Here is a 57,671-nt window from a genome sequence, read left to right as displayed (position 1 = left end):
CTGGGGCCTCAACATCGTGGTGGGCCTCGCCGGCCTGCTGGATCTCGGCTACGTGGCGTTCTACGCGGTGGGCGCCTACACCTTCGCCCTGCTCGCCACCAGCGCGCCGCTGAACGCCTTCCTCGACGCCCATCTGGCGGAGGGGTTCTGGGCGGCGTGGTCGTTCTGGGTGTGCCTGCCGGTGGCGGGCATCCTGGCCGCCTTGTGGGGGCTCATCCTGGGCTTTCCGGTGCTGCGCCTGCGGGGCGACTACCTCGCCATCGTGACCCTGGCCTTCGGCGAGATCATCCGCCTCGTGCTCATCAACTGGGTGTCGCTCACCAACGGCGGGGCCGGCATCTCCTCCATCCCGCCCGTCACCTTCTTCGGCGTGCCCTTCAGCAGCGGCGAAGACGGCTTCGCGGCCCGCGCCGGGCTCGACTATGATTCGATGCACCGGATCATTTTCCTCTATTTCGTCATCCTGGGGCTCGCGGCGCTCACCGCCCTCGCCACCGTGCGACTGAGAAAGATGCCGGTGGGCCGCGCCTGGGAGGCGCTGCGCGAGGATGAGATCGCCTGCCGCTCGCTCGGCATCAACACCACGCTGACCAAGCTCACCGCCTTCGCCACCGGCGCCATGTTCGGCGGCTTCGCGGGCGCGTTCTTCGCCGTGCGGGTGCGCTTCGTCTCGCCGGAGAGCTTCACCTTCATGGAATCGGCGGTCATCCTCGCCATCGTGGTGCTCGGCGGCATGGGCTCGCAGATGGGGGTGGCGGCGGCGGCGGTGCTGCTCATCGGCGGCATGGAGATGCTGCGCAACCTTTCCTTCCTGAAGGCGAGCTTCCTGTTCGGGCCGGATTTCGACCCCTCGCTCTACCGCATGCTCATCTTCGGCTTCGCCATGGTGGCGGTGATGGTGTGGCGCCCGCGCGGCCTGGTCGCGAGCCGCATGCCCACCATCTTCCTGAAGGAGCGCAAGGCGGTTTCCGGCGCGCTCGTCAAGGAGGGCCACGGCTGATGGCCGAGCTTGCCCTCCCCCGCAGCTGGGACCGCAACCCGCTGCTGCAGGTGGACCACCTGTCCATGCGCTTCGGCGGCCTCGTCGCGGTGGGCGACGTCTCCTTTCGCGCCGGGCGCGGCGAGGTGACGGCGGTGATCGGCCCCAACGGCGCCGGCAAGACCACCGTGTTCAACTGCATCACCGGCTTCTACAAGCCCTCCACCGGCCGCCTCGCCCTGATGCACGGCGGCCCGGCCACCGCCCAGGAGCTGGACGCCCTCACCACCGGAGGCCTGCCTGAGGCCCGCACCGGAGCCGGCGCCGCCTATCTGCTGGAGCGGCTGCCGGACCACAAGGTCTCCTCCCGGGCCAAGGTGGCGCGCACCTTCCAGAACATCCGGCTGTTCTCGGGCATGACCGTGCTGGAAAACCTCCTGGTGGCGCAACACATGTCGCTCACCGAGGCCGGGCTCATCAATCCCGCCGCCCTGCTCAACCTGCCCTCCTGGCGGCGCCGGCAGAAAGAGGCGGTGGACCACGCCCTCTACTGGCTCGACAAGATCAGCCTCACCGCCCGCGCCGACGACCCGGCCGGCGACCTGCCCTACGGCGACCAGCGGCGGCTGGAGATCGCCCGCGCCATGTGCACGAGGCCCGTGCTCCTGTGCCTCGACGAGCCGGCGGCGGGCCTCAACCCGCGCGAATCCCACGAGATGAACGTTTTGCTGCTCGCCATCCGGGCCGATCACGAGGCCTCCATCCTGCTCATCGAGCACGACATGAGCGTGGTGATGGAGATCTCCGACCATGTCGTGGTGCTCGAATATGGCCGCAAGATCGCCGACGGCAGCCCCAGGGAGGTGCGCGACGACCCCAGGGTCATCGCCTCCTATCTCGGGGTCGAGGACGAGGACGAAGCCGTGGCGGCGGGGGTGAACGCATGAGCGCCCTCGCCAAGGCCGCCCCCCTGCTCGCCGTGCGGGGCGTGAAGGCCTATTACGGCAACATCATCGCCCTGAAGGGCGTGGACCTCGACATCAAAGAGGGGGAGATCGTCACCCTCATCGGCGCCAACGGGGCCGGCAAGTCCACGCTGATGATGACCATCTGCGGCTCGCCCCAGGCGCGCGAGGGCCGCGTGACCTTCGCCGGGCGCGACATCACCCGCCTGCCCACCCACGAGATCATGCGCCTCAGGATCGCCCAGTCGCCCGAAGGCCGGCGCATCTTCCCGCGCATGACCGTCTACGAGAACCTGCAGATGGGCGCGGCGGTGGAGGGCGGCACCCACTTCGCGGAAGATCTCGAGCGCATGTTCGAGATGTTCCCCCGCCTCAAGGAGCGCATCGGCCAGCGCGGCGGCACCCTCTCCGGCGGCGAGCAGCAGATGTTGGCCATCGCCCGCGCGCTCATGAGCCGGCCGCGCCTGCTGCTGCTGGACGAGCCCTCCCTCGGCCTCGCCCCGCTGGTGGTGCGGCAGATCTTCGAGGCCATCCGCACGCTGAACGCGACCGAGGGCCTCACCGTGTTCCTGGTGGAGCAGAACGCCTACCACGCCCTGAAGCTCGCCCACCGCGGTTATGTCATGGTCAACGGCGTCATCACCATGAGCGGCACCGGCGCGGACCTGCTCGCCCGGCCGGAGGTGCGCGCCGCCTATCTCGAAGGAGGGCATTGAGATGGCGCGCGATCCGGGAAGCCCCGCCTCGCCCCTGCTGGTCATCCCCCTCGTTCTCATCGCCCTGTTCGTGCTCGCGGCGGCGCTGGCGCCGCAGGAGGTCACGGGCGGCGCGCCGGGGGATTTCCTGCTGGTGTCGCTGGTGATGGGCGGCAGCGCCGCCTGGCATACCGGCAAGGCGGTGGCGCGGGCCTGGCGCTCGCCCGCCTCCCTCGCGCTCTATTGCGTGCCGCTGGCGGCCGCGGTGCGCTTCTGCCACTTCGCCTTGTTCGGAGACGACCTGTTCTCGCCCGCCGCCTCGCTGGCGGAGTTCGTCTTCCTGTTCGCGGTGGCGGCGCTGGGTTTCCGCGCGGTGCGCCGGCGGCAGATGAGCGTGCAGTACGGCTGGATGTTCACGCCCGCCGGCCCCCTGTGCTGGCGGCGCCTCGACGGCACCGAAGCTGGCGAAGGCGCCAACGCACCGTGACAGTTCCATGAATCGCGGCACAATGCGCCGCGACAGTTCCATCCGGACCGGCACCATGTTCGCGGTCCGGCACACGAGGGGAGAGACGAGATGAAGAAGCTCCTGTTGGCGTCGCTTGCGCTCGGCGCCAGCCTCGCCTTCGCGGCCGGGGCCCAGGCGCAGGTGAAGATGGGCGTGGGCGGCCCCATGACCGGGGGCGCGGCGGCCTTCGGCGCCCAGCTCAAGACCGGCGCCGAGCAGGCGGTGGCCGACATCAACGCCCAGGGCGGCATTCTCGGCCAGAAGGTCGAGCTTTCCGTGGGCGACGACGCCGGCAAGCCCGAGCAGGGCAAGTCCGCCGCCAACAAGTTCATCTCCGACGGCGTGAAATACGTGGTCGGCCACTTCAACTCGGGCGTCTCCATCCCGGCCTCGACCGACTATGAAGAAGCCGGCGTGCTGCAGATCAGCCCCGCCTCCACCAACCCGACCTTCACCGAACGCAAGATGTGGAACACCTTCCGCACCTGCGGCCGCGACGACCAGCAGGGCTCGGTGGCGGGCGACTACATCGTCAAGGCGTTCAAGGGCAAGAAGGTCGCCATCGTCCACGACAAGACCCCCTACGGCAAGGGCCTCGCGGACGAGACCCAGAAGGCCATGAACAAGGGCGGCATGAAGGAAGTCCTCTACGAGGGCATCAACCCCGGCGAGAAGGATTATTCCGCCCTCGTCTCCAAGCTGAAGGCCAACGGCGTCGACCTCGTCTATTACGGCGGCCTGCACCCCGAGGCCGGCCTCATCGTGCGCCAGATGCGCGACCAGGGCATGGACACCGTGCTGTTCGGCGGCGACGGCATCGCCGACAAGGAATACTGGACCATCGCCGGCCCGGGCGCCGCGGGCACGCTGATGACCTTCGGCCCCGACCCGCGCAACAACCCGGCCGCCAAGGACATCGTCGCCGCCTTCAAGGCGAAGGGCATCGATCCCGAAGGCTACGTGCTCTATTCCTACGCGGCCGTTCAGGTCATCAAGCAGGCGGCCGAGGCCACCAAGTCCCTCGACCCGAAGAAGATCGCCGCCGAGATCCACTCCGGCAAGGTGTTCGACACGGTGCTCGGCCCGCTCTCCTTCGACAAGAAGGGCGACATCACCAAGATCGACTACGTCGTCTACGAGTGGAAGGACGGCGCCTACAAGCAGCTCTGAGGCGCGCCCGCCGCGAAAAGGAAAAGCCCGCGCCGGTTGGCGCGGGCTTTTTCATTCCGGCATCCCGCGCGGCGCGCTCAGCCGATGGCGGCGAGGCCGGGGAAGGTCTCCAGCAGCCAGTAGCTCGCATGGGCGATCCAGCCGGACATGAAGGCGATGCCAGTGAGCACCAGCAGGGCGCCCATCACCTTCTCCATCACCGGCAGCAGCTTGCGCACGTGGACGAGGCTCGCCAGGAAGGGCCGCACCGCCACCGCCGCCAGCAGGAACGGCACGCCGAGCCCAAGCGAATAGGTGGCGAGCAGCAGCGCGCCCTTGGAAACGGTACCCTCCGAGCCGGCCACCGCCAGGATGGCCCCCAGCACCGGGCCGAGGCAGGGCGTCCAGCCGAAGGCGAAGGCGAGCCCCATCACGAACGCCCCCCACAGGCCCGCCGGCTCGTTCACATGCGGGCGCGCCGTGCGGTGCAGGAGCTGGATGCGGAACACGCCCAGGAAGTTCAGTCCCATCACCAGGATGGCGAGCCCGGCGACCACGGACAGCACATCGAGGTGCGCCCGCAGCAGGTCGCCGATGGCGGAGGCGCCGGCGCCCAGCAGCACGAACACCAGGGAGAAGCCGCCGACGAACAGCGCCGCGCCCAGCATGGCCCGCCGCCCCACCTCCTTCACCGGCTCATCCCCGGCGAGGTCCTCCAGCGTGCTGCCGCCGAGGAAGCACAGATAGGGCGGCACCAGCGGCAGCACGCACGGGGACACGAAGCTCACGAGGCCGGCCAGGAAGGCGGCGGGAAGGGTGACGTCGGCCATGGAACCCTGACGGCAATCTGTTCAAGTCGGCCCCGTCATGGTCCCCCCGCGCGCCGGCGGCAAGCCGCACTTCGCCGCGCTCCCCGCCTTGTGAGCGCCGGGACGGGCGGAAGCCGCCCTTTCCAGAAGCGCGAAAAGCCATCTACAACGTTTCCATGCGGGCAGGTGCCAAGGGGGGAAGCCATGCGCAATCTCATCACCGACGTGCCCGGCCTCAGGGTGGGCCACGCGCAGGACGCGCGCCGCGCCACCGGCGTCACCGTGGTGCTCTGCGAGGCACCCACGGTGGCGGCCGTGGACGTGCGCGGCGGCGGGCCCGGCACCCGCGAGACCGATCTTCTCTCCCCCGCCGCCACCGTGGAGCGGGTGGACGCCATCGTCCTCTCCGGCGGCTCGGCCTTCGGGCTCGACGCGGCGGCCGGCGTCATGGCCGCCCTCGCGGAAGCGGGACGCGGCTTCGCGGTGGGTGCGGCGCGGGTGCCCATCGTGCCCGGCGCGGTGCTGTTCGATCTTCTGAACGGCGGCGACAAGGCCTGGGGCGCCGAGCCGCCTTACCGCGCGCTCGGGCGCGAGGCGCTGCTGGCCGCCGGGCTCGACTTTCCCCTCGGCACCGCCGGGGCGGGCTATGGCGCCACCACGGCCACGGTGAAGGGCGGGCTCGGCTCGGCCTCCGCGGTGCTGCCCTCGGGCCATGTGGTGGGGGCGGTGGTGGCGGTGAACGCCGTGGGCAGCCCGCTGGTCGGCGCCGGGCCCCATTTCCGCGCCGCGCCCTATGAGCGGCAGGCGGAATTCGGCGGCCTCGGCCTGCCCGCGACCTTTCCGGACGAAGCCTCGTCCCCCGCCCTCAAGGGCCACGTGCCGCTCTCGGCCACCACCCTCGCGGTGGTGGCGTGCGACGCCGTGCTGACCCCGGCGCAGACCCAGCGGCTGGCGGTGATGGCGCAGGACGGCCTCGCCTTGTCGCTGTTCCCCATCCACACGCCGCTCGACGGCGACTGCGTGTTCGCCCTCGGCACCGGGGCGCGGCCGCTGGCGGAGCCGCTCGCCGACCTCGCCCGCATCGGCGCCTGTGCCTCGGCCGTGCTGGCGCGGGCCGTGGCGCGGGCGGTGTTCTGCGCTCGGGCGCTGCCCCTCCCCGGCGCCCAGCCGAGCTGGCGCGACCGCTTCGGCGCCCCCGCGGCACCGCTCCAGCCGTGACGCCAAGAGCCTGAGGGCATCACGCACCCGCTTTCGGCCAAGCCCGCGCGGCACCTGAACGCGCGCATCGGAACCGATATAAACTATTGATTTTTCGCACTTCTTCACGCGATCCGGTGTCCGCCTCGCGCGGAAATGCTCCAGGCCGATGGCACGGCGCGCATCCGGTCCAGGCCGGCGGGTCCCCGCCATGGCGCGCCCCCGGAGCGCCGCACGTGCACGCGCCGGCCCCTCGGAACGCGGGATCTTCGTGGATCGTGGCGAACGTCGCTCAGGCGCGTGTCGCGGAATGTCAAAGGAAAGCCGATCCGAAGTGAACGCAGCTTCCTATTCCCCGCGCCCACCGCCCGTTTTATGGAGCTTTTGCTTCTTTCCCGGCGTGCATGACATTGCTAAGACAATCCCAGCGCGAATGATACCGAGCGGCCCGGATGACCGGCCGCAACGCCGAGCGCGCCCGCCCTCGGGAAACGAGCTACCCGTGCCAAGCCCTGACCGGCATGGGATGGCGGGCCGGATGGTAAGCCCCTCGGGGCTGCGCCGTCCGGCCTGTCGCCGCAGGCGGCCGCCCCACGCCGGGCCGGGCGCGGGGCCGGGAAACCTCAGGCCCGGCGGAGCGTGCGCTTGGCCTCGGCATAGCCCTCGGCGGCGTTGGTCTCGATGGCGAGATCCGAGAAATCGTAATCGCGCGAGGCGTGCTCTCCGGTCTGGCCGGCGCGCACGATGCGGGTGATGGTGCTCATGGCGCCATCGCCCATGAGCTGGATGTAGGCCGGAAGGCGCGTCACCTTGGCCGCCTCCACCTCATCGAGGCGGCTCACCAAATGATCCACCAGCTTACGATAATATTCGATCTGCGCGCGATAGTGCAGATCGCTCTGCACCCGCTCCGAATACACGATCTCGTCGCGCCGGGCGAACACCTCCATCATGTTGGAGGGCAGCGCGCGACGGCCGGAGAAGAGATCGACGATGAAGACGCGCTTGCCGTCCGGCCCGCAGCGCTCCAGCAGCAGGTCGAGCGGCGAGTTGCTGACGATGCCGCCGTCCCAATAGGCCTTGCCGTCGATAATGGTCCAGGGGAAGCCCGGCGGCAGGGAGCCGCTGGCGAGGACATGGTCGGCGGTGAGGTCGTCCACATAGCTGTCGAACACATCGAGGGTCGCCGTGGTGACGTTCACCGCGCTCATGAGAAGCCGCACCGGGCTGTCCTTGAGGGTGGAGAAATCCACGTATTTCGAGAGCAGCGCCTTCATGGGCGAGGTGTCGTAATAGCTGGTCCAGTTGGCGGGCCAGTCCTCCGGCCCCTTGGGCGGGATCACCCAGCGCGGGGTGAAGAAGTTCGGCACCCCCATGGCCAGGATCTTGGACGCCGCCGCCGCGCGGCGCAGCTCCACGAACGGCAGATGCGGGGTGGTGACCGAAAGGTCGTTCCAGAAGGATTCGAGCGCCTGGGTGGCATGGCGCGGATTGCCGGCGATCACCACCCCGTTGAGCGCGCCGATGGACACCCCGGCCACGATGTCGGGATAGATGCCCTCCTCCTCCAGCGCCTTCACCACCCCGAACTCATAGGCGCCGAGCGCGCCGCCGCCCTGCAGGATGAGCGCGGTCTGGGTGGGGATGTGGTCGAGCACGAAGCCCGGCTCGGGCAGGCGATGCTTCACCGCGCCGAGGGCGACGCGGTAGCGGATGAGACCCTCCGTCACCCGGATCTCGTCCGGCGGGCGGCCCACGGAGAACATCGCGCGCGGCACGTCGCCCTTCAGATAGAACAGCGCGAAGGACCCCTCCTCCAGCGAGCCGCGGGCTATCCAGTTGTCCGCCTCCTCGGTGGCGCCGAGCACGTTGAAGCCGATGTCTCCCACCTCGCAAAAGAAATAGGAAACCTCGTCATAGCGCAGCCGGCGCCCCAGCATGTTGCGGGCGGCGAGCCGGCCCTGCTTCAGCGCATTGTCCCAGTGCTGCAGGTGGCGCCGGCGGGCGAACACGGGATCGTGGAAATTGGTGATGTCGCCGGCGGCGAACACGTCGGGGACGCCGGTGCGCAGCTGCTCGTCCACCAGCACGTAGCCCTCCTCGTCGAGGGGGATGCCGCTGCCCGTGAGGAAGGAGGTGGCGGGGGTCACGCCGATGGACACCACCATCAGATCGCACGGCACGCGCCGCCCGCCCACGGTCTCCACCGCCTCCACCCTGTTCTTCCCGCGCACCGTGGAAACGGTGTCGCCCAGCATCAGCGTGGCGCCGCGGGCCTCGGCATATTGCTCGAAATACTGCGACAGGCGCGGCGCCTCGAGGTGGGGCAGCAGGCGCGGCCCCTTCTCGATGATGGTGACCTTGAGCCCGCTCTCCAGCAGGGACATGGCGATTTCGAGCCCGAGGTAGCTGCCGCCCAGCACCACCGCCCGCTTCGCCCCCTGCAAGGCCGCGCGGATGGCGTCGGCGTCGCTCTTCTGGCGCAGGGTGAAGACGCCCGGAAGCGTGGCGCCGGGCACGGTGAGCGGGCGCGGCTTGGCGCCCACCGCGATCAGGAGCTGGCCGTAGCCGATGCGCTCGCCGGAGGTGGTGACCACCGCCTTCTTGGCGGTGTCCACGCGCGAGACCTTGGTGTTCAGCTCCAGCCCGATCTGGTTCTCGGAATAGAAGCTCGCGGGGTGGATGTAGATCCGCCCGTCGGGGTCGTCGCCCAGCAGCAGGCCCTTGGAGAGCGCGGTGTGGTGATAGGGCGGCACCTCCTCGGCGGAGAGCACCATCACCGATCCGCCGGCTCCTTCGGCCCTCAGGGTCGCGGCGGCGGAAGCACCCGCGATGCCGCCTCCGAGCAGAAGGAAATCAGCGTAGCGGGTGACGCCCCCCTGCGCCGGCTCCTGTGCTGGCACGCCTGCATTCATGGCCATTCCTCGCCCTTCGACGCGGGGGCCGGCGCCACGCGGCGCCGGCCCCGATGCGGCAGATCCGGGACAGTGGATAGCGCGGCGACATGACGTGCAATCGAAAAATCACGAGAAAAATCCGCACCCCGCCGCCGGCGGTCACCGGCAGGCGGCGGGGATCGTGCTCAGCCCGCCTTGCGGGCCCCGTAGTATTTCACCAGGGCGAGGATTTCCCCCACGATGCCCCTGCGGAACAGCGACACGGCGAGAACGAAGATCCCCCCCTGGATCACCAGCACCCATTCGCCGAGGCCGGCGAGGTAGTTCTGCATGGTGACGATGACGGCGGCGCCCACCACCGGGCCGAGGATGGTGCCCATGCCGCCCACCAGGGTCATCAGGATCACCTCGCCCGACATCTGCCACGCCACGTCGGTAAGGGAGGCGAGCTGGAACACCAGCACCTTGGTGGAGCCCGCGAGCCCTGCCAGCGCCGCCGAGAGCACGAACGCGAGCAGCTTGTACTGGTTCACCCGGTAGCCCAGCGAGATGGCGCGCGGCTCGTTCTCGCGGATCGCCTTCAGCACCTGCCCGAACGGCGAGTGGATGGCGCGGTGAATGACCACGAAGCCGAACAGGAAGATGGCGAGCACCACATAGTAGAGGTGGCGATCCTGGGTGATGTCGATGAGGCCGAACAGCGGCCGGCGCGGCACCCCCTGCAGGCCGTCCTCGCCGCCGGTGAAGGGCGCCTGGAGACAGAAGAAGAAGAACATCTGCGCCAGCGCCAGGGTCACCATGGCGAAGTAGATGCCCTGCCGGCGGATGGCGAGCAGCCCCGCCACCAGCCCGAGCGCCGCCGCGAACGCGACCCCGGCCAGAATGCCCAGCTCCGGCGAGAAGCCCAGCACCTTGATGGTGTGCGCGCAGATGTAGGCGGACCCACCGAAGAACATGGCGTGGCCGAAGGAGAGCAGCCCGGTGTAGCCCAGCATCAGGTTGAAGGCGCACGCGAACAGCGCGAAGCACATCACCTTCATGAGGAACACGGGATAGACGCCGAAGGGCGCCACCAGGAGCACGGCCACCGCCAGCAGGCCGAGCACCGTGAGCGTGGAGGAGGATGCGGGCGCCGCGGCGCCGCGCGCGGTGGCGGGGGTGGAGCTGGAGGACACGTTCATGGCAGCCGCCTCACTTGGCCGTGCCGAACAGGCCGGCGGGCTTCACCATGAGCACGAGCGCCATGATGACGAAGATGACGGTGGAGGAGGCCTCCGGATAGAACACCTTGGTGAGGCCCTCGATGATGCCGAGGCCGAAGCCGGTGACGATGGCGCCCATGATGGAGCCCATGCCGCCGATGACCACCACCGCGAACACCACGATGATGAGGTTCGAGCCCATGGTGGGGCTCACCTGGTAGGCGGGCGCGGCCAGCACGCCGGCGAGCGCGGCGAGGCCCACGCCGAAGCCGTAGGTGAGCGTGATCATGCGCGGCACGTCGATGCCGAACGCCTGCACCAGGTCCGGCCGCTCGGTGGCGGCGCGCAGGTACGAGCCGAGCTTGGTGCGCTCGATCACGAACCAGGTGACGAAGCACACCACCAGCGAGGCCACCACCACGAACGCGCGGTAGTTGGGCAGGAACATGAAGCCGAGGTTGGTGCCGCCCGGCAGGGGATTGTTGTAGGGCAGGCCCGAGGAGCCGTACTGCCGCCGGAACAGCCCCTCGAAGATGAGGGCGAGGCCGAAGGTGAGCAGCAGGCCGTAGAGGTGATCGAGATTGTACAATCGCCGCAGCAGCGTGCGCTCGATCACCATGCCGATGATGGCGACCAGGATGGGCGAGATGACGAGCGCGCCCCAGAACGGCACGCCGAGATAATTGAGCAGCATCCACGCCCCGAACGCGCCCATCATGTATTGTGCGCCGTGGGTGAAGTTGATGACGTTCAGCAGGCCGAAGATCACCGCGAGCCCGAGGCTCAGCATGGCGTAGAACGCGCCGTTGATGAGGCCGAGCAGCAATTGCCCGAACAGCGCCTGGGGGGGAATGCCGAGAAGCTCGAACATGGGAGATCCGTCTCGTCAGGGGAAAGCGGGCCGGCCCGCGGGGGAAGGCCGGCCCGTCCTAAGTTGTCCTCAGCCCTTCTTCACCAGCGGGCAGTCGCTCTCGCTCAGGGGGCGGAACGCTTCATTGGCGGGAATGGTGGCCTTCAGGGTGTAGTAATCCCACGGCCCCTTGGATTCCGAAGGCTTCTTCACCTCGTAGAGATACATGGGGTGGATGTGGCGGCCGTCGATGCGCACCTCGCCCTTGCCGAACAGCGGGTCGTCGGTGGGGAGCTTCTTCATCTCCGTCACCACGGCGGCGCCGTCCTTGGCGGACTTCAGTGCCTCGACCGCCTTCAGATAATGCGTGACGCCGGAATAGACGCCCGCCTGCACCATGGTCGGCCGCTTGCCGCCGTTGGCCTTGGCGAACTCGTCGGCGAACTTGCGGTTGGCGTCGGTCTGGTCCCAGTACCAGGCGGCGGTGAGGTTCAGCCCCTGGGCGGTCTTGAGCCCCAGCGAATGCACGTCGGTGAGGAAGATGAGCAGGCCGGCGAGCTTCTGGCCACCGTCCACGATGCCGTATTCGGAGGCCTGCTTGATGGAGTTGATCGTGTCGCCGCCGGCATTGGCGAGGCCGACGATCTTGGCCTTGGAGCTCTGCGCCTGCAGCAGGAAGGAGGAGAAGTCGGCGTTGTTGAGCGGCACCTTCACGGAGCCCACCACCTTGCCGCCGTTCTCGGTCACCACCTTGGCGGTGTCGCGCTCCAGCGCGTGGCCGAAGGCGTAGTCGGCGGTGAGGAAGAACCAGGTGTCGCCGCCGGTCTTCACGATGGCCTTGCCGGTGCCGTTGGCGAGCGCCCAGGTGTCGTAGGTCCAGTGCACGGTGTTGGGCGTGCAGGCCTTGCCGGTGAGGTCGGAGGTGGCGGCGCCGGAATTGATGAAGACCTTGTTCTTCTCCTTGGTCACGCCGGAGACCGCGAGCGCGACGCCCGAGTTGGGCGTGTCGACGATCAGGTCCACCCCGTCCACGTCATACCACTGGCGGGCGATGGAGGTGCCCACATCCGCCTTGTTCTGGTGGTCGGCGAAGATGACGTCCACCTTCAAGCCCTTGGCGGCGGCGCCGAAGTCCTCCACCGCCTTCTTGGCGGCCCACACCGAGCCCTGGCCGCCGAGGTCGGCATAGAGGCCGGACTGGTCGTTGAGCACGCCGATCTTCACCGGGACCGGGTCAGCCGCCTGGGCCGCGCCGATGCCGGCGAGGCTGGTGGCCGCCAGCAGAATGGCAGCAAAACGCATGATGTTTCCTCCCTGCCGGACTTTCGCCGGCGTTTGTTATTTCGGAACTTCAGAACAGCAGCGATCGAAACGGAAGCCCGCGCGCGGACGGCACGGGAAGACGCAAGGGACCACGCGCGACAGGGGAACGCCCCGCGCGAGCGCGCCGCGACCGCCTCACACGCCCAGGAACGCTTCCAGACGCGCCGCGTTCTCCGCGATCTTGTCGTTCTCCACCATGTCCACCACGCGGCCGTGCTCGACCACATAGTGCCGGTCGGCGACAGTGGAAGCGAAGTGGAAGTTCTGTTCCACCAGCAGCACCGTGAACCCTCTCGTCTTGAGGTCCCGGATGATCTGGCCGATATGCTGCACGATCACCGGGGCAAGACCCTCGGAAGGCTCGTCCAGCAGGAGGAGCTTGGCCCCCGTGCGCAGGATGCGGGCGATGGCCAGCATCTGCTGCTCGCCGCCGGAGAGCTTGGTGCCCTGGCTGTTGCGCCGTTCCTCCAGGCGCGGAAACAGCGCGTGGATCTCGTCCACCGAAAGCCCGCCGGGTAGCACCACCGGCGGCAGCAGCAGGTTCTCCCGCACCGAGAGCGAGGCGAAGATGCCGCGCTCCTCGGGGCAGATGGCGATGCCGAGGCGGGCGATCTTGTTGGGCGCGAGGCCCACCGTCTCGGTGCCCTCGTAGCGGATGGAGCCCGCGCGCTTGCGCAGGAGGCCCATGATGGCCCGCATGGTTGTGGTCTTGCCCGCGCCGTTGCGGCCGAGCAGGGTCACCACCTCTCCGGGGCGGACGTCGAAGGTCATGCCGTGCAGCACGTGGCTCTCGCCATAGTGGCCGTGCAGGTCCTTCACCGCGAGCAGGGGCGCGTTCGTCTCCGGCATGTCAGTGCGCTCCGTGCCCGGTGCCCATGTAGGCTTCCACCACCTGCGGGTTCTTCGACACCTCCGCGTAGGGCCCCTCGGTGAGGATCTCCCCGCGCGCCAGCACGGTGATCATGTCCGAGAGATCGGCCACCACGGAGAGATTGTGCTCCACCATCAGGATGGTGCGGTTCTCCGACACGCGGCGGATGAGATCCGCCGTGCGGGCGATGTCCTCCCGGCCCATGCCGGAGGTGGGCTCGTCGAGCAGCAGCATCTCGGGGTCGAGGGCGAGCGTGGTGGCGATCTCCAGCGCGCGCTTGCGGCCGTAGGGCAGCTCCACCGCGAGGTGGTCGCGGTAGGAGACGAGGTCCACGTCGGCGATCAGCTCCATGGCGCGGTCGTTGAGCACGTCGAGCGTGCTCTCGGACTGCCAGAAGCGGAAAGAGTTGCCCATGGGGCGCTGCAGGGCGATGCGCACGTTCTCCAGCACGGTGAGGTGCGGGAAGGTGGCGGAGATCTGGAACGAACGGACCATGCCGAGCCGCGCCACATCGGCCGGCGGGGTGCGGGTGATGTCGCGCCCGTTGAGCCTGATGATGCCGCGGGTAGGCTCCAGGAACTTGGTGATGAGATTGAAGCAGGTGGTCTTGCCCGCGCCATTCGGCCCGATGAGGGCGTGGATGGTGTGGCGACGGATCCTGAGGTTCACGTTCTTGACGGCCGCGAACCCCTTGAATTCCTTCGTGAGACCAGATGCTTCAACGATGTAGGGCACGTCTGCGACGGTGTCCATGATCGGTGGGCGCCCTCGTGTTGAAGCCATGGGCGCGCACGCACGCATGCTGGCGCGCGACCCTGGCGGTTTCCTCCGGACGGCACCTTGAGCGGTGCGCTATCTCTTGCGACGCACCCTAGCATGCGATGCCTTGGCTGCGTCAACTGGTCCTTCCCTGGCGTCGGCTTGTCCGCTGGGAGGCCATCCACTTCATACCACATCGCGGAATAGAACGAGCGTACGCTCGGAAAAATTTTTGTGAGCATGTCCGCCCCCGGCCCGCGCCGCCGGCCGGGGGTCGGCGCTCAATCGGCGAGCCCGCGCGCCTCGGCGTGATAGGCCGTGTTGGGGCGCATGTCGGTGGCGGAGGCGAGGCGGTTCGTCATGTTGAAGAAGCCGGTGACCGCGCCGATGTCCCAGATGTCGCGCTCGGAGAAGCCTGCCTTGCGCAAAGCGGCGCGGTCTTCCTCCTCCACCTCGTGGGGGCGCTCGGTGAGCTTCACCGCGAAGTCGAGCATGGCGCGCTGGCGCGGGTCGAGCCGCGCGGCGCGATAGTTCATCACCATCTGCTCACCCAGAACCGGATCGCCCGAGAGCTGGCGCACGGCGGCGCCATGGGCGGTGAGGCAGTAATAGCAGCGATTCACGCTGGAAACCGCCACCGCGATCATCTCCCGCTCCAGCTTCGAAAGACCGGAGGGCGCGAGCATCAGGTCGTTGTACATGCCGGCGAACGCGGAAAGCTTGGCGAGATCGAAAGCGTAGGCCTGAAGAACGTTGGGCACGAAGCCGATCTTGTTGCGACACTTCTCGAAATAGGCGTCGGTCGCTGCGTCGAGCTCGGCCATGGGCAGGTCGAGGGCGATGGCCGGCGTGTCATCGGGCGCGCGGGCCGCCACGGGAGCGGCCGCCGGCGCCTTCCGGGCCTTCGGCGCGGCGGGCGCCCGCTTCGCAGGCGTGCCGGTTTTTTCGGCGACCGCGCTTTTGGTCTTTGAGCCGGCGGTGGCGCGCTTCACTGTGGGGGCCATAGGCGTTCCTCGTCATCGTTGCGTCGTGGCTCGTGACCGAACTTCGGCGGACGCGACAGACGGTTCCGCGGGGAACCGGCGCGGCGCGAGGGCGTCCATTCGGGGGAGTGGCCATGACTGTTCAAGGCTTTCAGACTGCCGAAACCGATCACGACCTGCAAGGACGCATCGAGGCCATCCGCACCGCCCTCGCCGCCGCCGGCACCGAGCTGCCGGATCTGTTCACCCGCACCTTCCTGGCGGCCATCGCCCCGGAAGACCTGATGCCCCTCGACCCCGCCCTGGTGGCGAGCCTGGTGCGCGACGCCTGGGCCCACCTGCTCGCCCGCCCGCGCGGGGCGGCGGACGTGCGCGTGTTCGATGCCGGCGCCGGCAGCGCGGCCATTACCGTGATCGAGGCCATCAACGACGACATGGCCTTCCTGTTCGATTCGGTGGCGGGGGAGCTTGCCGACCGGAAGCTGGAGCTGAAGCTCGCCGCCCATCCCATCTTCCACGTGACGCGCGACCGCGACGGCCGCGCCGCCGGGCTCGCCGAGCCGTCCGCCAGGGAGGCCGAGGACAATCGCGAGAGCCTCATCCACATGCATGTGGCGGCCATCGACGCCGCCGCGCAGGCGCACCTGAAGGCGGGCATCGCGGCGACGCTGGCCGATGTCCACGCCATCAACGAGGACTTCCAGGCCATGCGCCGGCAGGTGAAGGCCCTCGCCAAGGCCCTGCGCAAGGAGAAGACCCCCTACGCCGACAAGGACCGGCTGGAGGCCGCCGACGTCCTCACCTGGCTCACGGAGGACAATTTCACCTTCCTCGGGCTGCGCGCCTATGCGCTCGACGCCGCCGGCGAGCTGGTGGCCGAGCCGGGCTCGGGCCTCGGCGTGCTGCGCGATCCCGTGGTGCGCGAGCTGCGCCTCGGCGACGCGCCGGTGGTGACCACGCCGGAGATCCGCGCCTTCCTCGAAGGGCCGCAGCCGCTGATGTTCTCCAAGGCCAGCCTGCGCTCGCGCGTGCACCGGCGCAACGTCATGGACTATGTGGGCATCAAGACCCATGACGAGAAAGGCCGCCTCACCGGCGAGGTCCACCTCGTGGGCCTGCTGACCTCCACCGCCTACACCCATTCGGTGCGCGAGATCCCCTACCTCAGGCTCAAGGCGGAGGCGGTGGTGCGCGGCTCGGGGCTGGAGCCGGAGAGCCATTCGGCCCGCGCCCTGGAAACGGCGCTGGAAACCTACCCGCGCGACGACTTCTTCCAGGTCGACGTGGCCACCCTCGCCGCCCACGCGCGCGACATCCTCTCCCTCTACGACCGGCCGCGGGTGCGGGTGCTGGCGCGGCTCGACCGCTTCGGCCGCTTCGCCTCGGTGCTGGCCTATGTGCCGCGCGAGCGGTTCGACGCCGCCGTGCGCGGGCGCATCGGCACGCTGCTGGAGGAGGCGTTCGAGGGCACGGTCTCGACCTGCGTGGAAAGCTTCATTTCGGGCGTGCCCCTCATCCGCGCGCACTACACGGTGGACCGCCGGGGCGGCCCCGCGCCCGCGCCGGACCTCGCCGCCCTCGAACGGGCGGTGGCCGCTTCCACCCTCTCCTGGAACGACCGCCTGTGCGCGGCCATCGCCGCCGCGCCGGTGCTCGCGGGCCCGGATGCCGCGCTGCTGCGCCACCGCTACGGCCCCGCCTTCGGCGCCGGCTACCAGGCCGCCTTCGACGTGGCGACCGCCCTCGCCGACATCGAGCGCATGGAGCGCCTCTCGCCGGAGCGGCCCATCGCCATCGACTTCTACCGCCGGGCCGAGGACCCGGACACGCGCATCTCCCTGCGCCTGCTCTCCTATGGGGCGCCGCTGCCGCTTTCCATCCGCGTCCCCATGCTGGAGAACATGGGCCTCAAGGCCATCAACGAGCGCACCTACCGCATCGAGCCGCAGGACGGCGACGAGGAGATGGGCGCCGATGTCGGCGTCGAGCGCTGCTGGCTCCACGACATGTCGCTGGAGCGGGCCGATGGCGGCGCCATCGCCATCGCCGGCTCGGACGAGCGGCTGGAGGACTGCCTGAACGCGGTGCTGCGCGGCGCCGCCGAGGACGACGGCTTCAACGCCCTGGTGCTGGATGCCGGCCTCTCCTGGCGCGAGGCGGCGCTGGTGCGCACCCTCGGGCGCTACCTGCGGCAAGCGGGCATTCCCTTCAGCCCCGACTACCTCTGGCGCACCCTCGCCGCCCACGAGGCCATCGCGCGGGACATCGTGGCCCTGTTCCACGCCCGCTTCGACCCCGCCCACGACCCGGCCCCGGATGCGCGCGCCGCCCGCGAGACGCCGCTGCGCGAGGCGCTCGCCAACGCTCTCGGCCGGGTGTCGAGCCTCGACGAGGACCGCATCCTCCGGCGCTTCATCAATCTGGTGGACGCCGCCGTGCGCACCACCTTCTACCAGTGCGACGAGGAGTGCCGCCCGCGCGAGGCCATCGCCGTGAAGTTCGAGAGCGCGAAGGTGGAGGGCCTGCCCCTGCCCCGCCCGCTCTACGAGGTGTTCGTCTACGCCCCGCGCGTCGAGGGCGTGCACCTGCGCTTCGGCAAGGTGGCGCGCGGCGGCCTGCGCTGGTCGGACCGCCCGCAGGACTTCCGCACCGAGATCCTGGGCCTCGTGAAGGCGCAGCAGGTGAAGAACGCGGTGATCGTGCCGGTGGGCGCCAAGGGCGGCTTCGTGCCCAAGCGCCTGCCTGCCGGCGGCAGCCGCGAGGCCGTCCTCGCCGAGGGCACGGCCGCCTACGAGGTATTCGTCTCCAGCCTGCTCGACCTCACCGACAACCTGAAGGGCGGCGCGGTGGTCCACCCGGCGGACACCGTGCGCCTCGACGGCGACGACCCCTATCTGGTGGTGGCGGCCGACAAGGGCACCGCAACCTTCTCCGACACCGCCAACGCCATCTCCGCCCGCCACGGCTTCTGGCTCGACGACGCCTTCGCCTCCGGCGGCTCGGTGGGCTACGACCACAAGGCCATGGGCATCACCGCGCGCGGCGCCTGGGAGGCGGTGAAGCGCCACTTCCGCGAGATGGATATCGACATCCAGACCACCCCGGTCACGGTGGCGGGGGTGGGCGACATGTCGGGCGACGTGTTCGGCAACGGCATGCTGCTGTCGCCCGCCATCAGGCTGGTGGCGGCGTTCGACCACCGCCACATCTTCCTCGATCCCGATCCGGACCCCGAGCGCGCCCATGCCGAGCGCCTGCGCCTGTTCAACCTGTCCCGCTCCTCCTGGGCCAATTACGACCCGACCCTGATCTCCGCCGGCGGCGGCGTCTTCCCGCGCACCGCCAAGAGCATCGCGCTTTCGGACCAGGCGCAGGCGCTGCTGCGCTTCCCCAAGGCGCAGGCGACGCCGGCCGAGCTGATCAACGCCATCCTGAAGGCGCAGGTGGACCTGCTCTTCTTCGGCGGCATCGGCACCTACGCGCGGGCCTCCACCGAGACCGACGCCGATGCCGGCGACCGCGCCAACGACGCGGTGCGCGTCGCCGCCTCGGAGCTCGGCGCCAAGGTGATCGGCGAGGGCGCGAACCTGGGCATGACCCAGCGCGCGCGCATCGAGGCGGCACGGCGGGGCATCCGCCTCAACACCGACGCCATCGACAATTCCGCAGGCGTGAACACCTCCGACGTGGAGGTGAACATCAAGATCGCCCTGTCCCGGCCGCTGGAGAGCGGCGCCCTCGCGCCCGCCGAGCGGGCGGCCCTGCTCCGGCAGATGACCGGCGAGGTGGCGCGCCTCGTGCTGCGCAACAATTATGCGCAGACCCTCGCGCTCTCCCTCGCCCAGCGCGCCGGCGCCCACGACATCGCCTTCCAGCAGCGCCTGATGCAGATGCTGGAAGCGCGCGGGGAACTGGACCGGACGGTGGAATTCCTGCCCTCCGACGCCGAGATCGCCGACCGCCGCTCGCGCGGGGAGTGCCTCACGCGGCCGGAGCTGGCGGTGCTGCTCGCCTACGCCAAGCTCACGCTTAACGCGCACTTGGTGTCCTCGGGCGTGCCGGACGATCCCTATCTCGCCGGCGAGCTCGTTTCCTACTTCCCGCCGGAGATCGAGGCGCGCTTCCCGGAGGCTGTCACCGGCCACCGGCTGAAGCGGGAGATCATCGCCACCGGCCTGTCCAACGCCATCGTGAACCAGTGCGGCCCCTCCGCGCTTGCCCGCATCGCGGACCAGACCGGCGCCGATGCCGCCGCCATCGCCCGCGCCTTCGCGGCGGTGCGCGACAGCTACGGCCTGCCCGGCCTCATGGCGGAGATCGACGCCCTCGACAACAAGGTGAAGGGCGCGACGCAGCTCGCCCTCTACGCGGCGGTGGAGGAGCTGACGCTCAGCCGCATCGTCTGGTTCCTGGCCAACGTCTCCTTCGCGGAGGGCATCGCGGCGGTGGTGGAACGCTATCGCGCCGGCATCGCGGCGGTGGCCTCCGCGCTCGACGAGAGCCTGCCCGAGGCGTGGCGCGCAGCCCGGCAGGCGCGCATCGCCGCGCTCATCGCGCAGGAGGTGCCTGAGGACCTCGCCCGCCGCATCGCCTCCACCCAGGCGCTGGCGGCGGCTGCGGACATCGCGCTGCTGGCCCAGACCACGGGCCGGCCCATTCCCGATGTGGCCAGCACCTTCTTCGCGGCCGGGCGCTACTTCGGCGTGGACGACCTCGTGGGGCAGGCCCGGGCCATCGCCGCGCCCGACTATTACGACCGCCTCGCCCTCGACCGCGCCCTGACCCAGCTCGAAACCTTCCTGCGGCGCATCGGCGGCCGCATCCTGGAGGAAGGCGGCGCCGGCGCGGCGGGGCTCGACGCCTATGTGGCCGCCCACCGCGACGAGGTGGAGCGCATGCACGGCACCGTGCGCGACATCGCCGCCTCGGGCCTCAGCCTCTCCAAGCTGACCCTGGCGGCGAGCCTGCTCGGAGACCTCGTGCGCGGCTGAAGCCGGCCGGCGCCTTTCGCTGGAGGCGCTGGGAGCCGGAGGAGCGTGCGGAACGGCCCCGCCGCTCCTCCGCCCTTGACGCACACGGCCTCCGCGCCATGCGCGCGGGCCTTGGGCGCGACCCATGAGGCATCTCCGGGCGAAGCCCGCGCGGCGCCGGCCAGGGACCGAAGCCCCTCGCCTCAGGCCGAAGACCCGTGGGTATCACGCACGGGCCTTCCGTCACGCCCGGGCGGCGTTCGGGCGAGCCCCACCCGGGCGCTGGTCCAAGACCGGGACCGATGGTCTCAGTAGCCCACCGTCATGCGCGCGCGGACATGGGCCGGCTTCTCGATCTCGTCCACCAGCGCCACCGCATAGTCCTCGACCGAGATGGCGCTGCGCCCGTTGGCGCCCACCAGGAGCTGGTCGCCGCCGAGGCGGAAGACGCCGGTGCGCGTTCCCGGCTCGAAGAAGGCGGAGGGGGAGATGAAGGTCCATTCCAGCTCCGTCTCACCGCGCAGCGCCGCGAGGAAATCCACGCCGGGACGGGCGAAGGGCTTCCACACCTCCGGAAACTCCGGCGTGTCGATAAGCAGCACGCCGGGCGCCACCTCCAGGCTGCCGGCGCCGCCGACGATCAGCACCCGGCTCACGCCCGCCGCCTTCAGGGCCGCCGCCAGGGCGGGCTCGGAGACGACATCGAAATGGAGGGCGCTCACCACCGCGTCGTGGCCGCGCAGCAGGTCGGCGAGGCCGGGAGCCGACACGTCGGCCGCCACCTTGGTGAGTGCGGGATGATCCTTCAGCCCTTCCGGCTTGCGGGCGATGGCGGTCACCTGGTGGCCCCGCGCCAGCGCCTCGGCCACGATGCGCGAACCGGCCATGCCGGTGGCTCCGAGAACGGCGATCTTCATGGAATGCTCCCTGTTGCGGATGCCCGCGCGCCCGCCGCCGGAGGCGGCCCATGCGCGGATGCGCGGTCCCGCCGACTGGCGGTTCCCGTCAGGCACCATATGCTTCATCGGGAAGCTGGTTTGAAGAAGGCACCGTCTGCTCACCAGGTTACAGCGGAGGAACCCATGACCACCCTTGATGCCCCGCCCGTGGCCGCGCCCGCGCCGGAGGAATGCCTCGCCGCCGCGGCACAGGCCGGCGCCGGGCGCTGCCCCACCCGCGACGTGCTGGACCGCATCGGCGACGCCTGGAGCGTGCTGGTGGTGGTGAAGCTGGTCGCCGGCCCCTGCCGCTTCAATGCCCTGCGCCGGCAGATCGGCCCCATCTCCCAGCGCATGCTGACGGTGACCCTGCGCGCCCTGGAGCGGGACGGGCTGGTGTCGCGCGCCGTCTTCCCCACCACGCCGCCGCAGGTGGAATACGCGCTGACGCCGCTCGGCCTCTCGCTGGCCCTGGTGCTGGAGGCGGTGAACCGCTGGGCCTTCACCCATGCGGAGGAAGTGGCGGAGGCACGGCGTCGGTTCGATGCCGCATCGGCGTAAGCCAGAGGCGCCCTGAGCCTTTCTCAGCGCCCCTTGGTCAAGCCCGCACGGCGCTTGGGCAAAACTGAGCGGGGGCCGGTGGCATAAGCTCGATGCCGGGTTCGCGCGGGGCGGCCGGAAGCCGAGCTCAGGCCCTGGCGGGAAGGGCGCGCCAACGCTCCACCTCGCCCAGCTCGTCGTCCAGCCGATCCACCGCCACGCGCCCCCGGCCCAGGTAGACGGCGCCGGCGCCGCCGTCCACGGAGAGCCAGTCGCCCTCCGCGAGCCGGGTGTCGCCCACCTGCGCCACGCCCGCCTCCGGGTCCAGCACCAGCTCCACGCAGCCGGCCACGCAGGGTTTGCCCATCTGCCGCGCCACCAGCGCCGCATGGGCGGTGCGCCCGCCCACCGCCGTGACGATGCCCGCCGAGACGGAGAAGCCGGCGACATCGGAGGTGGAGGTGTCCGGCCGCACCAGGATCACCGGCTCGCCGCCGTCGGCCAGGCGCTGGGCGCTGCGCGAGGAAAAGGCCGCCCGCCCCACCGCCACGCCGGCCGAGGCGCCGGTGCCGCGCAGCAGCGGCGCCCCCACGTCGGTGAGCCGCGCCTCCACCAGCGCCTGCGGATCGAGCGCGCCGACGCGCACGAGCCCCTCCTGCGGCGTGATGATGCCTTCATGAACGAGATCGATGGCGATGCGCAGGGCCGCCCGCGGCGTGCGCTTGGCGGCGCGGGTCTGCAGCATCCACAACCGCCCGTCCTCGATGGTGAACTCCACGTCCTGGACGTCGCGGAAGGCGCGCTCCAGGGTCACCAGGATGCGGCGCAGCTCGCGGGCCGCCATGGGCACCGCGCGCACCAGCGCCGCCTCGGTCTGCGGCGAGCGGGCGCCGGAAACCACATCCTCCCCCTGGGCCTCGAACAGGACGTCGATGACCGGCTCCGCGGCGCCGCTGGAAGGATCCCGCGAGAAGGCGACGCCGGAGCCGGAGGTGAGCCCGCGATTGCCGAACACCATGGCCTGCACCGTCACGGCGGTGCCCTCCAGGTGCTCCAGGTGCTCCAGCGTGCGATAGGTGCGCGCGCGCTCGCCCATCCAGGAGCGGTAGACCGCCTGGGCGGCGGCCTCGAGCTGCGCCATGGGCTCGGCCGGAGCGGCATCGCCGTCGTCGTCGAGCGCCTCGGCATAGGCGCGGGCGAGGCGCTCCAGGGCCTCGCAGTCCAGCTCGGCCAGCTCCTCCACGCCCTCGTCGACCAGCAGGGCGTCGCGGGGCGCCGCGAGCACGGCGGGCGCCACCGCCAGCACCACGCCGCCGAAGCTCTCCAGGAAGCGGCGGCGGCAGTCCCAGGCGAAGCGCGGGTTGCCGGTGCTGCGGATGAGGCCGTGCACCGCCTCCGGCGTCGCGCCCACGTCGAGCACGGTATCGAGCATGCCGGGCATGGAGCGCGCGGCACCGGAGCGCACCGAAACCAGCAGCGGCCGGCGGCGATCGCCCAGCACCCGGCCGGTGGCTTCCTCCAGGAAGCGGACGCCCTCGGCAAGGCCCGCGCGCAGCTTCTCGCGCGCATCGCCGTCGCCGCGCACGATGGCGGCGCACAGGCTCACCGGCAGCACGAAGGCCGGCGGAACCGGCAGGCCCAGGGCCGCCATCTGGGCGAGGTTGGCCGCCTTGGCGCCCACCGTTTCAGCGGACGGCAGGGCGGTGGGCTCGGCCGGGGCGCCCGGAGCGCCGATGCGCACGATCTTCATGGAGGAGCCCTTCCTATCGTGTGAGGTCGGCCAGCACATGGGCGTGAAGCAGGTGGCCGAAGCGGGCCAGCTGGTCGGAGGCCCGCTCCAGCGACCGCGCCAGCTCCAGCGCGCTCAGGGCCACCCGCGTCTCGTAATCGCCCTGCAGCACCCGCGTGGTCACCGCCCGCTCGGCGGTGTCGCCCTCGTGCTCGATCTCCACCAGCCGGCCGAAGGCGGCGAGGGCATCCTCGCTGTCCACGCGGTTGCCGTCGGGAATCTCGGCGGCGGCGGCGACGCCCATGGCCGCCGCCTCGCTGCCGGCCACCGCCAGATGGGCGAGGCGCACCAGCAGCTCGGCGAGGGCGGCATCGAACCCCGCCGGCACCAGCGAGGCGATGAACGCCGCCTGCTCCAGCTCGTCGATGGCCTCCTCGATGCAGTCGGCGAGCCGCTCCACGCCGCGGTCGGCGTCGAGCCGCGCCACCTCCCCGCGCACTTCCAGGGCGATGCGGTCCGCCTTCTGCTCGATGCGGCGGGCGCGGGCGGCGAGCGCGGCGCCATCCGCCTCGCGCCCGCTGGCCAGCGCATCCACATGCTGGGCGATGGCCACCGCCACCTCGCGGGCAAGCCCCGCCTGGCGGATCACCACCGCGAGCAGCGCGGTATCCACCCGCTCCAGGCGCCAGACGAGATCGGCCTCGATGCGGTCGCGGGCGAGGCGCAGGGAGCTGCCGTCCAGCAGCGCTTCGGCGGAGATGCGCAGCACCGCCTGGAGGAAGCCCACCGCCGCCTCGCGGCCCAGCACGGCGTCGAGTCGCTCGCCGAAGCCGATGCGCGTGGGCGCGGCATGGTGCACCGCCGCCGAGACCAGATCGCTGCCGCCAAGCTCCAGGAAGGCGCGGTGGCCCACCCGGTTGCGCGCCGCCCATTGCAGGATGCGCACGGCATCGGCCTTCGGCACCCAGGCGCGCAGCACCTTGCGCGCCTTGTTCCAGTCGATGAGGAACACCAGCGAGGCCCCGAGCGCCTCCAGGAAGGCGAAGCGCCGCCCCTCGTCCGCATCGGTGAGGCGGCCGGACACGAGGTAGAACACGCCGCCTTCCGCCAGGCCCTCCGCCCGCCGGGCGTCGAGATCGCTCCACTTGGCGGGGAAGCCGTCGAGGCAGGAGACGAAGAACTTGGCCCGCGGGCGATGCACGTCTGAGTAGGTGACGCTCACGGTGTCGTTCTCCACCACGATCACCACCACATGGGCGTCGGTCTCGCCGATGTCGTTCTGGATGGTGAGCCGGGTGCCGGCGCGGGTGGAGATGGTGGCGAGGCCGGGATGATCGAACTTCAGCGGGCGCGTCGCCTCCACGCCGCGCATGAACGCCTCCACCGCCGGCCGGTCCTCGGGCTTGAGGCCATAGGCGTGGGCGCCGGCCACAACCTCTTCCGCATGGGCGGCGGCGAGGCGGTTGAGGTCCTTGTGCAGGTCCATCACGAGGCGGTGCAGGCTGTCGCCGCCATTGGCCGAGAGGCTGGAGAGGGCGAGGATTTCGGCCTCGGAGAGGGTGTCGCTGTTGCCGAGGGCGGTGCGCCCGCGCATCGCCGAGAGGCGGCGCTCGGCCGTGGTGCCCGCCTCCGGATCGCCGGCCGCCACCGCGCGCGCCATGGTTTCCACATCGTCCCATATGCCGACGCCCAGGGCGCCGATGCCCGGCGCGCTCACCTCGTCATCGGCGGCGCGGCCGGCCCGCGTCACCAGCGCATCCATGGCCACGGGGTCGAGCCCCACCTCACGGCATTCCTCGGTGAGGGCGAAGCGCGGCGCGGCGGGAACGCGGACCCGGCGGCCGGCATCCTGCAGGACGGTGAGGCGCACCTTCACGCGGTCGTTGGCCCGCAGGCCATCGGCAATGAGAGAGGGCAGGAGCACCTCAGCCTGGCCGAGCTCTTCGACAATCTGGGACTTCATGCGCACCCCCACTCTTGCCGCCCGTGCCAACGCTTCCTCCGGCTAGTGCCGGAACGTCGCAACAGCCCGTCAATGAAGACATAACCGCCCGTGATGCAACGGCATATTACATCATGGTCGAGTCATGAAAAGAAATTTCGCGGTATCTCATTATTGCTTGTCATCAAACCGTCATGACTAAGCAGGGAGCCAAACAACTTCATATTGCCAGATCTGCCGGCCAGGGAAAGACGCAGATCGATGCGGTTGCATGGCTTGCCGGCTGCGCAATGAGAGGCCGCCGGAGACCGAGTTCATATTCCGCGGTGTGGCGAATGCTTGCGCCCCGCGCAGGGCGCGCCAATCCGGCCGATTGCCTGCGCAAAGAAATGGAAAAGAAAAAGGGAGCGGCGGCGCCCCGCGGCGCGTCCCGCGCACGAGGCCCGCCGCCAACGCGGGGAAGGACCACAAGGAGAGCACCGCACATGCGCCGCACGCGGCCGGAGCGGCGGCAGCCGCCACCTCCGGCCCTCCGCGAGGCGAAAGCTCAGGCGCGGCGCGCCTGACGCGCGGCGGGCACGGCCGCGCCGGAGCGGACCGGCTTCGCCCTGGACAGCGCCTCATCCGCGCGCGCGAACAGGCTGCCGCCGGCTGCCGCGTCGGCATCCCCATCGCGCGCGACGGCGAGGGACGCGCCGAGACGGATCTCCCGCCCCTCGACGGAGACGGGCACGGAAATCGCCGCCACCGCCGCCGCGGCCCGCCCGTCCAGGTCCGCCACCGGCGCAACGCCGCGCACCAGCACGGCGAATTCGTCGCCGCCGACACGCGCGACCAGCTCCGCGCCCCGGAACACCCGCCGCAGGCGCACGGCGACCTCGACCAGGCAGGCGTCGCCGGCGGCGTGGCCGAAGGTGCCATTCACCGCGCGGAAGCCGTCGAGCCCCAGCAGCAGCACCGCCTCGGGCTCGGACCCGCGATGCGCCGCGAGGGCGCGCTCGAACGCGGCGCGATTGGCAAGGCCGGTCAGGGCATCGCACTCCGCGTGCCGGTGCAGGCGGTCGTGGAGGTCGCGTTCGGCGGTCATGTCCCGCATGAGGCCGAACAGGCGCGCGGGCCGGCCGCTCTCCATCTCCACCTCCGCGCTCACGCGCACCCATTTGAGCACGCCGCGCAGGTCCCGCACCCGCACGTCGAGGGTGAAGCCCTCCCCGGTCTCCATGGCGCGCTGGCGCAGCCGCTCCAGCTCGCGGCGCGAGGCGTGGTCGTAGAGCGGCAGCACCGTGTGGCGGCTGATGCGCCCGCCGCGCGGCAGGGCGAAGATGTCATAGATGCCGTCGGTCCAGGTGTGGCGCTGGGTGGCGAGATCGCATTCCCACACGCCGATGCGGGCGTGAGAGGCCATCCGCTCATATATCTTCCGATAGCGCTCGCCCACCGCCGCATGGACCCGCGCCTCGCCCTCGGCCCGTGCGAGGTCGAGGCCGCTCCGGGCCGCTTCGGCGCCGGCGGCCTCGGCCGCCAGCAGCGCCAGCAGCACCGGCGCGCCATCCTCCAGCCGGGCCACCGGAGCGGCCATGTCGTCGAGCGCGCGGGGCTCCGGATCGAGCACGCACAGGGCGCCGAGGCTGGTGCCCGCCGGTGAGAGCAGCGGCACGCTCGCGAAGAAGCGGAGCGGGCGCGTCGCGCCGGGAAGCGTGGCGCCGCCGAACTCCGCACTTGCCTCCAGATCCTCGATGGCGAGCCGCTGGCGCAGCGCCGCGGCCACCCGGAACAGGCGGGATTCCCCTACCGCCTCGCACCCCTCCGGCCCCTCGCCGCCGGCCACCAGCAGCCGCCCGCCGGGACGGGCGAGAACCACGAAGCCGACGCCCGCCGCGCGGCGCAGCACGTGCAGGAAATGCCCCGCCTCCCTGCTCGCGACGGCACTGTCATGTTCCGGAACGATCAGCCGCATGGCCCTGGGACCTTCGCTCGGCACCGGAGTGGCACCATGGACAGCACGGAGGACACCGGCATTCGACGGCGGCCCTCCGTCCGGCACGAGACCGGCGACACGCCGGCTCGAACGGATTTCCGTATTCATGACGGAGCAGGCGGGAACGTGTACGAAATGCCCGCTGCGTTCGACGCAAACTAGACCCTATATTTAACGGAATGCTGACTCCGCCACCGTCACCGGCCAATTGATCCCGACAAGGCCAAAAAGCCGCACCGACGCATGCTTCCTCAACGGTAAACGACACCACCATGCCCGTGCTCAATACTGATTCGGAACGACGCCGGGCCGCCTTCGGCTGGATCCTGTTCGATCCCGCGTGCCAGCCCTATTTCACCCTCATCACCACCTTCATCTTCGCGCCCTACTTCGCCTCCGCGGTGGCGCCGACCCCGGCGGACGGGCAGGCGCTGTGGGGCTTCGCCACGGGCGCCGCGGGGCTCGTCATCGCCCTGTGCTCGCCCGTTCTGGGCGCGATCGCGGACGCATCGGGCCGCCGCAAGCCGTGGATCGCCGTGTTCGGCGCCATGCTGATGGCGGGCTCGGCGCTGCTGTGGTTCTCCCCGCCCGGCGACCAAAGCCGCATTCCGCTCATCCTCGCCGCCTTCGCCCTCGGCACCATCGGCGTCGAGTTCGCCACCGTGTTCAACAACGCCATGATGCCGAGCCTGGCGCCGCCGGAACGGCTCGGGCGGCTCTCGGGGCTCGGCTGGGCCGCGGGCTATTTCGGCGGGCTGATCTCCCTCACCGTCATGCTCGCCTTCTTCTCCACCCGGCCGGAGACGGGGCTGACCCTGCTCGGACAGCCGCCGGCCCTGGGGCTCGACGCCGCGGCGCGCCAGGGCGACCGCCTCGCCGGGCCGTTCACCGCGGCCTGGTTCGCGGTGCTGGTGCTGCCCATGTTCCTGCTGGTGCCGGACCCGCCCGCCGCCATGCCCATGATGGTGGCGGCGCGCACCGGCCTCTCCCGCATCCGCGCCCTGCTGCCGCGCCTGCGCGAGCGGCCCATGCTGGCGCGCTTCCTCGTCGGCAACATGATCTATGCGGACGGGCTGGTGGCCCTGTTCGCCTTCGGCGGCATCTATGCGGCCGGCGTGTTCGGCTGGGGCGCGGTGGAAATCGGCATCTTCGGCATCCTGCTCACCATCGCCGGCACCTTCGGGGCGCTGGCCGGCGGCTGGCTGGACGATCGCGTGGGCTCGCGCGCGGTCATTCTCACGGCCTTGTGCTGCCTGCTCGTCGCCTGCGCGGGGCTGCTCTCGCTGGCGCAGGATTCGGTGCTGTTCGGGCTGGTGCCCACGGCCCCCGCCGCCGGCCTGTTCGCCACCGTTCCGGAGAAGGCCTATCTCGGCCTCGGGCTGCTCATCGGGCTGGTGGCGGGCCCGCTCCAGGCGGCCTCGCGCACGCTGCTGGTGCGCCTCGCCCCGCCGGAGCATCTCGCCGAGTGCTTCGGGCTGTTCGCCCTTTCCGGACGCATCACCTCCTTCGCCGCGCCCACCACGGTGGCGGTGGTGACGGCGCTGACGGCCAGCCAGAAGGCGGGGGTGGCGGTGCTGCTGGCCTTCTTCGGGCTCGGCGCAGTGCTCATCGCCGGCCTGAGGGAACCGCCGCGGCCGGCGGCCCGCTGAGGGCGGCGGCCTTCTCCTTGCCCCCGCCGGAATCCTCGGCCATGGATGGCCCCGAACCCCCACCCGCCGAGGCCGCCATGACCCTGCGCTCCATCCGCTTCAATCCCGCGCCGCCGGTGGACCCGGCCACCGCCACCACGGTCCACGAATGGTACCAGGACAAGACCGGCGCCTTTTCCGCCGGCTTCTGGGCCTCGGAGCGCTCGACCCTCTCGGTGAATTACGAGGAGGACGAGTTCTGCACGCTGCTGGAGGGCACGGTGGAGCTCACGGACACCTCGGGCCACGTGGAGGTCTACAAGGCGGGGGACTCCTTCGTTATTCCCTCGGGCTTCACCGGCACCTGGCGCAACGTGACCCCCGTGCGCAAGTTCTATGTGGTATATTTGCCGAAGCCGGCCGCCTGAGACGCGGGTGCGCCCGTAAGGAACCCTTCGGCGCGTGGACTGTTTCCTTATCGAGACCCGTTTTCGAAAGGAGCACGTCATGTCCGTGCGACTTCAAATCTCCGTCATGCTCTTCCTGATGGTGCAGGCGATGGCGTTTTTCACCGCCACGCTGGTGCTGCTGCTGTCACCCCTCTCCCAGGACGCCATGCGCCTGATGCCATGGGTGGTGGGGGGCACAGCTTTGGTGTCGATCCCGCTGTCGTGGTGGCTCGCGCCGCGCTTGCGCGCCCGCACCTGGCGCCGCGAGGGGACGATGGATCTGCTAAAATGACGCGCCCGGTCCGGCCCCGTGCCGGGCGCCTCTCGCAATCGCCGTGATTGGGTGCCATTTTGTTCTCGACAGAGAATCACGCTCCCGCGAGACAGTGCCCTTGACCCAGTTGCCCCAATCGCGCCGGCATGCGGCCGCGCCGGCGCCCGAGAACCCCGCCCCGCGCCCCGGCGGCATCGCGGCGCGGGCGCAGGCGGCCATGGCGGCGCCCGCCGCCGGCCCCTCCTATCTTGATGGCCTGAACCCCGAGCAGCGGGCGGCGGTGGAAACGCTGGAGGGCCCGCTGCTGGTGCTGGCCGGCGCAGGCACCGGCAAGACGCGCGTGCTCACCACCCGCATCGCCCACATCCTCGCCACCGGGCGCGCCTTTCCCTCGCAGATCCTGGCCGTGACCTTCACCAACAAGGCCGCGCGGGAGATGAAGGAGCGCATCGCCACCATCGTCGGCGACCAGGTGGAGGGCATGCCCTGGCTCGGCACCTTCCACGCCATCGGCGTGCGCCTGCTGCGCCGCCACCACGAGCTGGTGGGCCTGAGGAGCGGCTTCACCATTCTCGACACCGACGACCAGATCCGCCTGCTGAAGCAGCTTCTGGCGGCCGAGAACATCGACGAGAAGCGCTGGCCGGCGCGCCTTTTGGCCGCCACCATCGACGGCTGGAAGAACCGCGGCCTCTCGCCCAAGGACGTGCCGGCCGGCGAGGGCGCCGTGTTCGCCAACGGCAAGGGCGGCGCGCTCTACGTGGCCTATCAGGCACGACTGAAGGCGCTGAACGCGGTCGATTTCGGGGACCTGCTGCTGGAAGGCATCCGCCTGTTCCGCGAGAATCCGGACGTGCTCGCCGAATACCACCGCAGGTTCAAGTACCTGCTGGTGGACGAGTACCAAGACACGAACGTCGCCCAATATCTCTGGCTGCGCCTGCTCGCCCAGGGCTCGAAGAACGTGTGCTGCGTGGGCGACGACGACCAGTCCATCTACGGCTGGCGCGGCGCGGAGGTGGACAACATCCTGCGCTTCGAGAGCGACTTCCCCGGCGCCACGGTGATCCGGCTGGAGCGCAATTACCGCTCCACCGGCCACATCCTCGCCGCCGCCTCCCACCTCATCGCCCACAATGAGGGGCGGCTGGGCAAGACCCTGTTCTCGGAAGGCGAGGATGGCGAGCACGTCACCGTCACCGGCGCCTGGGATTCGGGGGAGGAGGCCCGCGCGGTCGGCGAGGAGATCGAGGCGCTCCAGCGCGCCGGCCATCCCCTCTCGCAGATCGCCATCCTGGTGCGCGCCTCCTTCCAGATGCGCGAGTTCGAGGACCGCTTCGTCACCCTCGGCCTCAACTACCGGGTCATCGGCGGCCCGCGCTTCTACGAGCGGGCCGAGATCCGCGATGCGCTCGCCTATCTGCGCTGCGTGAACTCGGGCGCCGACGACCTCGCCTTCGAGCGCATCGTGAACGTGCCCAAGCGCGGCATCGGCGACGCGACCCTGAAGCAGATCCACGATGTGGCCCGCGCCGCCGGCGTGCCGCTGCAGGAGGCGGCCCGCGCCCTCACCGAGAGCGAGGAGCTGAAGCCCAAGGTGCGCGGCACCCTGCGCGGCCTCATGGAGATGTTCGCCCGCTGGCGCGAGCAGGCCCGCGTGCTCTCCCACACCGAGCTGGCCGAGATCGTGCTCGACGAGAGCGGCTATACCGAGATGTGGCAGAAGGACCGCTCGGCCGAGGCCACCGGGCGCCTGGAAAACCTCAAGGAGCTGGTGCGCTCCATGGAGCCATTCGAGAACCTCGGCGGCTTCCTGGAGCACATCTCCCTGGTGATGGACACAGACTCGGGCGCCGGCGAGGACGCGGTGCAGGTGATGACGCTCCATTCCGCCAAGGGGCTGGAATTCGACACCGTCTTCCTCCCCGGCTGGGAGGAGGGCCTGTTCCCCCACCAGCGCGCGCTGGACGAGCAGGGCAAGGCGGGCCTGGAGGAGGAACGCCGCCTCGCCTATGTGGGCATCACGCGGGCGCGGGCGTCCGCGCGCATCTATTTCGCTTCCAACCGGCGCATCCACGGCCTGTGGAACTCCACCGTGCCGAGCCGCTTCCTCGACGAACTGCCCGATGCCCACGTGCGCGTGGAGGAGAGCCGTGGCGGCATGGGCTGGGGCGGCTCCGGCTATGGCGGATCGAGCTACGGCAATGCCGGCTACGGCGAGAGCCGGTTCGACCGCATGGGCGGCTCCTCGGGCAGTTCCGCGGGCGGCGGCTCGTTCGGCAATTCCTCCTATTCCACGCCCGGCTGGCAACGGGCCCAGCAGGGCGCGCGCGGCGAAGCTTCCGGTTTCGGCGAGCGCGGCGGCTACGGTGCGGGACGCGGCGGGCGCACGCCCCAGCGCGGCACGCCGCCCCTGATCGAGGGCACGCTCCTCGCCACCTCCACCGGAACGGCCTCCGCCTTCAGCCGGGGCGAGCGGGTGTTCCACATCAAGTTCGGATACGGCGAGGTCATCGGCATCGACGGCAACAAGCTGACGGTGCAGTTCGACAAGGCCGGCGAGAAGCGCGTGCTGGAGACCTTCGTGGAGAAGGCGTGAGATCAAGGGTCCGCGCGCTGTTCTCGCAGGCCCGTGGTCACGCCGGCACCGCGTTTGGGCGAAACCCGCCTGTGGGCGGGATCCATGAGGCGCTGGCCGAAGGCCGGCGCCTCATGGATCCCGCCCACCGCCGGGGCCTTGACGGACCGGCGCGGCGTGGCCGACAAGCGCCCCATGCGGCCGATGCCGCCGGCCCGGCGCCTCTCGGCGCCGCCCCGCGCGGCCGGGCCGCCCCCGAAGCCGGATACCCGCCCCCGATGCTCGAAGGCCTTCCCCCGAACGACGCCTCCCATGTCATGCGCGTGGCCGCCTCGCGCGCCGCGGCGATGCGCATCGCCGACCTCATCTCCGAGACCTTCGACCCCGCCGAGGTGGCCGTGACCCACTTCGAGCGCGCGGAGGATGACTGGGAAGTGGAGGTCTATGCCGGCGAGGCCTTCGACGCCGACCGCCTGCGCGAGCTGGTGGCCCTGGCGGCCGGGGAAGCGGTGGCCGCCGGCGCGGTCTTCGCCACCGTGGAGAAGAAGGACTGGGTGGCCGCGAGCCTGGAGGGCCTCGCCCCGGTGAAGGTCGGCCCCTTCATGGTGCACGGCGCCCATGACCGCGCGCGCGTGCCGGCGAGCGCCATCGGCATCGAGATCGAGGCCGCGCTCGCCTTCGGCACCGGCCACCACGGCACCACCCAGGGCTGCCTCGCCGCCATCACCGACGTGGCGCGCCGCGGCCGGCCGCAGCGGGTGCTGGACGTGGGCACCGGCACCGGCGTGCTCGCCATCGCCGCCGCCCGCTGCTTCCATACCCAGGTGGTGGCGAGCGACATCGACATCGTGGCCGTGCGTACCGCGCGCGCCAATGCCCGCGCCAACAAGGCGGGGCCCGGCGTCACCCTGCTGCATGCGGCGGGCGCGGACGCGCGCACCATCTTCGAGGGCGGGCCCTATGATCTCATCCTCGCGAACATCCTGCTGCCGCCGCTGAAGCGGCTCGCCCGGCCGCTCGCCGGCCTGCTGGCGCCCGGCGGCCTGATCGTCCTCTCCGGCCTCCTGGTGTCGCAGGTGCCGGCCGCCCTCGCGGCCTATCGCAGCCAGGGCCTCCACCTGGTGTCGCGCCGCCATATCGAAGGCTGGGCCACGCTGGTCGTGGCGGCGGACAGCTGATACCGGGGCCCGCGAGCCTAGCTCCCGAGCCTTCGTTCAAGCCCGCGCGGCGCCTGGGCGAAGCCCGCTGGGCGCCGGTCGAAGACCGGGGCCGACGGCATGACGCATCCGGCCCTGTCGCGCCGGCTTCGCACCCCCACGCCGCCGCGTGCCACGCTTCGGGAATGGCCCCGCCGGGAATGCGCCTACCGGCCACGTGCCTGTCGCGCCCCCCGCCGGCGTGGCATGGGTGGCGCCGGTTCCGCACGCCCTCCACCACTTCGACCGGCGCCGAACGGGACTGAGAAAAGGGCCCGTGAGAAAAGGGCCGTGAGAAAAGCCCACGGAGCGTTTTCGCGCGACGTGGAAACCGGTTCGCGTGAAGAAAACGCGTCGCATCGAGAAGCTGGAGCGTTTCCCCAATTCCATGAAAGGAGGACACCCTCCAGGCCCTCGATATCGGCCATGCAGGCCCGCGCGAGCCCGCCGCGCCGGGGGAATCGGGGAGGGAGCGGCAATACGGAGCAAGTCCGACACGGCCACCTCCCCTCCCCGACCTTCCCCCGCAGGAACAAGAACCGCGACACGCGGCGGACAGCGCCGCACGCCAGCGAGGAATGCGGCGCGGCAGCGGTGCTGCGGAGCATCTTCGGCATGCCGGCCCGACGCGGCATGTGGCGAGCAACCTTGCAGGTCACCGATGATGCCCGGCCGCGAGGCCGGGCATCATCGGCTTGCGCATGGTCGCGCCCCGCTCAGAAGTCGGAAACGTGCGGGTCGTGCACGCGGAATGCGAGATGTCGGGCGACCTCGCGCTCGGCCTGGGCGGCGCGCGTAGTGATGACGGCTTCGAGCATGCGCGCGAGAAGGCCGTGTGCCGGCTTCCCCGCGACCGAAGGTGCCGCGCTGGAGAGGGTGAACGACTTCGCGGGATAGGTCACGGCGCTCATGGAGGCCTCCTGTTCCGGGTCATCCCGGGCGATTGCCCTTGATGACCCCAGGATATGCAACACCGGACGCTCCGCAAGAAAATAGGTCAGCATAGCTGCCCTGCATTGCACGCAATGGCAGCACAGAGTTTCCGGCCCGCTCCTTGCAGGGAAGTCAGATCATTGATTTTGAGGAGGTTCCGCGCCACGGCCCAAGAAAGAGGCAGGCGGTGGCGCGGAGATACAGGCCACCGCCTCACCTGTCAACCAACACCACCTCGACCGGTGAGCACCGCGCGCCCGGCTGCGCCCAAAGGGATCGCGCAGGCGACCTTCAGCAGCGGGCGGTCATGCACACGCGCCGCCCCAGCCCCTCGGGCGCGGGAAGCGCGGCATGGGTGGCGCGCATCAGCGCGATGCGCTCCAGCACGTCGTCCGGGAAGGGGATGACGTGGCGCCGCCTCAGGTCCACATGCAGCGCCACCTGTTCGCAGATGGCCGAGGCCCAGCCCTCGGCCGCATGGTGCAGCACCTGGTAGAGGTGGATGCGCTTCTCGTCATAGTCGAGAAGGCGCAGCGTGACCCGCACCGGGCATTCGGGCGTGATCTCCCTGAGGTAACGCACATGCGCTTCCGCAGTGAAAAAGGACGAGCCGCGCTCCTGCGCATAATCCGGCCCCAGGCCGAGAAGTGTTAGTGCCTCGTCCATCGCCTGATCGAAGAGAAGATTATAGTAAGCCATCTTCAAATGGCCGTTATAATCGATCCACGCCCGCTCCACCTTTCTGGCGGATGAGACAAACGGGGCGAAGAATACGGGCTCGAAGTCGATCCGATCCAGCATGGCAGCCGCACCCTGTCTTGGAGTTGCTTCCTGGCTGAGCACTGTGCCGTGATTAGCGGCCATCGTCACCCCGGAAATGGAGCAAAATCTGGCGGACGGAGCGATTCGGAAATATCACTGTCAAACTGAAAACACCTCCAGATGGCCATCTCCTACCACTTCCGCCGGAAGCCGAATCACCCCTCCTTCCGGGGAGGGGGATCAAAGTTAAGGAAAAGTAAATGCTTGCCGCAGAAGCGAACTCCCGGCCCCTCCATGGCGACCGTGTCGTCTCCGCCACAGCGGAACTGAAATCCGCGCTGGGTCACAAGGTCGTGACCAATGCGGCCATCCGCGAGCAGCACGCCAATGTGACCACCTACCTGCCCAACGAGCCCGCAGACGTGGTGGTGTTCGCGGAATGCACGGAAGATGTGCAGGCAGCCGTGCGCATCTGCGCGGCCCATCAGGTGCCGGTCATCCCCTGGGGCGCGGGCACCTCCCTCGAGGGACAGGTGAACGCCCCGCGCGGCGGGGTGTGCATCGACCTCTCGCGCATGAACCGCATCCTCGCGGTGAACGCCGCCGACCTCGACTGCGTCATCGAGCCCGGCGTCACCCGCAAGCGCCTGAACGAGGAGCTGCGCGACCAGGGCCTGTTCTTCCCCATCGACCCCGGCGCCGACGCCTCCCTGGGCGGCATGGTCTCCACCCGCGCCTCCGGCACCAATGCGGTGCGCTACGGCACCATGAAGGACAACGTGCTCTCCCTGAAGGTGGTGACCGCCGACGGCAGCCTCCTCACCACCGCCACCCGCGCGCGAAAGTCCTCCGCCGGCTATGATCTCACCCGCCTGTTCGTGGGCGCGGAGGGCACGCTCGGCATCATCACCGAGATCACCCTGAAGCTCTACGGCATCCCGGAGGCCATCTCCTCCGCCGTGTGCCCCTTCCCCTCCATCGCCGCCGCCTGCGACACGGTCATCGCCACCATCCAGAGCGGCATTCCGGTCGCGCGCATCGAGCTGCTGGACGAGGTGCAGGTGAAGGCGTGCAACGCCTATGCGAAGCTCGGCCTCGCCGAGACGCCGACCCTGTTCCTGGAATTCCACGGCACCGAGGCCGGCGTGCACGAGCAGGCCGAGCGTTTCGGCGCCATCGCCGCCGAATTCGGCGGCGGGCCTTCGGAATTCTCCACCCGGCCGGAGGAGCGCTCGCGCCTGTGGCAGGCCCGGCACGACGCCTATTGGGCGGCGCTGCTGCTGCGGCCCGGCGCGAAGGCGGTGGCCACCGACGTGTGCGTGCCCATCTCCCGCCTCGCCGACTGCGTGGAGGAAACCAAGGCCGACATCGAGGCCATGGGGCTCATCGCCCCCATCGTCGGCCATGTGGGCGACGGCAACTTCCACACCGTGCTGATGGTGGACATGGAGGACGCCGCCGACCTCGCCAAGGCGAAGGACTTCATGGGCCGGCTGGTGGCGCGCGCGCTCGCCATGGGCGGCACCTGCACCGGCGAGCACGGCATCGGCCAGGGCAAGACGAAGTACATGGCGGCCGAGCACGGCGCCGAGGCGCTCGCGGCCATGGCCGCCATCAAGCGCGCGCTCGACCCGCTGGACATCATGAATCCGGGCAAGATCATCGCGGCCTGAGCGCCGTCGCACGCAAACGCGCCCAGATGTGCGAAAAGGGATGGACGGCCTCTTTTCGCACCGCAACATCGACGCCAAGATGCGCCACACTGGAGCGTTTTCGGGCGAAGTGGAAGCGGGCTCGCGCGAAGGAAACGCGTCAACGCAGGAAACCAGGGTCTTTCCCGTTTCATGGAAATGGGAAAGACCCTGGCGCCGAAACGGCCCGCATCCGGCGGGCGACCGGGGAGACGGGCGTGCAAGGGATCCTCATCAGCCTCGCGACTGCGGTGACGCTCGCCATCCTCGCCGCTTTCGCGGCGCCGCTGGTGGTGGACTGGAACGCCTGGCGCGGCACCTTCGAGCGCGAGATCGCCCGCACCCTGGGCATTCCGGTGGTGATCCGCGGCTCCATCGAGGCGGAGATCCTGCCCGCCCCGCGCCTCACCCTCACGGACGTGACGCTGGGCGACGTGGTCTCCACCGGCGGCACGGTGCGCGAGTTCGAAGCGGAGCTCTCCCTCGGCGCCCTCATGCGCGGCGAGGTGGAGGCCACCGGCGTCACGCTGGTGGAGCCGCGCATGCGCATCGTCATCGACAGCAACGGCCGCATCGCCTTGCCCACCGGCGCCGGCCGCCCGGCGGAACTGGGCGTGGCGCGGCTGGAGGTGCGCGACGGCAGCCTCGACCTGCTTGACCGTGCCTCCGACCAGACCGTGACCCTGGACGACATCGACCTCACCGGCGAGGCCCGCGCCCTCTCCGGCCCGTTCAAGCTCGACGGCGAGGTGGCGGCCTCCGGCGCCCGCTTCAGCGTGCGCGCCACACTGGGCAAGGTCGACGACGCCGGCAGCGGCAAGCTGCGCCTCGTGCTCGACGGCCGCACCCGCCCCTACAAGGTGGATCTCGACGGCGCCCTTTCCGCCGCCGATGGCGTGCCCGGCTTCGACGGCCGCGCGAGCCTGATCCGCAAGGGCGCGGGCGGGCTCGAATCCTGGCAGCTTTCCGGCCACCTGAAGGCCTCCCCCGCCCAGGTGCTGGCCGACAGCCTGGAGCTGGCCCTGGGCGGCGAGGCGACCCCGGCGCAGCTCGCCGGCGCCGCGCGCCTCACCCTGGGGCGGGCCATCGGGCTCGATGTGGTGCTGAACGCCCGCAGCCTCGATCTCGACGCCCTCGGCGCCTCCGGCGGCGCCGCCACGGACGGGACCAGCCCCGCAGTGCGCCCGGCCGAGGCCCTGGCGCGCGGCGCGCGCCTGCTGGCCGAGCTGCCGGCGCCCGACATCGCCTCGCGCATCGGCGTCTCCGCCGAGCAGCTCATGCTGGGCGGCACCGTGGTGCGCGACGTGCGCCTCGACATCACCGGCAGTCATGCCGGCTGGCGCATCGACACCGCCGAGGCCCAGTTCCCCGGCAAGGCCACCCTGAAGGCTTCCGGCGCGCCGGAGGCGGGCGGCTTTTCCGGCAACCTCTCCCTCGCCGCGGAGGACCCCGCCGCCTTCCTGCGCTGGGCCGCTCCGGACGCCGCGCGCGATCTCGCGGCGAGCGCGTCCGGGCCGGCGCGCCTGGCGACCCGGCTGAAGCTCTCCGCCGGCGCCCTCGCCCTCGACAACCTGAATGCCGCTTTCGGCGACAGCCGGCTCACCGGCTCCATCTCCGCCGCGCTGCCCGACAGCGGCGGCCCCAAGCTGGACATGAGCCTCGCCATGGACGGCTTCGCGCTCGACCCGCTGGTGGCGGCGCTGCAGCGGGCGGCCACCGCCGTCGGCGGCGGAGCCGACGCCAGCCTGAAGCTCGACGGGCGCAACCTCACCGTCGCCGGCCAGCCTCTGGGCCGCCTCGTCCTCGATGCCGCCGCTACCGGCGGCAGCTGGCGGGTGAAGCGCATGGTGATGGACGACCTCGCCGGCCTCCACCTGGAGGGCGCGGGCTGGATGGAGAACTTCTCCACCACCCCGCGCGGCGAATTCAACCTCACCATGAGCGGAACCAAGGCCGATGGCCTCGTGCCCGTGGCCGCCCTGGTGGCCGGGCCCGAGACCGCCGAGGTGGTGGCGCGCCTGGTGCCGGTGGCGGCGCCGGTGAAGCTCTCCACCGCCGTGGTGTGGGGCGAAGCCGGCGGCCGCAGCATCACCAGCACCGGCAGCCTCGGCCGCATCACCGGCGAGGCGGCCTTCACCCGCAGCACCGCCGGGGTGCCGCTGGCGGTGTCGCTCACCGCCGACGCGGCCGACGGCGCGGCGGTGCTGGGCGCGCTCGGCATCGGCGGGCTCAGCCCGAGGCTCGGCGCGGTCCACGGCACCTTCAGCCTCTCCCCCCTCACCCAGGGCGAGGGCGACGTGCGCGCGGCGCTCACCGCCACCGGCGTGAACCTGACCGCCGAGGGCAAGGCGCGGCTCGTCAACGGCGCCTTCGTGCCGCAGCTCGCGGTGCGCGCCGACGGCGCCGACATCGGCCGCCTGCTGCCGCAGGTCGCGGCCGCCGCCGGCAACGCCCCGGTGCCCGCCGCCCTCGCCTTCGCCCTCTCCCGCGCGGACGGGTCGTGGCAGGCCGCGAACCTCGAAGGCTCGCTCGGCGGCGCGCCCCTTGCCGGCGCGCTGGCGCTGGAGCCCGGCGGCGTGCCGCGCCTCACCGGCCACCTGTCCTTCGATACGCTCTCCGCGCCGGCCCTGGTCGGCCTGTTCGGCGCGCGTGCGGCGGAGCCGACGGCGGGCCCCTCCGCCCCGACCTGGAGCAATGCCCGCTTCCTGCCCAATCCGGTGAACGGCGTCGCCCTCGGCGTCGATCTCGAAGCCGGCCGGCTGGCCCTGATCGGCCCCTATGTGCTGGAGCAGGGGAAGCTGCGGCTCGCGAGCGACGGCACCGGCGTCGAGCTGCGGGATATCTCCGGCGCCTTCGGCGGCGGCAGGGTGGGTGGGCGCATCGAGGTGCGCCGGCGCGCCGACGACATGGTGGAGGCGGAAGGCCGCCTGCTGCTGGACAAGGTGGACATGGCCGCGCTCGCCGCGCCGACCGGCGCGCGCACGCCGCCCGGCGGCCGCGTCAGCCTCTCCCTCGATCTCGGCGGCAGCGGCCGCACGCCGGTGCAGCTGGTGCAAGCCCTCTCGGGCCAGGGCACCATCGCGGTGCAGAACCTCGGCGTTCCGGACGCCGACCCCGCCGCCCTCGCGGGGGTGCTGGCGGAGGCCGAAAGCCTCTCCCCGCCCCCGGACGAGCGGCACACCGCCCTCATGTTCGACCGCGCGCTGATGCGCGGCCCGCTCGCCGTGCCGGTGGCCGAATCCACCCTGAGCGTGGTGGGCGGGGTGGTGCGCCTTTCCCCCGCCCGCGCCCAGGCGGGCGACACCCGGCTCGCCTTCTCCGGCAGCCTCGACCTCGCGCGGCTGCTGGTGGAGACAGCCATAGACTATGAGGGCCCCGGCCAGGGCGGCGCCGCCCCCACGGCCACGCTCGCATGGCGCGGCACCCTTGCCGCGCCCGACCGGCGCGTGAGCGCCACCGGCCTCACCGGCGTCATCGCCATGCGCGCCATCGAGCGCGAGACGCGCCGCCTGGAGGAGCAGCACGGCGGCGCCCCGGCACCGACCGCGCCCGCCGCAGCACCGGCTCCCGCGACGCCCGCGCCCGCCGCGCAGACCGCGCCGGTTCCGCCGCCAGCCACGGCCCTCCGCCCAGCCGCGCCGCCGCCCCCCGCAAACCCGACACCTGCCGCGCCGACCGTTCCAACGCCGCCCCCGGCCGCAGCCCCCCTGCCCGCCGTGCAGCCGCCCCCCGCGACGCCGGCCCCGGCAACGCCCGCCCCTGCCGTGCAGCCCCCTCCGGCACCGGCCACCGCCCTCCGCCCGGCCGCACCGCCAGCTGCCGCGACACCTCCCGCGCCCGCACGCCCGGCCGCTCCGGCGACGGCACAGCCCGCGCGCCCCGCGCCCCGCCGCGCCGATGGGGTGATCGAGCGCCAGGAGCTGCCGCCGCCCTTGCCCACGCCCTTCGGTGCCGCCACCGGCGCACCCGCGGCCGGCGCGGCGACGACGAGCGCTCCCGCAGCAGAGCCCACCCGGAGCCCCGTGGCCGTATCGGCACCCGCAGCGCCGGCCCCGGAAGCCGTGCGGCCGAGCGCCGCTCCCGCGCCCCATCGTGCCCCACCCCAGCAGGCGGCACCCCCTTCCAGCGCCCAGGCGCGCCCGCGCCCGGCGGCGACCGCGCAGCCGGCGGCACAGCGGCCGCCCGCCAATGTCGCGCGCCCGCCGCTGCCGCTGGAGCCCACGCTGCCGCCCACCCGCGGCTTCGGCGACCTGCCGCGCCCGCCGGGCCTGGTGGGCGAATAGCCGCCTCTAGCGTTGCCGGCACGGCGCGGGCCGGCAACGCGCGCGGCGGGTGAAAAGGGCGCTGTTCCCCTCGGCCGGACACGCCCCCAAGGGGCTGCGCCGGCATCGGCGATGGACGCGGGGCGGGGCCTTCCGCAGGCCCCGCGTGCGGGCGTATCCCCGCCTGTCCCGCGCCACGGCATGACTTCCGCATGGGCAGAGTGCTGTGCAAAATTTCGGCACGGTGCCCGAAGAACGACGTTGCCTTCGAGGGCCCTTCCGATTTTTATGAATGCAATGAGTTGGCGGCTAGGGTTCCGGTCTCGCAGGAGGCGCTGGTCCGAGAGCTGCTACCCGGGCGGGAGACATCCGCGCGGGCACGGCGGGGCAAAATCCCGGGAGACCTCAGTGGCCAGGAATTGGCACCACTAGGTCTCGCCAGTTCCAGGTCTCGATTGGGTCTCGCGCCGAAACAGGCGTGCTTCGAACCACGAGGGGAATTGGCGATGTCAGGCAAATACCACATCCAGAACATCCTCAAGGCCGGCGCGCTCGCGCTCGGCGTGCTCGCGGCCACGGTGCCGCTGAGCACCGGCAGCGCTTTCGCCGCGCCGAAGAAGGACTTCAAGCTGGCCTGGACCATCTATGTGGGCTGGATGCCCTGGGGCTATGCCAAGGAAGCCGGTATCGTCAAGAAGTGGGCCGACAAGTACGGCATCAACATCGACGTCGTTCAGGTGAACGACTATGCCGAGTCCATCAATCAATACACGGTGGGCGGCTTCGATGCCCTGACCGTCACCAACATGGACGCCCTTTCCACTCCGGCGGTGGGCGGCGTGGACACCACCGCCCTCATCATCGGCGACTTCTCCAACGGCAACGACGCCGTGATCCTGAAGGACAAGGACAAGCTCACCGACATCAAGGGCCAGAAGGTGAATTTGGTCGAGTTCTCCGTCTCCCACTACCTGCTGGCCCGCGCGCTCGCCTCCATCAACCTCGCGGAGAAGGACGTGAAGGTGGTCTCCACCTCCGACGCCGACATGGCGGGCGCCTGGAAGACCCCTGATGTGACCTCGGTGGTCACCTGGAACCCCATCGTCTCCGAGATCCTGGCCGATCCCAAGGCCCACAAGGTGTTCGATTCCTCGCAGATCCCCGGCGAGATCATGGACCTCACCGTGGTGAACACCCAGACGCTGAAGGACAACCCCGCCTTCGCCAAGGCGCTCACCGGCATCTGGTACGAGACGCTGGCCCTCATGATCGCCGACACGCCGGAAGGCAAGGCCGCCCGCGAGGCCATGGGCAAGGCTTCCGGCACCGATCTCGCCGGCTTCGAAAAGCAGATGGCCGCCACCAAGCTGTTCGCCAAGCCCGCCGACGCGGCCGCCTTCGCCCGCTCGCCCGAGGTGGGCGTCACCATGGACAAGGTGCGCCGCTTCCTGTTCGACCACGGCCTCCTGGGCAACGGCGCGCCGTCCGTGGACGTGGTGGGCATCGAACTCGCCGACGGCAAGGTGCTGGGCGACACGAAGAACGTGAAGCTCCGCTTCAACGACGCCTTCATGTCCGAGGCCGCCGCCGGCAAGCTCTGAGCGGCCCCGCCCGTCCGCCCTCTCCCCCGCGCGGGAGAGGGCCCCTCCCCGTCGCGCCGGCCGTGCCCGCGCCACCCGCCCGAACCCCGCCGAGAGAGGATCGTCGATGCGCCTCGTCAATCGACTCCCCGCCCCAGGATGGGCCCGAGTCCTGGCGCTGCTGCCCTTCGTCTGCGTGCTGGTGCTCTATCTCGTCGCCTCGGCGGTGCGCCTCGCGGACAACCCCGCGGACAAGCTGCTGCCCTCCTTCGCCGCCATCGGCGATGCCATCGTGCGCATGGCGTTCACGGTGGATGCGCGCACCGGCACCATTCCGCTGTGGTCCGACACGGCGGCGAGCCTCGGCCGCCTGTTCGCGGGGCTCGGCATCGCCACTTTGGTGGGCGCGGTGCTCGGCATCGCCATCGGCGTGCTGCCTTACCTGCGGGCGCTGCTGGGGCAGTTCGTGGCGGTCGTCTCCATGGTGCCGCCGCTCGCCATCCTGCCCATCCTGTTCATCACCATGGGGCTGGGCGAGGCCTCGAAGATCGCGCTCATCGCCATCGGCATCGCGCCGCTTCTCGTGCGCGACATCGCGTTGCGCGTCACCGACATGCCGCCGCAGCAGTTCATCAAGGCGCAGACGCTCGGCGCCTCCTCGTGGACGCTGGTGCTCCGGGTGGTGCTGCCGCAGATCCTGCCCCGCCTCATCGATTCGGTGCGGCTCCAGATCGGCCCGGCGTGGCTGTTCCTCATCTCGGCGGAGGCGATCGCCTCCGAGAGCGGGCTCGGCTACCGCATCTTCCTGGTGCGCCGCTATCTCGCCATGGACGTGATCCTGCCCTACGTCGTCTGGATCACGCTGCTCGCCTTCCTCATGGAGATCGCGCTGGTGGCGCTCCAGCGCCGCGCCTTCCCCTGGTTCGCCGCCGCGAGGACCGCCCAATGAGCCTCATCAGCGTCCGCCACCTGTGGAAGGAATACGACGACCGCGTGGTGCTGGAGGACATCGACCTGGAGATCGAGGAGCGGGCGTTCGTGGCGCTGGTCGGGCCTTCCGGCTGCGGCAAGACCACCTTCCTCAAGATGCTGCTCTCCGAGGAGGTCCCCACCCGCGGCGTGATCGAGCTGGACGGCAGGCCCATTCCGGCCGAGCCCGGCCCCGATCGCGGCGTGGTCTACCAGCGCTACTCGGTGTTTCCACACCTCACCGTGCTGGGCAACGTGGTGCTGGCGCGGGAGCTTGGCGCCCGCGATGCCGGCGGGCGCCTTCTCGGCCGCCTGTTCGGCGCCGCGCGCCGCGCCACCACGGAGAAGGCGCGCGAGCTGCTCGCCGCGGTCGGCCTCTCCCACGCGGCGGACAAGTATCCGAGCGCCCTTTCCGGCGGCATGCAGCAGCGCCTCGCCCTGGCCCAGGCGCTGATGGCCGAGCCGCGCGTGCTGCTGCTGGACGAGCCCTTCGGCGCCCTCGACCCCGGCATCCGCGCCGACATCCACGTGCTGATGCGCAAGCTGTGGCACGAGCGCGCCCTCACGGCGGTGATGGTGACCCACGACCTGCCCGAGGCGTTCGGCCTCGCCACCCGCGTCATCGCCTTCGAGCGGCGGCGCGACGAGCCCACCGACGGCGGACGCTACGGCGCCCGCATCGCCAAGGACATCGGCATCTGGCCGCCGCGCATCGCCGGCGTCCCGCGCGGCCGGCCCTGACCTGTCATTTTCCCCGGCCGGGACGACCCGGCGCGAAAACGGCCATCAGGCGGGACGACCCGCCGGTTCAAGGCGTTGAGACATGACATCATCGATCGACACCCCCGATGCCGGGAAGGCGACCCTGATCGCCGAGCGCCGCCGCCGCTACGAGGAGCTGAAGGCCGCCGGCGACGCCGTCACCCCCCGCGTGCTGCCCGCCCCCACGGCGCGCGACGGCGCGCCCATCTCGCCCGAGGCCGTGCGCCACGCCGAGACCATTCCCGGCGGCTGGTACTGGACCAAGGTGATCCGCTGCGGCGAGGGGCTGCGCCTCCTCAACACCGCCGGCAATTCCGGCGTGGCGCTGTTCGCGTGGAACCTGGCCGACCCCTCCGAGCGCTACAACAGCGCCGACACGGTGAAAGTCCAGTGGACCGCCGACATCCGCAAGGGCCGGGTGCTGCTCTCCGACATGGGGCGCGTGCTGCTCTCCATCGTGGAGGACAGCTGCTGCGCCCACGACACCATCATCGGCGGCTCCACCCCCGCCTCGAACCGCGCGAAATACGGCGACGCCGCCCTGCGCAACACCCGTGACAACATGTGGCTCGCCGCCGCCAAGCACGGCCTTGGCCCACGCGACGTGGCGCCCGTGATCTCCTTTTTCGCGCCGGTCTCGTTCGTGGACCACAAGCCCGTGTGGCGCGACGGCGTGGTGAAGCCCGGCGATTTCGTGGACCTGCGCGCCGAGCTCGATCTCATCGTCGCCGTCTCCAACTGCCCGCATCCGCTGGCGCCGGAAACCACCTTCGCGCCCGCGCCCATCGAGGCCACCGTGTTCCGCCTGCCGGCGCCGGGCGAGGACGACCTGTGCCGCACCGCCACCGCCGAGGCCCGCCGCGGCTTCGAGAACAACGCCACCTATCTCCAGGCCTGAGGGAGGGAAAAATGACCGCGCTCAACACCGCTTCCGCCACCACCCCCTTCTTCGCCCAGCCGGTGCTCGACCCCGCCAAGGCGGTCTACGACTTCACCGTTCCGGCCAACCGGCCGTGGTCGAAGGTGATCCAGAAGGGCCAGATCCTGCGCATCGTCGACCTGAAGGGCTGCCAGGCGGTGGACACCCTCGTCTATGACGCCCACGACACCTCCGAGCGCTATTCGGCGCAGGACACCATCCTCACCCAGGGCGCGCCCTACGTGACGACAGGCACCCGGCTCATGTCGAACTTCGGCAACGTGCTGGCGGTAGTGGTGGGCGATTCATGCGGGCGGCACGACACCTCCGCCGGCGCCTGCTCGTGCGAGGCGAACACGGTGCGCTTCGGCCACCACACCCGCTACATGCACGCCTGCCGCGAGAATTTCGTGATGGCCGCCGCCGCCCACGGCATGACCAAGCGGGACATCGTGCCCAACATCAACTTCTTCATGAACGTGCCCATCGAGGCGGACGGCAAGCTCGCCATCGTCGACGGCGTCTCGGTCCCCGGCGACCACGTGGACCTTTTGGCCGCGCGCGACATGCTGGTGCTCATCTCCAACTGCCCGCAGGTGAACAACCCCTGCAACGATTTCGACCCGACGCCCATCCGCGTCCTGGTGTTCGATCCCACCACCGCCTGAGCGAGGACGACCCCATGTTCAAGAAGGTCCTCATCGCCAATCGCGGCGAGATCGCCGGGCGCGTCATCCGCACGCTCAGGAAGATGAACATCGGTTCGGTGGCGGTGTATTCCGATGCCGACCGCTTCACCGCGCCGGTACTCGCCGCCGACGAGGCTGTGCACATCGGCCCCGACGCGGCCAAGGACAGCTACCTGAAGGCCGATGCCATTCTCGCCGCCTGCAAGGCGACGGGGGCTGAGGCCGTGCACCCCGGCTACGGCTTCCTTTCCGAAAACGCCGCCTTCGCGGAACGCCTCAAGGCCGAGGGCATCGCCTTCATCGGCCCCCGCCCGGAACACCTCACCGATTTCGGCCTGAAGCACACGGCCCGCGAGATCGCCAGGGCGGCCGGCGTGCCGCTGCTGCCCGGCTCGGGCCTTCTGGACGATGCCGAGGCGGCGGTCGCGGCCGCCCGCACGGTCGGCTATCCCGTGATGCTGAAGAGCACCGCCGGCGGCGGCGGCATCGGCATGCAGCTCTGCGCCAATGAGGAGGAGCTGCGCACGAAGTTCGCCAACGTGCAGCGCATGGGCAAGGCGAGCTTCGGTGACGCGCGGGTCTATCTGGAGCGCTTCGTCGCCACCGCGCGGCATGTGGAGGTGCAGATCTTCGGCCTCGGCGACGGGCGGGTGCTGACGCTGGGCGAGCGCGACTGCTCGCTCCAGCGCCGCAACCAGAAGGTGCTGGAGGAGACCCCGCCGCCCGGCCTCACCGTGGAGCAGCGCGCGCGCCTCACGGACGCCGCCCGCAAGCTTGGCGAAGCGGTGTCCTATGAAAGCGCCGGCACCGTCGAGTTCATCTGGGACGTGGCCCGCCAGGACTTCTATTTCCTGGAGGTGAACACGCGCCTGCAAGTCGAGCACCCGGTAACGGAAGAAGTGTTCGGCGTCGATCTGGTGGAATGGATGATCCGCCAGGCGGCAGGCGAATTCACCCCGCCCGCGACGCTCAGCCCCAGGGGTGCCGCCATCGAGGCGCGCATCTATGCGGAAAACCCGCAGGCGGATTTCCGCCCCTCCACCGGCCGCGTCACCGCCCTGTCCTTCCCCGAGGGCGCGCGCGTGGATGGCTGGATCGAGCGTGGCAGCGAGGTGACGGCCCATTACGACCCCATGCTCGCCAAGCTCATCGTCCACGGCGCCGATCGCGCCGAGGCGGTGGCGAGGCTCCAGGCGGCGCTGAAGGCCACGCGCATCCATGGGCTGGAGACCAATCTCGACTATCTCGGCGCGGTCACGGCCGGCGACGCCTTCGTGTCCGGCGCCGTCGCCACCAGCGTGCTGAAGGACTTCTCCTTCACGCCCCGCGCCATCGCGGTGCTGAACCCCGGCGCCCAGACGAGCGTGCAGGACGTGCCCGGCCGGCTCGGCCTGTGGGACGTGGGCATTCCGCCCTCCGGCCCCATGGACGCGCGCTCCCACCGCCTCGCCAATGCGCTGGTGGGCAATCCGGAGAGCGCGGCGGCGCTCGAATGCACGCTCACCGGCCCCACGCTGCGCTTCCACCGCGATGCGCTGATCGCCCTCACCGGCGCCGACATGCAGGCGAAAGTGGACGCCCGCCCCGTGCCGCGCTTCGCGCCGCTGACCATCAAGGCGGGCGAGACGCTGAGCCTGAAGGCCGTCGCCGGGCCCGGCCAGCGCGCCTATATCGCCGTGGCGGGCGGGCTCGACGTTCCGGACTTCATGGGCTCCAAGGCCACCTTCGGCCTCGGCGGCTTCGGCGGCCACGCCACCGGCACCCTGCGCGCCGGCGACGTGCTCAAGATCGGCGATGCCGAGACCGCGCCCGGCCGCCCGGCCGCGCCGGAAGAGATCCCCGCCCTCACCGGCGAATGGACGCTCACGGTGCGCTCCGGCCCCCACGGCGCGCCGGATTTCTTCCAGGTGGAAGACATCTCCGACCTCTTCACCCACCGCTACGAGGTGCATTTCAACAGCGCCCGCACCGGCGTGCGCCTCATGGGCCCGCAGCCGCGCTGGGCGCGCACCGATGGCGGCGAGGCGGGGCTCCACCCCTCCAACATCCACGACAACGCCTATGCGGTGGGCGCGCTCGATTTCACCGGCGACATGCCCATCATCCTGGGGCCGGACGGACCCAGCCTCGGCGGCTTCGTCTGCCCGGTGGTGGTGGCGAAGGACGACCTGTGGAAGGTGGGCCAGCTCAAGCCCGGCGACGGCGTGCGCTTCGCGTGCGCCGACGGATACGTGGCTGAAAGCCCGCGCATCACGGCTCCCACGGTGCTGCCGGCGGCGCAGGGCCTCACCCAGAGCCCCATCCTCGGCTCCATCCCCGATGGCGAGGTGCCGGTGGTCTATCGCCGGGCGGGCGATGAATATCTCCTGGTCGAGTACGGCCCCATGGTGCTGGATATCGCCCTGCGCCTGCGCGTGGGCCTGCTGGCCAAGGCCATCCGCGCCGCGAAGCTGCCGGGCATCGTGGATTTGACGCCGGGCATCCGCTCGCTGCAGGTGCATTTCGATCCCGACCGCATCTCCGGCGCCGGGCTGGCGGCGGCGCTGGCGGAGCTGGAGGCGGACCTGCCCCACGCGGAAGACGTCACGGTGCCCTCGCGCATCGTGCACCTGCCCCTGTCGTGGAACGACCCGTCCGTGCAGCTCGCCATGCGCAAGTACCAGGAGCTGGTGCGGCCCGATGCTCCCTGGTGCCCCTCCAACATCGAGTTCATCCGCCGCATCAACGGCCTGGACTCCATCGCGGACGTGCATCGCATCGTGTTCGAGGCGGACTATCTGGTGCTGGGCCTGGGCGACGTCTATCTCGGCGCGCCGGTGGCGACCCCGCTCGACCCGCGCCACCGCCTCGTCACCACCAAGTACAATCCGGCCCGAACCTGGACCCCGGAGAATGCGGTGGGCATCGGCGGCGCCTACCTCTGCGTCTACGGCATGGAGGGGCCGGGCGGCTACCAGTTGTTCGGCCGCACGATCCAGATGTGGAACTCCTGGCGCGCCACTCGCGAGTTTCCGGCGGGACACCCGCACCTGCTGCGCTTCTTCGACCGCATCAAGTTCTACCCCGTGGACGAGAAGGAGCTGGCCGAGGCGCGCGCCGCCTTCCCCCATGGCCGCTACCCTTTGAAGATCGAGGAGACGGAATTCTCCTGGCGCGAGCACGCGCGCTTCCTCGGCGAGAACAAGGCGGAGATCGACGCCTTCCAGGCCCACCGGCAGGCCGCGTTCGAGGCCGAGCGGGCGGACTGGAAGGCCAGGGGGCTCGACAGCTTCGTGGCCGAGGATGCCCTGGTGCTCACCGCCGGCGAGGAGGAGCCCCTGCCCTCCGGCGCCACCGCGGTTGCCGCGCACATGACAGGCACCGTGTGGAAGGTGGTGGCCGAGGAAGGCGCCGTGGTCAAGGCGGGCGAGCCCATCGCCATCCTCGAATCCATGAAGATGGAGATGGAGGTGCTCGCCCCCGCCTCGGGCCGTCTTCTGGAAGTGCGCTGCAAGCCCGGCCGCACGGTGCGGGCCGGCGACGTGATCGCGGTAATGGAGGAGAGCGCCTGATGCTGCCGGACATGCTCGACATCTCGACCCTGAAGGCGGGCTACGCCTCCGGCGCCTTCACGCCGCTCGACGTGGCGGAAGAGGTGATCCGCCGCCGGAACGCGGGCACCGACCCGGCCGTGTGGATCTCACGCGTCCCGGATGAGGACCTGCGCGCCGCCGCCCGCGCGCTCATGGCCGCGGGCGGGCGCGAGGCCCGGCCGCTCTGGGGCATCCCGTTCGCGGTGAAGGACAATATCGACGTCGCGGGGCTGCCCACCACCGCCGCCTGCCCCGCCTTCGCCTCCCAGCCGAAGCAGGACGCCGTGGTGGTGGCGCGGCTGAAGGCGGCCGGCGCTCTCGTGATCGGCAAGACCAACCTCGACCAGTTCGCCACCGGCCTCAACGGCACCCGCTCGCCCTATGGCGCGCCGCGCTCGGTGTTCGATGCCGATTACGTCTCCGGCGGCTCGTCCTCCGGCTCGGCGGTAGCGGTGGCCTCGGGACAGGTGGCCTTCTCGCTCGGCACCGACACCGCCGGCTCGGGCCGCGTGCCGGCGGCCTTCAACAATCTCGTGGGCGTGAAGCCCACCAAGGGCCTCGTGCCCAACACCGGCCTGGTGCCGGCCTGCCGCAGCATCGACTGCATCTCGGTGTTCGGCGTCACCGCCGGCGATGCCACCCTCGTGCGCCGGGTGATGCAGGGCGAGGACGCCGGCGACGCCTATTCGCGCGCCGATGCCCCGCGCCCGCTGCCGCTCCAGGGCTTCCGCTTCGGCGTGCTCGCCGGCCGCGAGCGCTTCTTCGACGGCGACAGTGAGGCCGAGGCGCTCTACGACGCCTCCGCCGCGCGCCTCACGGCCCTGGGCGGCACCGCCGTGGAGATCGACTACGTACCCTTCCGCGAGTGCGCGAACCTGCTCTATGGCGGCCCCTGGGTGGCCGAGCGGCTGGCGGCGGTGGAAGCCTTCTTCGACGCCCATGCGGAGGAGATGGACCCCACCGTGCGCACCATCATCGCCGGCGCGCGCCGCTTCTCGGCGGTGGATGCGTTCCACGGCGCCTATGCGCTCGAAGCCTACCGCAAGGCCACCGACGCCCAATGGGCGAAGATGGACGTGCTGCTGCTGCCCACCGCCCCGCGCATCGTCAAGGTGGCGGACATGCTGGCCGATCCCATTCGCCTCAATGCCATGCTGGGGCGCTACACCAATTTCGTGAACCTGCTCGACTGCTGCGCCGTGGCGGTGCCCGCCGGCTTCCGGGCCGATGGCCTGCCGGTGGGCGTCACCCTCGTCGCCCCCGCCTTCTGCGACGACACCCTCGCCACGCTGGCGGACCGCCTGCACCGCGCCGCCGCCGCGCAGGGCGGCTGCGGCATCGGCCGCGACCGGACGGCGGCGGTGCCGGAAGGCGCGCGCCTCGCCCCCGCCACCGAGGGGCTGGTGCCGCTGGCCGTGGTGGGCGCCCACCTTTCCGGCATGCCGCTCAACCCCGAGCTGACGCGGGCCGGCGGCGCGCTGCTGAAAACCTGCCGCACCGCGCCCGACTACCAGCTCTTCGCCCTGCCCGGCACCGTGCCGGCCAAGCCCGGCCTCGTGCGCGCGCCGGGCTTCTCGGGGCCGGGCGTGGAGGTGGAGGTGTGGGGCCTGCCGCCCGCCGCCTTCGCCGCCTTCGTCGCCGCCATTCCCGCGCCGCTCGGCATCGGCAAGCTCACGCTGGACGACGGAAGCGCCGTCAGCGGCTTCCTGTGCGAGGCCCACGCCACGGCGGGCGCCGAGGACATCACCGCCTTCGGCGGCTGGCGCCCCTGGTGCGCCCGCGGCACCGCCGCCTGAGACGCCGCCGCTTCGCGGAAGTGCCCGGCGCGGAGCCGGCCGCGACGGGCCGAGGCGCTTACGGCGGGCGGCTCAGCCCCCTGATACCCCGGCGCAGGCCCGCACTGGCGCCCGCCGCCACACACCGACACGGGTGTGAGTGTCCAGGCCCCGTGAGGACCCACGCGAGCAGGTGGTGGCGGGCCGGGCGCTTCCGGCGGGCGGGTCCGCCCCCACATAGCCCGGCGCAGGCCCCGCGCCGGGGTGCGTCACGCGTGGACACAGGTGTGAGCGTCCAGTCTCCTTGAAGGCCGCGCCGCAGGGCCGGCTCCACCGCCGGGGGCCCACGCCGTCGGATGCGAAGCGCTACCCGTCCGCGTCGCGCCCATCGCCCGTGCGGTCGAAGACGCAGCGGGGCGGCGCCATCTCCGGCGGCGGACACGAGCGCGGGAGCAGGCGGCGCCCGTGGAAACGCGGACCCGCGACACGCTCCGCAGGCGACCGCCCGCCCGGTTCCACGGCGCCGCCCGCGCGGGCGCGCCCGGCCTCCACCAAGCAAGGGCACAAGGGCAGCGGGGGAGCCCCCACGCCGCCAGTCCACCGGCGGCGCCGCGCGCGGCGGGCCCGGTGACCCGGCCCACCATGAACGGCCGCGCCGGGAAACGACGTCGCCGAAGGCCGGGGCATCGCGTGCGCTCTGCCCGAACCGGCCGGCGGGCCGCGTTTCAAAGAATCGCGGCGATGCTCTAATGGTGTCGGCATCCCTGCGTCTTCCCCGCGCGGTCCCGGCATCGGGCGCGCGCCAAAGGGCCCGCCATGACCGAAACGCCCCCGTCCGAAACGCCGTCCTCCGAAAAGCGCGCCTCCGTGCCCGCCTCTCCCCCGCCCCGGCCGCGCCGCCGCGCGACCCCGCGCGAAACCCCGAAGCTGGGCGGCGCGCTCATGGTGCTGTTCTGGTGCGCCTGCGGCATCACCGCCCTGCCGCTGGCGGCTCTGTTCTCGCTGGTGGCGGCCACCGGCGTCTCGGGCGCGAGCTGGGCACTGAGCGAAACCTTCGCCGGCTCCACCATCCAGGCCCAGCTGCTGCGCCTCGGCCTGTGGCCGCAGCTGGTGCTGTTCGCCTGGGGCGCGAGCTTCGTGGTGCTCACGGTCATGAAGTCGCGCCATGCGCTCACCGTCTCGCCGGTGCTGCTCATCGCCTGGGTGGCGGTCTCCACCTACAGCCAGTTTTCCATCCGCTCGGCCATGGCGCCCGACGGCGCGACGGTGGCCGATTTCGCCGCCCTCGCGCCCGGCATCCTGGCCCAGGTGGTGGGCGCGGCCGCCCTGTTCGGCTACTTCCGCGAGGGCACGCGGCCAAAGGCCTATTTCGTGCGCGGCTGAGGCCGCTGTTAAAGGAACCGGCGCGCCGAGAAGGGCTTGGGATCGGTGAAGGGGGTATTGCCGGTCATCATCTGCGCCAGCAGCAGGCCGGTGACGGGGCCGAGCGTGAGCCCCCAGTGGCCGTGCCCGAGGGCGAGGTGCAGCCCGCCGATGCCGGGGGCCGGGCCGATGATGGGCTTCGAATCCGGCAGCGCCGGGCGCCGGCCCAGCCACGGCTCCGCCTCCCGCACCGCGCCGAGGGGCAGAAGCTCGCGCGCCATGGGAATGTCCTTCTCCACCTGCACCGGGGTGGCCGGCGCGTCGCGGGCGGCGATCTCGATGCCGGTGGTGAGGCGGATGCCGTAGCGCGTGTTCTGCAAGGCATAGCCGCCCGCCACGTCCACCAGCGCGCGGCCCAGCGTCATGCCGCCCTCGGGCGCGAGGTGGACATGGTAGCCGCGCTTGGCCACCAGCGGCACCCGCACGCCGAGCGCGTCGAGCAGGTCGCGGCTCCAGGGGCCGAGCGCCACCACCGCCTCCTCCGCATCCACCGGCCCTTCGGCCGTCTCCGCGCGCCAATAGGCGCCGGCGCGGCGCAGACTCTGCGCATCGCCGTGGAGGAACAGGCCGCCGCGCTGCTCGAACAGGCGCGCATAGGCTTTCACAAGGCCGCCGGGGTCCGCGCAATTGTCGCAATCGTGCCAGTGGATCGCGGCCTCGAAGCGCGGCTTCAGGAAGGGTTCGAGGGCGATGGCGCCGGCGGCGTCCAGCACCGTGTAGGCGACCTTCAGCTCGTCCGCGAGCGCGCGCTCGGCGGCGGTGGCGGCGAACGCGGCGTCGTCCCGGTAGAGCTTCATCCAGCCGGTGGGGGTGAGGAGCCCCATGGCGCCGGCGGGCTCGGCCAGCGCGTGGTGCTCGGCCCGCGCGCGCGCCATGAGGGGCCGCAGGTCGCGCGCCGTGGCCTCCAGCGCCTGCGGCGTGGAATGGCGGAAATAGTCCCACAGCCAGGGCGCCAGCTCCAGCAGGTCGGAGGCATGGTAGTTGCTCTCCGGCGCCTGCTTCAGCGCGTGGCGCAGCAGGGTCAGGGGATCATGCGGGAAGCCCACCGGCAGCAGCGCGCTGCCCTCGATGACCCCGGCATTGCCGAAGGAAGTGCCCTCCCCCGGCTGCGCGCGGTCCATCAGCACCACCGAGAGGCCGTGCGCCTGGAGATGCAGCGCGACGCTGACCCCGACGATACCGGCTCCCAGAACGACCACATCGCAACGCGCCATGACCTTGAGTCTCCCACGGGGACGGACGATCTTAGGCGCGGCGGATGACATCAGCACGCCCATCCTGGGGCCGCGCCATGGCAAATCCCCTGCTCAGGGTCGCCGCCGGCGCCACAGCGCGGCGAGGCTCACCGCCAGCAGGGTGGCCGCGAGGGCATACCAGGTGAGGGCATATTCCAGGTGCCGGTTGGGAAAGGAGAGGCGCGTCGTGCCCGCCACCGGCAGGCCGCCGGGCACCGGCCCTGCGTCGAGATCGATGATGAAGGGCGCCGCCCCCGCGAGCCCGCGGGCGGCGGCGATGCTCGCCGGGTCGAGGCGGTAGAAGGCCCCGCGCGCGGGGTCGTTCGCGGGCACGAACCAGCTCGCCTCCTCCGGCAGGCGCAGCAGGCCGGTGATTTCCACCTCGCCCGCCGCCTGCCCCTCGGCCCGGCTCGCGGGATCGCGCCGCGCCTGGGGCACGAAGCCGCGGTTGACCAGGAGCGGCGGCCCGTCCGCCCGCACCAGGGGCGTGACGACGAAGGCGCCCGGCCCCGCCGGCCCCCCCTCGTCCGCGCCGCGCACGGCATAGACCAGGGTCTCGCGCGCATGGTCGAAGGTGCCGCGCGCCCGCACGTGAAGATATTCGTCCCGCGCGCGGCTCAGCGACGGCCAAGACGACGGCGGGGGCACGTCCTGCGCCGGCGCGCCGGCGCGGGCCGTGACGGCGGCGATCACCTGCTCCTTCCAGGCAAGGCGCCGCAGCTGCCACGTACCGAGGCCGGCAAGCACGAGGAACGCCGCCGCCACCGCCAGCACCGGGACCAGAATGCCCCGTGCGCCGCCGGCGGCAAGGCGCCGCGCCTCCGAGCCCGCGATCACGGCGGCCCGCGCCGGTCCAGGCGCCCTTCCGCCGCGCGGTTGCGATATTGCAGGGCCACCAGCAGGCCCTTGAGCGGGCGCAGGAGGCCGAGGGTCACGGCCAGGGTGGCGGGAATCCACAGCGCGGCGTGCACCCACAGCGGCGGCTCGAACACGGCCTCCACCCACAGCGCCGCGGCCACCACCACGCAGCCGCCGATGAGGATGACGAACACCGCCGGCCCATCCCCGGCATCGGCGAAGCCATAGTCGAGCCCGCAGGACGTGCAGGCGGGCGCGAGGCTGAGGAAGCCCTTGAACAGATGCCCCCGGCCGCAGCGCGGGCACCGCCCGAGAAGGCCGGAGGCAAGCGGCCGGGCCCCGCCCGGCTCTGGTGCGCGCGCCATGCCGCCCTCAATGCGCCGCGCTGCCGAGGGAACCCCAGACATAGATGAAGGCGAACAGGAACACCCACACCACGTCCACGAAATGCCAGTACCAGGCGCCCGCCTCGAAGCCGAAGTGGCGCTCGGGCGTGAAATCCCCGAGGTAGGCGCGCAGCAGGCACACCACGAGGAACACCGTGCCCGCGATGACGTGGAAGCCGTGGAAGCCGGTCGCCATGAAGAAGGTGGCGCCATAGATGTTGCCGGCGAAATCGAAATGGGCGTGGGCGTATTCATAGGCCTGGAGCAGCGTGAACAGCGCGCCGAGCCCCACCGTGCTCCACAGGCCCCATTTCAGCCCGTCGCGGTCGTTCTCGATCAGCGCGTGGTGCGCCCAGGTGAGGGTGGTGGCGGAGGTGAGCAGGATCAGCGTGTTGAGCAGCGGCAGGTGCCAGGGGTCGAGGGTCTCGATGCCCTGGGGCGGCCACATGCCGCCGGTCACCTGCGTGCGCTGGAAATTGATGGTCTCGCCGGGAAACAGGGAAGCATCGAAGAAGGCCCAGAACCAGGCGACGAAGAACATCACCTCCGAGGCGATGAACAGGATCATGCCGTAGCGCAGGCCCAGGTCCACCACCAGGGTGTGGAGGCCCTGGCGCCCCTCGCGGATCACATCCCGCCACCAGCCGGCCATGGTGAAGAGAATGCCGAGGCCGCCGAGCGCCATGATGAGCGCCGTGCCGCCATGCATCCACGCCACGGCGCCCATGGTGAGCACCAGCGCCGAGACCGAGCCGACGATGGGCCAGGGGCTGGGATCAACCACATGGTAGCCGTGCGCGGGTGCGTGCGCCTCATGGCCGGCGCGGGCCTCGACATCCGTATGGGCCATGGCGAACCCTCTCCCTTGCCTTGCGTTCCCGTTCCGGCGCGGCGCGCCGTGTTGTCCCCTGCCCCCCGGCAGCCTCGACCTAGCCGCCGGGCCCGCCGCCCTCGCCCGCCCGCGTCCGCGCGGGGAAGAAGGTGTAGGAGAGCGTGATGGCGGGCAGCGTCTTCAGGTCCGGATCGTCGAGGATGGCCGGATCCACATAGAAGGCCACCGGCATGTCCGCCGCCGCGCCGGGGCCGAGGCGCTGCTCGTCGAAGCAGAAGCACTGCATCTTCACGAAATAGGCCCCCGCCTGGGGCGGGGAGACATTGTAGGCGGCGTTGCCCGCCGTTTCCGCGCCGGAGGTGTTGCGGGCGCTGTAGTGGGCGAGGCTCGGGGCGCCGATCCGCACCACCATCTCGCGCGCGTCGGGCGCGAAGCTCCAGGGCAGGCCGGCGGCGACATTGGCATCGAAGCGGATGGCGATCTCCCGCTCCGCCGCCGCCTGCGGAGCGCGGGCCGCCACGCGGGTGCTGCCGCCGAAGCCGGTGAGGGTGCAGAAGGCGGCATAGAGCGGCGCCGAGGCATAGGTGACCCCCACCATGACCGCCACGAAGCCGGCCAGGGCCGCCGCCGTCACATGCCCCCGTCCGCGCCCGTCCATGGCCGCCTCCCCTTCCTCACAGCGGCCGGCCGAGCACGCCGGGACCGAGCTTCACGATGGTGACCGCGTAGAACAGCAGAGCGAGCGCTCCCAGCGCCACCGCGATGGCGATGGAGCGGGCGCGCCGGCTGCGCCGCTGCTCGGGCGTGAGCACCACGCCCTCCGGCGCGGCCTCCCGGCGCGGCAGGGCGACCACCTGCCCGGCCCCGCCCTTGCCCGCGCCCTTGCCAGTACCCTTGCCCCCGGTGCCCCGGCGGCGTTCCGGCCCGGCGGCGGAGGCCGGCCCTTCCCTCAGCTTGCGGATGCGCGTCACCACGGGCGTCCCTCCAGGAGATGCGCCGTCATGGCTTCCCCGAGCAGGGCCGCGAACAGCGCGAAGAGATAGAGGATGGAGAAGGCGAACAGCCCCCGCGCCGCCTTCACGGCCGCCTCGCCCTGCCGCACCCGGAACACGCGGACCGCCCGGCGCAGCATCACCGCCCCGGCGATGAGCGCCACCGCGCCATAGGCCGGCCCGGCGAGGCCAAGCAGCGCCGGGCTCGCGGCCAGCGGCACCAGCAAGAGGGTGTAGAGCAGGATCTGGAGCCGGGTGGCATCCGGCCCCGCCACCACCGGCAGCATGGGCACGCCGGCGCGGGCGTAGTCGTCGGCCCGGAACAAAGCGAGGGCCCAGAAGTGCGGGGGCGTCCAGAAGAAGATGATGGCCACCAGCAGCAGCGGCTCCAGCGAGACGGTGCCGGCGGCGGCCGCCCAGGCCACCAGCGGCGGCAGTGCCCCCGCGAGCCCGCCGATGACGATGTTCTGCGGCGTCGCCCGCTTCAGCCACATGGTGTAGACCACCACGTAGAAGAAGATGGTGAAGGCCAGCAGCAGGGCCGCGAGCGGGTTCACCAGCAGCCCCAGCACCCCCACCGAGAAGGCCGCGAGCGTAAGGCCGAAGGCGCGCGCCTCCCGCGG

44 protein-coding genes and 1 riboswitch (2 of these 45 running past the window's edge) are annotated in these 57,671 nt (G+C 71.2%); of the genes, 23 read left to right on the top strand and 21 right to left on the bottom strand.

Annotation, left to right across the window (positions count from 1 at the left end; translation table 11 throughout):
- From livM to V5F75_RS09075, 5 genes are all read left to right on the top strand, one after another.
- On the top strand, positions 1–1,000 hold the 3' portion of the coding sequence (livM, locus tag V5F75_RS09095) for a high-affinity branched-chain amino acid ABC transporter permease LivM (protein WP_394036876.1). 488 nt of this gene lie to the left of the window's left edge; only the last 1,000 of its 1,488 coding nucleotides appear in the window; its start codon lies beyond the left edge, outside the window; it ends in the stop codon at positions 998–1,000.
- Positions 1,000–1,926, top strand: coding sequence for an ABC transporter ATP-binding protein (locus V5F75_RS09090; RefSeq protein WP_394036878.1), 927 nt, complete (start codon positions 1,000–1,002; stop codon positions 1,924–1,926). Before livM ends, V5F75_RS09090 begins: the two co-directional genes overlap by 1 nt.
- Complete coding sequence (locus tag V5F75_RS09085) at positions 1,923–2,660, top strand: ABC transporter ATP-binding protein (protein WP_394036880.1); 738 nt, start codon at positions 1,923–1,925, stop codon at positions 2,658–2,660. The genes V5F75_RS09090 and V5F75_RS09085 overlap by 4 nt, the downstream gene beginning before the upstream one ends.
- Position 2,661: 1 nt before the next feature.
- Positions 2,662–3,126 carry a DUF6867 family protein gene (locus tag V5F75_RS09080; RefSeq protein WP_394036882.1) on the top strand — a complete coding sequence of 155 codons (465 nt, stop codon included), beginning with the start codon at positions 2,662–2,664 and terminating at the stop codon, positions 3,124–3,126.
- A gap of 90 nt (positions 3,127–3,216) precedes the next feature.
- Complete coding sequence (locus V5F75_RS09075) at positions 3,217–4,317, top strand: branched-chain amino acid ABC transporter substrate-binding protein (protein WP_394036884.1); 1,101 nt, start codon at positions 3,217–3,219, stop codon at positions 4,315–4,317.
- A gap of 77 nt (positions 4,318–4,394) precedes the next feature.
- On the opposite strand, the gene V5F75_RS09070 is transcribed toward V5F75_RS09075, so the two are convergent.
- The gene (locus tag V5F75_RS09070; RefSeq protein ID WP_394036886.1) at positions 4,395–5,126 is read right to left on the bottom strand and encodes a cytochrome c biogenesis CcdA family protein; all 732 of its coding nucleotides are present in this window, start codon (positions 5,124–5,126) and stop codon (positions 4,395–4,397) included.
- A gap of 183 nt (positions 5,127–5,309) precedes the next feature.
- On the opposite strand from V5F75_RS09070, the gene V5F75_RS09065 reads away from it, so the two are divergent.
- Complete coding sequence (locus V5F75_RS09065; RefSeq protein WP_394036888.1) at positions 5,310–6,323, top strand: P1 family peptidase; 1,014 nt, start codon at positions 5,310–5,312, stop codon at positions 6,321–6,323.
- 602 nt (positions 6,324–6,925) lie between these two features.
- Here the strand turns inward: V5F75_RS09065 and V5F75_RS09060 are convergent.
- The 7 genes from V5F75_RS09060 to V5F75_RS09030 form a co-directional block, all read right to left on the bottom strand.
- Entirely contained in the window at positions 6,926–9,223 is a 2,298-nt protein-coding gene (locus V5F75_RS09060) for an FAD-dependent oxidoreductase (RefSeq protein WP_394036890.1), read from the bottom strand.
- A gap of 161 nt (positions 9,224–9,384) precedes the next feature.
- Positions 9,385–10,380, bottom strand: a complete 996-nt coding sequence (locus tag V5F75_RS09055; protein ID WP_394036892.1) for a branched-chain amino acid ABC transporter permease — start codon at positions 10,378–10,380, stop codon at positions 9,385–9,387.
- 10 nt (positions 10,381–10,390) lie between these two features.
- On the bottom strand, positions 10,391–11,272 hold the full coding sequence (locus tag V5F75_RS09050) for a branched-chain amino acid ABC transporter permease (protein WP_394036894.1): 882 nt from the start codon (positions 11,270–11,272) through the stop codon (positions 10,391–10,393).
- Positions 11,273–11,341: 69 nt separating this feature from the next.
- Entirely contained in the window at positions 11,342–12,553 is a 1,212-nt protein-coding gene (locus tag V5F75_RS09045) for an ABC transporter substrate-binding protein (RefSeq protein ID WP_394036896.1), read from the bottom strand.
- A 156-nt stretch (positions 12,554–12,709) separates the two neighbouring features.
- A complete protein-coding gene (locus tag V5F75_RS09040; protein ID WP_394036898.1) occupies positions 12,710–13,423 on the bottom strand; it encodes an ABC transporter ATP-binding protein in 714 nt (237 codons plus the stop codon).
- A gap of 1 nt (position 13,424) precedes the next feature.
- The gene (locus tag V5F75_RS09035; protein ID WP_394036900.1) at positions 13,425–14,198 is read right to left on the bottom strand and encodes an ABC transporter ATP-binding protein; all 774 of its coding nucleotides are present in this window, start codon (positions 14,196–14,198) and stop codon (positions 13,425–13,427) included.
- 287 nt (positions 14,199–14,485) lie between these two features.
- Entirely contained in the window at positions 14,486–15,028 is a 543-nt protein-coding gene (locus V5F75_RS09030) for a peroxidase-related enzyme (protein ID WP_394036928.1), read from the bottom strand.
- A gap of 293 nt (positions 15,029–15,321) precedes the next feature.
- On the opposite strand from V5F75_RS09030, the gene V5F75_RS09025 reads away from it, so the two are divergent.
- Positions 15,322–20,178: an NAD-glutamate dehydrogenase gene (locus tag V5F75_RS09025; protein WP_394036902.1), complete on the top strand. Its 4,857-nt coding sequence runs from the start codon at positions 15,322–15,324 to the stop codon at positions 20,176–20,178.
- Between the two features lie 287 nt (positions 20,179–20,465).
- On the opposite strand, the gene V5F75_RS09020 is transcribed toward V5F75_RS09025, so the two are convergent.
- Positions 20,466–21,074, bottom strand: coding sequence for an NAD(P)-dependent oxidoreductase (locus V5F75_RS09020; RefSeq protein WP_394036904.1), 609 nt, complete (start codon positions 21,072–21,074; stop codon positions 20,466–20,468).
- A 165-nt stretch (positions 21,075–21,239) separates the two neighbouring features.
- Between V5F75_RS09020 and V5F75_RS09015 the strand changes: the two genes are divergently transcribed.
- The gene (locus V5F75_RS09015) at positions 21,240–21,656 is read left to right on the top strand and encodes a winged helix-turn-helix transcriptional regulator (protein ID WP_394036906.1); all 417 of its coding nucleotides are present in this window, start codon (positions 21,240–21,242) and stop codon (positions 21,654–21,656) included.
- Between the two features lie 127 nt (positions 21,657–21,783).
- Here V5F75_RS09015 and V5F75_RS09010 read toward each other — a convergent pair whose 3' ends face one another.
- The 3 genes from V5F75_RS09010 to V5F75_RS09000 all read right to left on the bottom strand — a co-directional run bounded on the left by V5F75_RS09010 (position 21,784) and on the right by V5F75_RS09000 (position 27,263).
- Positions 21,784–23,385, bottom strand: a complete 1,602-nt coding sequence (locus tag V5F75_RS09010) for a PEP/pyruvate-binding domain-containing protein (protein WP_394036908.1) — start codon at positions 23,383–23,385, stop codon at positions 21,784–21,786.
- A 13-nt stretch (positions 23,386–23,398) separates the two neighbouring features.
- The gene (locus V5F75_RS09005) at positions 23,399–25,327 is read right to left on the bottom strand and encodes a hypothetical protein (protein WP_394036910.1); all 1,929 of its coding nucleotides are present in this window, start codon (positions 25,325–25,327) and stop codon (positions 23,399–23,401) included.
- 526 nt (positions 25,328–25,853) lie between these two features.
- Positions 25,854–27,263, bottom strand: a complete 1,410-nt coding sequence (locus V5F75_RS09000; protein WP_394036912.1) for a diguanylate cyclase domain-containing protein — start codon at positions 27,261–27,263, stop codon at positions 25,854–25,856.
- A gap of 293 nt (positions 27,264–27,556) precedes the next feature.
- On the opposite strand from V5F75_RS09000, the gene V5F75_RS08995 reads away from it, so the two are divergent.
- The 5 genes from V5F75_RS08995 (at position 27,557) to V5F75_RS08975 (ending at position 33,391) form a co-directional block, all read left to right on the top strand.
- Positions 27,557–28,933 carry an MFS transporter gene (locus V5F75_RS08995; RefSeq protein WP_394036914.1) on the top strand — a complete coding sequence of 459 codons (1,377 nt, stop codon included), beginning with the start codon at positions 27,557–27,559 and terminating at the stop codon, positions 28,931–28,933.
- A 77-nt stretch (positions 28,934–29,010) separates the two neighbouring features.
- The gene (locus V5F75_RS08990; RefSeq protein WP_509212164.1) at positions 29,011–29,340 is read left to right on the top strand and encodes a cupin domain-containing protein; all 330 of its coding nucleotides are present in this window, start codon (positions 29,011–29,013) and stop codon (positions 29,338–29,340) included.
- A gap of 79 nt (positions 29,341–29,419) precedes the next feature.
- Entirely contained in the window at positions 29,420–29,653 is a 234-nt protein-coding gene (locus V5F75_RS08985) for a hypothetical protein (protein WP_394036918.1), read from the top strand.
- 100 nt (positions 29,654–29,753) lie between these two features.
- Entirely contained in the window at positions 29,754–32,234 is a 2,481-nt protein-coding gene (locus V5F75_RS08980; RefSeq protein WP_394036920.1) for an ATP-dependent helicase, read from the top strand.
- 257 nt (positions 32,235–32,491) lie between these two features.
- A complete protein-coding gene (locus V5F75_RS08975) occupies positions 32,492–33,391 on the top strand; it encodes a 50S ribosomal protein L11 methyltransferase (RefSeq protein ID WP_394040978.1) in 900 nt (299 codons plus the stop codon).
- Positions 33,392–34,125: 734 nt separating this feature from the next.
- On the opposite strand, the gene V5F75_RS08970 is transcribed toward V5F75_RS08975, so the two are convergent.
- Both V5F75_RS08970 and V5F75_RS08965 read right to left on the bottom strand, forming a co-directional pair.
- A complete protein-coding gene (locus V5F75_RS08970) occupies positions 34,126–34,320 on the bottom strand; it encodes a hypothetical protein (RefSeq protein ID WP_394034715.1) in 195 nt (64 codons plus the stop codon).
- Positions 34,321–34,633: 313 nt separating this feature from the next.
- Positions 34,634–35,143 carry a thioesterase family protein gene (locus V5F75_RS08965; RefSeq protein ID WP_394034716.1) on the bottom strand — a complete coding sequence of 170 codons (510 nt, stop codon included), beginning with the start codon at positions 35,141–35,143 and terminating at the stop codon, positions 34,634–34,636.
- A 221-nt stretch (positions 35,144–35,364) separates the two neighbouring features.
- Between V5F75_RS08965 and V5F75_RS08960 the strand changes: the two genes are divergently transcribed.
- From V5F75_RS08960 to V5F75_RS08915, 10 genes are all read left to right on the top strand, one after another.
- Positions 35,365–36,777: an FAD-binding oxidoreductase gene (locus tag V5F75_RS08960; protein ID WP_394034717.1), complete on the top strand. Its 1,413-nt coding sequence runs from the start codon at positions 35,365–35,367 to the stop codon at positions 36,775–36,777.
- A gap of 236 nt (positions 36,778–37,013) precedes the next feature.
- Positions 37,014–41,078 (top strand): AsmA family protein, encoded by a 4,065-nt coding sequence (locus V5F75_RS08955; RefSeq protein WP_394034718.1) that lies wholly within the window; start codon positions 37,014–37,016, stop codon positions 41,076–41,078.
- 277 nt (positions 41,079–41,355) lie between these two features.
- Positions 41,356–41,461, top strand: a riboswitch (guanidine-I (ykkC/yxkD leader).
- Between the two features lie 102 nt (positions 41,462–41,563).
- On the top strand, positions 41,564–42,658 hold the full coding sequence (locus tag V5F75_RS08950) for a putative urea ABC transporter substrate-binding protein (protein WP_394034719.1): 1,095 nt from the start codon (positions 41,564–41,566) through the stop codon (positions 42,656–42,658).
- Between the two features lie 106 nt (positions 42,659–42,764).
- Complete coding sequence (locus V5F75_RS08945) at positions 42,765–43,586, top strand: ABC transporter permease (protein WP_394034720.1); 822 nt, start codon at positions 42,765–42,767, stop codon at positions 43,584–43,586.
- On the top strand, positions 43,583–44,347 hold the full coding sequence (locus tag V5F75_RS08940; RefSeq protein ID WP_394034721.1) for an ATP-binding cassette domain-containing protein: 765 nt from the start codon (positions 43,583–43,585) through the stop codon (positions 44,345–44,347). Before V5F75_RS08945 ends, V5F75_RS08940 begins: the two co-directional genes overlap by 4 nt.
- 82 nt (positions 44,348–44,429) lie before the next feature.
- Positions 44,430–45,266 carry an urea amidolyase associated protein UAAP1 gene (locus V5F75_RS08935; RefSeq protein ID WP_394034722.1) on the top strand — a complete coding sequence of 279 codons (837 nt, stop codon included), beginning with the start codon at positions 44,430–44,432 and terminating at the stop codon, positions 45,264–45,266.
- Positions 45,267–45,277: 11 nt separating this feature from the next.
- Positions 45,278–45,955 (top strand): urea amidolyase associated protein UAAP2, encoded by a 678-nt coding sequence (locus tag V5F75_RS08930; protein WP_394034723.1) that lies wholly within the window; start codon positions 45,278–45,280, stop codon positions 45,953–45,955.
- A gap of 14 nt (positions 45,956–45,969) precedes the next feature.
- Complete coding sequence (uca, locus tag V5F75_RS08925; RefSeq protein WP_394034724.1) at positions 45,970–49,527, top strand: urea carboxylase; 3,558 nt, start codon at positions 45,970–45,972, stop codon at positions 49,525–49,527.
- Positions 49,527–51,344 (top strand): allophanate hydrolase, encoded by a 1,818-nt coding sequence (gene atzF, locus V5F75_RS08920; RefSeq protein WP_394034725.1) that lies wholly within the window; start codon positions 49,527–49,529, stop codon positions 51,342–51,344. Before uca ends, atzF begins: the two co-directional genes overlap by 1 nt.
- Positions 51,345–52,139: 795 nt before the next feature.
- Positions 52,140–52,706, top strand: a complete 567-nt coding sequence (locus tag V5F75_RS08915) for a hypothetical protein (protein ID WP_394034726.1) — start codon at positions 52,140–52,142, stop codon at positions 52,704–52,706.
- A gap of 8 nt (positions 52,707–52,714) precedes the next feature.
- Here the strand turns inward: V5F75_RS08915 and V5F75_RS08910 are convergent, their stop codons facing one another.
- The 7 genes from V5F75_RS08910 to V5F75_RS08880 form a co-directional block, all read right to left on the bottom strand.
- Positions 52,715–53,959, bottom strand: a complete 1,245-nt coding sequence (locus V5F75_RS08910) for an NAD(P)/FAD-dependent oxidoreductase (protein ID WP_394034727.1) — start codon at positions 53,957–53,959, stop codon at positions 52,715–52,717.
- A gap of 93 nt (positions 53,960–54,052) precedes the next feature.
- Positions 54,053–54,817, bottom strand: coding sequence for an SURF1 family protein (locus tag V5F75_RS08905; protein WP_394034728.1), 765 nt, complete (start codon positions 54,815–54,817; stop codon positions 54,053–54,055).
- Positions 54,814–55,203, bottom strand: a complete 390-nt coding sequence (locus tag V5F75_RS08900; protein ID WP_394034729.1) for a DUF983 domain-containing protein — start codon at positions 55,201–55,203, stop codon at positions 54,814–54,816. Before V5F75_RS08900 ends, V5F75_RS08905 begins: the two co-directional genes overlap by 4 nt.
- 7 nt (positions 55,204–55,210) lie before the next feature.
- Positions 55,211–56,074 (bottom strand): cytochrome c oxidase subunit 3, encoded by an 864-nt coding sequence (locus V5F75_RS08895; RefSeq protein ID WP_394034730.1) that lies wholly within the window; start codon positions 56,072–56,074, stop codon positions 55,211–55,213.
- Positions 56,075–56,153: 79 nt separating this feature from the next.
- The gene (locus V5F75_RS08890) at positions 56,154–56,714 is read right to left on the bottom strand and encodes a cytochrome c oxidase assembly protein (protein WP_394034731.1); all 561 of its coding nucleotides are present in this window, start codon (positions 56,712–56,714) and stop codon (positions 56,154–56,156) included.
- A 16-nt stretch (positions 56,715–56,730) separates the two neighbouring features.
- Entirely contained in the window at positions 56,731–56,910 is a 180-nt protein-coding gene (locus V5F75_RS08885) for a cytochrome c oxidase system small membrane protein (protein ID WP_394034887.1), read from the bottom strand.
- A gap of 113 nt (positions 56,911–57,023) precedes the next feature.
- Positions 57,024–57,671, bottom strand: partial view of a heme o synthase gene (locus V5F75_RS08880; protein ID WP_394034732.1) — the 3' portion only. Its footprint extends 327 nt past the window's final position; the window shows 648 of its 975 coding nt (coding positions 328–975); its start codon lies off the right edge, out of view; it ends in the stop codon at positions 57,024–57,026.

It is taken from the genome of Xanthobacter albus (assembly GCF_043194895.2).
In the GTDB taxonomy this organism is placed as follows: domain Bacteria; phylum Pseudomonadota; class Alphaproteobacteria; order Rhizobiales; family Xanthobacteraceae; genus Xanthobacter.
Note: the sequence above shows the minus strand (reverse complement) of the source record. Positions and strands in the feature narration are given on the sequence as shown.

Excerpts from the sequence above, each read along its gene's own strand:
- V5F75_RS09000 (WP_394036912.1), bottom strand. The coding sequence starts at position 27,263 with ATGCGGCTGATCGTTCCGGAACATGACAGTGCCGTCGCGAGCAGGGAG.
- V5F75_RS09055 (WP_394036892.1), bottom strand. The coding sequence starts at position 10,380 with ATGAACGTGTCCTCCAGCTCCACCCCCGCCACCGCGCGCGGCGCCGCG.
- V5F75_RS09030 (WP_394036928.1), bottom strand. The coding sequence starts at position 15,028 with ATGGCCGAGCTCGACGCAGCGACCGACGCCTATTTCGAGAAGTGTCGC.
- V5F75_RS08900 (WP_394034729.1), bottom strand. The coding sequence starts at position 55,203 with ATGGCGCGCGCACCAGAGCCGGGCGGGGCCCGGCCGCTTGCCTCCGGC.
- V5F75_RS08945 (WP_394034720.1), top strand. The coding sequence starts at position 42,765 with ATGCGCCTCGTCAATCGACTCCCCGCCCCAGGATGGGCCCGAGTCCTG.
- V5F75_RS09040 (WP_394036898.1), bottom strand. The coding sequence starts at position 13,423 with ATGCCGGAGACGAACGCGCCCCTGCTCGCGGTGAAGGACCTGCACGGC.
- V5F75_RS08985 (WP_394036918.1), top strand. The coding sequence starts at position 29,420 with ATGTCCGTGCGACTTCAAATCTCCGTCATGCTCTTCCTGATGGTGCAG.
- V5F75_RS08950 (WP_394034719.1), top strand. The coding sequence starts at position 41,564 with ATGTCAGGCAAATACCACATCCAGAACATCCTCAAGGCCGGCGCGCTC.
- V5F75_RS09085 (WP_394036880.1), top strand. The coding sequence starts at position 1,923 with ATGAGCGCCCTCGCCAAGGCCGCCCCCCTGCTCGCCGTGCGGGGCGTG.
- V5F75_RS08910 (WP_394034727.1), bottom strand. The coding sequence starts at position 53,959 with ATGGCGCGTTGCGATGTGGTCGTTCTGGGAGCCGGTATCGTCGGGGTC.
- atzF (WP_394034725.1), top strand. The coding sequence starts at position 49,527 with ATGCTGCCGGACATGCTCGACATCTCGACCCTGAAGGCGGGCTACGCC.
- V5F75_RS09045 (WP_394036896.1), bottom strand. The coding sequence starts at position 12,553 with ATGCGTTTTGCTGCCATTCTGCTGGCGGCCACCAGCCTCGCCGGCATC.
- V5F75_RS08965 (WP_394034716.1), bottom strand. The coding sequence starts at position 35,143 with ATGCTGGATCGGATCGACTTCGAGCCCGTATTCTTCGCCCCGTTTGTC.
- V5F75_RS09050 (WP_394036894.1), bottom strand. The coding sequence starts at position 11,272 with ATGTTCGAGCTTCTCGGCATTCCCCCCCAGGCGCTGTTCGGGCAATTG.
- V5F75_RS09060 (WP_394036890.1), bottom strand. The coding sequence starts at position 9,223 with ATGGCCATGAATGCAGGCGTGCCAGCACAGGAGCCGGCGCAGGGGGGC.
- V5F75_RS09075 (WP_394036884.1), top strand. The coding sequence starts at position 3,217 with ATGAAGAAGCTCCTGTTGGCGTCGCTTGCGCTCGGCGCCAGCCTCGCC.
- V5F75_RS09005 (WP_394036910.1), bottom strand. The coding sequence starts at position 25,327 with ATGAAGTCCCAGATTGTCGAAGAGCTCGGCCAGGCTGAGGTGCTCCTG.
- V5F75_RS08960 (WP_394034717.1), top strand. The coding sequence starts at position 35,365 with ATGCTTGCCGCAGAAGCGAACTCCCGGCCCCTCCATGGCGACCGTGTC.
- uca (WP_394034724.1), top strand. The coding sequence starts at position 45,970 with ATGTTCAAGAAGGTCCTCATCGCCAATCGCGGCGAGATCGCCGGGCGC.
- V5F75_RS09070 (WP_394036886.1), bottom strand. The coding sequence starts at position 5,126 with ATGGCCGACGTCACCCTTCCCGCCGCCTTCCTGGCCGGCCTCGTGAGC.
- V5F75_RS09080 (WP_394036882.1), top strand. The coding sequence starts at position 2,662 with ATGGCGCGCGATCCGGGAAGCCCCGCCTCGCCCCTGCTGGTCATCCCC.
- V5F75_RS09015 (WP_394036906.1), top strand. The coding sequence starts at position 21,240 with ATGACCACCCTTGATGCCCCGCCCGTGGCCGCGCCCGCGCCGGAGGAA.
- V5F75_RS08975 (WP_394040978.1), top strand. The coding sequence starts at position 32,492 with ATGCTCGAAGGCCTTCCCCCGAACGACGCCTCCCATGTCATGCGCGTG.
- V5F75_RS08995 (WP_394036914.1), top strand. The coding sequence starts at position 27,557 with ATGCCCGTGCTCAATACTGATTCGGAACGACGCCGGGCCGCCTTCGGC.
- V5F75_RS08930 (WP_394034723.1), top strand. The coding sequence starts at position 45,278 with ATGACCGCGCTCAACACCGCTTCCGCCACCACCCCCTTCTTCGCCCAG.
- V5F75_RS09025 (WP_394036902.1), top strand. The coding sequence starts at position 15,322 with ATGACTGTTCAAGGCTTTCAGACTGCCGAAACCGATCACGACCTGCAA.
- V5F75_RS08915 (WP_394034726.1), top strand. The coding sequence starts at position 52,140 with ATGACCGAAACGCCCCCGTCCGAAACGCCGTCCTCCGAAAAGCGCGCC.
- V5F75_RS09010 (WP_394036908.1), bottom strand. The coding sequence starts at position 23,385 with ATGAAGATCGTGCGCATCGGCGCTCCGGGCGCCCCGGCCGAGCCCACC.
- V5F75_RS08935 (WP_394034722.1), top strand. The coding sequence starts at position 44,430 with ATGACATCATCGATCGACACCCCCGATGCCGGGAAGGCGACCCTGATC.
- V5F75_RS09020 (WP_394036904.1), bottom strand. The coding sequence starts at position 21,074 with ATGAAGATCGCCGTTCTCGGAGCCACCGGCATGGCCGGTTCGCGCATC.
- V5F75_RS09065 (WP_394036888.1), top strand. The coding sequence starts at position 5,310 with ATGCGCAATCTCATCACCGACGTGCCCGGCCTCAGGGTGGGCCACGCG.
- V5F75_RS08990 (WP_509212164.1), top strand. The coding sequence starts at position 29,011 with ATGACCCTGCGCTCCATCCGCTTCAATCCCGCGCCGCCGGTGGACCCG.
- V5F75_RS09035 (WP_394036900.1), bottom strand. The coding sequence starts at position 14,198 with ATGGACACCGTCGCAGACGTGCCCTACATCGTTGAAGCATCTGGTCTC.
- V5F75_RS08890 (WP_394034731.1), bottom strand. The coding sequence starts at position 56,714 with ATGGACGGGCGCGGACGGGGGCATGTGACGGCGGCGGCCCTGGCCGGC.
- V5F75_RS09090 (WP_394036878.1), top strand. The coding sequence starts at position 1,000 with ATGGCCGAGCTTGCCCTCCCCCGCAGCTGGGACCGCAACCCGCTGCTG.
- V5F75_RS08970 (WP_394034715.1), bottom strand. The coding sequence starts at position 34,320 with ATGAGCGCCGTGACCTATCCCGCGAAGTCGTTCACCCTCTCCAGCGCG.
- V5F75_RS08940 (WP_394034721.1), top strand. The coding sequence starts at position 43,583 with ATGAGCCTCATCAGCGTCCGCCACCTGTGGAAGGAATACGACGACCGC.
- V5F75_RS08895 (WP_394034730.1), bottom strand. The coding sequence starts at position 56,074 with ATGGCCCATACGGATGTCGAGGCCCGCGCCGGCCATGAGGCGCACGCA.